Source organism: Pseudarthrobacter phenanthrenivorans Sphe3, from assembly GCF_000189535.1.
Classification (GTDB): Bacteria; Actinomycetota; Actinomycetes; order Actinomycetales; family Micrococcaceae; genus Arthrobacter; species Arthrobacter phenanthrenivorans.
The window spans coordinates 3739522-3794431 of record NC_015145.1 but is presented as its reverse complement, the minus strand read 5'-3'; the positions used below and the strand labels follow the sequence as shown (position 1 = coordinate 3794431).

The 54910-nt window shown below is 66.2% G+C and carries 54 protein-coding genes (2 of these 54 running past the window's edge); 30 read left to right on the top strand and 24 right to left on the bottom strand.

What is annotated here, in order from left to right:
* The 3 genes from ASPHE3_RS17610 to ASPHE3_RS17600 form a co-directional block, all read left to right on the top strand.
* Positions 1-910 carry the 3' portion of a C4-dicarboxylate transporter DctA gene (locus ASPHE3_RS17610; protein ID WP_013602552.1) on the top strand. 527 nt of this gene lie to the left of the window's left edge, so 910 of the gene's 1437 nt are visible here — the last part of the coding sequence; its start codon lies beyond the left edge, outside the window; the stop codon is at positions 908-910.
* A 38-nt stretch (positions 911-948) separates the two neighbouring features.
* Positions 949-1248 (top strand): putative quinol monooxygenase, encoded by a 300-nt coding sequence (locus ASPHE3_RS17605; RefSeq protein ID WP_013602551.1) that lies wholly within the window; start codon positions 949-951, stop codon positions 1246-1248.
* Positions 1249-1347: 99 nt separating this feature from the next.
* Entirely contained in the window at positions 1348-2262 is a 915-nt protein-coding gene (locus ASPHE3_RS17600; protein ID WP_013602550.1) for a Rieske (2Fe-2S) protein, read from the top strand.
* Between the two features lie 72 nt (positions 2263-2334).
* On the opposite strand, the gene ASPHE3_RS17595 is transcribed toward ASPHE3_RS17600, so the two are convergent.
* The 5 genes from ASPHE3_RS17595 to ASPHE3_RS17575 all read right to left on the bottom strand — a co-directional run bounded on the left by ASPHE3_RS17595 (position 2335) and on the right by ASPHE3_RS17575 (position 8147).
* On the bottom strand, positions 2335-4002 hold the full coding sequence (locus ASPHE3_RS17595) for an HNH endonuclease signature motif containing protein (protein ID WP_013602549.1): 1668 nt from the start codon (positions 4000-4002) through the stop codon (positions 2335-2337).
* Between the two features lie 53 nt (positions 4003-4055).
* Positions 4056-5273 carry an N-acetylglucosamine-6-phosphate deacetylase gene (locus ASPHE3_RS17590; RefSeq protein WP_013602548.1) on the bottom strand — a complete coding sequence of 406 codons (1218 nt, stop codon included), beginning with the start codon at positions 5271-5273 and terminating at the stop codon, positions 4056-4058.
* Positions 5270-6061: a copper homeostasis protein CutC gene (locus ASPHE3_RS17585; RefSeq protein WP_049786092.1), complete on the bottom strand. Its 792-nt coding sequence runs from the start codon at positions 6059-6061 to the stop codon at positions 5270-5272. The genes ASPHE3_RS17590 and ASPHE3_RS17585 overlap by 4 nt, the downstream gene beginning before the upstream one ends.
* The gene (gene nagB, locus ASPHE3_RS17580; RefSeq protein ID WP_013602546.1) at positions 6046-6825 is read right to left on the bottom strand and encodes a glucosamine-6-phosphate deaminase; all 780 of its coding nucleotides are present in this window, start codon (positions 6823-6825) and stop codon (positions 6046-6048) included. Before nagB ends, ASPHE3_RS17585 begins: the two co-directional genes overlap by 16 nt.
* A gap of 71 nt (positions 6826-6896) precedes the next feature.
* Positions 6897-8147 carry a PTS transporter subunit EIIC gene (locus ASPHE3_RS17575; protein WP_013602545.1) on the bottom strand — a complete coding sequence of 417 codons (1251 nt, stop codon included), beginning with the start codon at positions 8145-8147 and terminating at the stop codon, positions 6897-6899.
* A gap of 231 nt (positions 8148-8378) precedes the next feature.
* Here ASPHE3_RS17575 and ASPHE3_RS17570 point away from each other — a divergent pair, with 231 nt between their 5' ends.
* Both ASPHE3_RS17570 and ASPHE3_RS17565 read left to right on the top strand, forming a co-directional pair.
* Complete coding sequence (locus ASPHE3_RS17570; protein WP_013602544.1) at positions 8379-8609, top strand: glucose PTS transporter subunit EIIB; 231 nt, start codon at positions 8379-8381, stop codon at positions 8607-8609.
* Entirely contained in the window at positions 8609-9067 is a 459-nt protein-coding gene (locus ASPHE3_RS17565; protein WP_013602543.1) for a PTS sugar transporter subunit IIA, read from the top strand. Before ASPHE3_RS17570 ends, ASPHE3_RS17565 begins: the two co-directional genes overlap by 1 nt.
* Here ASPHE3_RS17565 and ASPHE3_RS17560 read toward each other — a convergent pair.
* Positions 9015-9779 (bottom strand): GntR family transcriptional regulator, encoded by a 765-nt coding sequence (locus ASPHE3_RS17560; protein ID WP_013602542.1) that lies wholly within the window; start codon positions 9777-9779, stop codon positions 9015-9017. The two genes, ASPHE3_RS17565 and ASPHE3_RS17560, sit on opposite strands and share 53 nt — an antisense overlap.
* A 246-nt stretch (positions 9780-10025) precedes the next feature.
* Between ASPHE3_RS17560 and ASPHE3_RS17555 the strand changes: the two genes are divergently transcribed.
* On the top strand, positions 10026-10883 hold the full coding sequence (locus tag ASPHE3_RS17555) for a hypothetical protein (protein ID WP_254362922.1): 858 nt from the start codon (positions 10026-10028) through the stop codon (positions 10881-10883).
* Between the two features lie 75 nt (positions 10884-10958).
* On the opposite strand, the gene ASPHE3_RS17550 is transcribed toward ASPHE3_RS17555, so the two are convergent.
* Positions 10959-11564: an AAA family ATPase gene (locus ASPHE3_RS17550; RefSeq protein WP_013602540.1), complete on the bottom strand. Its 606-nt coding sequence runs from the start codon at positions 11562-11564 to the stop codon at positions 10959-10961.
* Between the two features lie 213 nt (positions 11565-11777).
* Here ASPHE3_RS17550 and ASPHE3_RS17545 point away from each other — a divergent pair, with 213 nt between their 5' ends.
* The 3 genes from ASPHE3_RS17545 to ASPHE3_RS17535 are packed head-to-tail and all read left to right on the top strand — an operon-like array spanning position 11778 to position 13277.
* Positions 11778-12038 (top strand): hypothetical protein, encoded by a 261-nt coding sequence (locus ASPHE3_RS17545; protein ID WP_013602539.1) that lies wholly within the window; start codon positions 11778-11780, stop codon positions 12036-12038.
* 7 nt (positions 12039-12045) lie between these two features.
* The gene (locus ASPHE3_RS17540; RefSeq protein WP_013602538.1) at positions 12046-12978 is read left to right on the top strand and encodes a threonine/serine dehydratase; all 933 of its coding nucleotides are present in this window, start codon (positions 12046-12048) and stop codon (positions 12976-12978) included.
* Positions 12979-13031: 53 nt separating this feature from the next.
* Complete coding sequence (locus ASPHE3_RS17535; RefSeq protein ID WP_049786091.1) at positions 13032-13277, top strand: three-helix bundle dimerization domain-containing protein; 246 nt, start codon at positions 13032-13034, stop codon at positions 13275-13277.
* Positions 13278-13318: 41 nt separating this feature from the next.
* Here the strand turns inward: ASPHE3_RS17535 and ASPHE3_RS17530 are convergent, their stop codons facing one another.
* Positions 13319-13657 carry a hypothetical protein gene (locus ASPHE3_RS17530; RefSeq protein ID WP_013602536.1) on the bottom strand — a complete coding sequence of 113 codons (339 nt, stop codon included), beginning with the start codon at positions 13655-13657 and terminating at the stop codon, positions 13319-13321.
* 181 nt (positions 13658-13838) lie between these two features.
* Between ASPHE3_RS17530 and ASPHE3_RS17525 the strand changes: the two genes are divergently transcribed.
* Positions 13839-14759, top strand: a complete 921-nt coding sequence (locus ASPHE3_RS17525) for an SMP-30/gluconolactonase/LRE family protein (protein ID WP_013602535.1) — start codon at positions 13839-13841, stop codon at positions 14757-14759.
* Positions 14760-14776: 17 nt separating this feature from the next.
* Here the strand turns inward: ASPHE3_RS17525 and ASPHE3_RS17520 are convergent, their stop codons facing one another.
* Both ASPHE3_RS17520 and hisC read right to left on the bottom strand, forming a co-directional pair.
* Entirely contained in the window at positions 14777-15406 is a 630-nt protein-coding gene (locus tag ASPHE3_RS17520; protein WP_041653217.1) for a YitT family protein, read from the bottom strand.
* Between the two features lie 71 nt (positions 15407-15477).
* Entirely contained in the window at positions 15478-16572 is a 1095-nt protein-coding gene (gene hisC / locus ASPHE3_RS17515; RefSeq protein ID WP_013602533.1) for a histidinol-phosphate transaminase, read from the bottom strand.
* A gap of 90 nt (positions 16573-16662) precedes the next feature.
* Between hisC and ASPHE3_RS17510 the strand changes: the two genes are divergently transcribed.
* Together ASPHE3_RS17510 and ASPHE3_RS17505 are read left to right on the top strand one after the other, a co-directional pair.
* Positions 16663-17160: an Lrp/AsnC family transcriptional regulator gene (locus ASPHE3_RS17510; RefSeq protein WP_013602532.1), complete on the top strand. Its 498-nt coding sequence runs from the start codon at positions 16663-16665 to the stop codon at positions 17158-17160.
* Between the two features lie 213 nt (positions 17161-17373).
* Complete coding sequence (locus tag ASPHE3_RS17505) at positions 17374-19371, top strand: rhamnogalacturonan lyase (protein WP_013602531.1); 1998 nt, start codon at positions 17374-17376, stop codon at positions 19369-19371.
* Positions 19372-19549: 178 nt separating this feature from the next.
* Here the strand turns inward: ASPHE3_RS17505 and ASPHE3_RS21290 are convergent, their stop codons facing one another.
* From ASPHE3_RS21290 to ASPHE3_RS17490, 3 genes are all read right to left on the bottom strand, one after another.
* Positions 19550-20419 carry an SRPBCC family protein gene (locus tag ASPHE3_RS21290; RefSeq protein ID WP_013602530.1) on the bottom strand — a complete coding sequence of 290 codons (870 nt, stop codon included), beginning with the start codon at positions 20417-20419 and terminating at the stop codon, positions 19550-19552.
* Positions 20420-20577: 158 nt separating this feature from the next.
* A complete protein-coding gene (locus ASPHE3_RS17495; RefSeq protein ID WP_013602529.1) occupies positions 20578-21222 on the bottom strand; it encodes an SRPBCC family protein in 645 nt (214 codons plus the stop codon).
* 107 nt (positions 21223-21329) lie between these two features.
* Positions 21330-24005, bottom strand: a complete 2676-nt coding sequence (locus ASPHE3_RS17490; RefSeq protein ID WP_013602528.1) for an exo-rhamnogalacturonan lyase family protein — start codon at positions 24003-24005, stop codon at positions 21330-21332.
* Between the two features lie 300 nt (positions 24006-24305).
* Between ASPHE3_RS17490 and ASPHE3_RS17485 the strand changes: the two genes are divergently transcribed.
* Positions 24306-24767, top strand: a complete 462-nt coding sequence (locus ASPHE3_RS17485; protein ID WP_013602527.1) for a DUF4383 domain-containing protein — start codon at positions 24306-24308, stop codon at positions 24765-24767.
* Positions 24768-24908: 141 nt separating this feature from the next.
* Here ASPHE3_RS17485 and ASPHE3_RS22330 read toward each other — a convergent pair whose 3' ends face one another.
* Complete coding sequence (locus tag ASPHE3_RS22330) at positions 24909-25085, bottom strand: hypothetical protein (RefSeq protein WP_167536990.1); 177 nt, start codon at positions 25083-25085, stop codon at positions 24909-24911.
* A 214-nt stretch (positions 25086-25299) separates the two neighbouring features.
* Here ASPHE3_RS22330 and ASPHE3_RS17480 point away from each other — a divergent pair, with 214 nt between their 5' ends.
* Complete coding sequence (locus ASPHE3_RS17480) at positions 25300-25911, top strand: NADPH-dependent FMN reductase (RefSeq protein ID WP_013602526.1); 612 nt, start codon at positions 25300-25302, stop codon at positions 25909-25911.
* 78 nt (positions 25912-25989) lie between these two features.
* Here the strand turns inward: ASPHE3_RS17480 and ASPHE3_RS17475 are convergent, their stop codons facing one another.
* The 3 genes from ASPHE3_RS17475 to ASPHE3_RS17465 form a co-directional block, all read right to left on the bottom strand.
* Positions 25990-26466, bottom strand: a complete 477-nt coding sequence (locus ASPHE3_RS17475; protein WP_013602525.1) for a sensor histidine kinase — start codon at positions 26464-26466, stop codon at positions 25990-25992.
* 117 nt (positions 26467-26583) lie between these two features.
* The gene (locus ASPHE3_RS17470; RefSeq protein WP_013602524.1) at positions 26584-27300 is read right to left on the bottom strand and encodes an ABC transporter ATP-binding protein; all 717 of its coding nucleotides are present in this window, start codon (positions 27298-27300) and stop codon (positions 26584-26586) included.
* Positions 27301-27312: 12 nt separating this feature from the next.
* Positions 27313-28419: an ABC transporter permease gene (locus tag ASPHE3_RS17465; RefSeq protein WP_013602523.1), complete on the bottom strand. Its 1107-nt coding sequence runs from the start codon at positions 28417-28419 to the stop codon at positions 27313-27315.
* Between the two features lie 165 nt (positions 28420-28584).
* Here ASPHE3_RS17465 and ASPHE3_RS17460 point away from each other — a divergent pair, with 165 nt between their 5' ends.
* From ASPHE3_RS17460 to ASPHE3_RS17440, 5 genes are all read left to right on the top strand, one after another.
* Positions 28585-29931 carry a sensor histidine kinase gene (locus ASPHE3_RS17460; RefSeq protein ID WP_081459872.1) on the top strand — a complete coding sequence of 449 codons (1347 nt, stop codon included), beginning with the start codon at positions 28585-28587 and terminating at the stop codon, positions 29929-29931.
* On the top strand, positions 29928-30581 hold the full coding sequence (locus ASPHE3_RS17455; protein WP_013602521.1) for a response regulator: 654 nt from the start codon (positions 29928-29930) through the stop codon (positions 30579-30581). Before ASPHE3_RS17460 ends, ASPHE3_RS17455 begins: the two co-directional genes overlap by 4 nt.
* Before the next feature lie 80 nt (positions 30582-30661).
* On the top strand, positions 30662-31126 hold the full coding sequence (locus tag ASPHE3_RS17450) for a pyridoxamine 5'-phosphate oxidase family protein (protein ID WP_013602520.1): 465 nt from the start codon (positions 30662-30664) through the stop codon (positions 31124-31126).
* A 124-nt stretch (positions 31127-31250) separates the two neighbouring features.
* A complete protein-coding gene (locus ASPHE3_RS17445; RefSeq protein ID WP_013602519.1) occupies positions 31251-31670 on the top strand; it encodes a YkvA family protein in 420 nt (139 codons plus the stop codon).
* Positions 31671-31743: 73 nt separating this feature from the next.
* A complete protein-coding gene (locus tag ASPHE3_RS17440; protein ID WP_013602518.1) occupies positions 31744-31932 on the top strand; it encodes a hypothetical protein in 189 nt (62 codons plus the stop codon).
* Positions 31933-32305: 373 nt separating this feature from the next.
* Here the strand turns inward: ASPHE3_RS17440 and ASPHE3_RS17435 are convergent, their stop codons facing one another.
* From ASPHE3_RS17435 to ASPHE3_RS17420, 4 genes are all read right to left on the bottom strand, one after another.
* Positions 32306-32686, bottom strand: a complete 381-nt coding sequence (locus ASPHE3_RS17435) for a universal stress protein (protein WP_013602517.1) — start codon at positions 32684-32686, stop codon at positions 32306-32308.
* 38 nt (positions 32687-32724) lie between these two features.
* Positions 32725-34695: a tripartite tricarboxylate transporter permease gene (locus ASPHE3_RS17430; RefSeq protein WP_013602516.1), complete on the bottom strand. Its 1971-nt coding sequence runs from the start codon at positions 34693-34695 to the stop codon at positions 32725-32727.
* An 8-nt stretch (positions 34696-34703) separates the two neighbouring features.
* On the bottom strand, positions 34704-35915 hold the full coding sequence (locus ASPHE3_RS17425) for a Bug family tripartite tricarboxylate transporter substrate binding protein (protein ID WP_013602515.1): 1212 nt from the start codon (positions 35913-35915) through the stop codon (positions 34704-34706).
* A 79-nt stretch (positions 35916-35994) separates the two neighbouring features.
* The gene (locus ASPHE3_RS17420; RefSeq protein ID WP_041653203.1) at positions 35995-37074 is read right to left on the bottom strand and encodes a PrpF domain-containing protein; all 1080 of its coding nucleotides are present in this window, start codon (positions 37072-37074) and stop codon (positions 35995-35997) included.
* 277 nt (positions 37075-37351) lie between these two features.
* Here ASPHE3_RS17420 and ASPHE3_RS17415 point away from each other — a divergent pair, with 277 nt between their 5' ends.
* On the top strand, positions 37352-38266 hold the full coding sequence (locus ASPHE3_RS17415) for a LysR family transcriptional regulator (RefSeq protein WP_013602513.1): 915 nt from the start codon (positions 37352-37354) through the stop codon (positions 38264-38266).
* A gap of 20 nt (positions 38267-38286) precedes the next feature.
* Here ASPHE3_RS17415 and ASPHE3_RS17410 read toward each other — a convergent pair whose 3' ends face one another.
* Entirely contained in the window at positions 38287-38958 is a 672-nt protein-coding gene (locus tag ASPHE3_RS17410) for a DNA alkylation repair protein (RefSeq protein ID WP_217259062.1), read from the bottom strand.
* 192 nt (positions 38959-39150) lie between these two features.
* Between ASPHE3_RS17410 and ASPHE3_RS17405 the strand changes: the two genes are divergently transcribed.
* The 6 genes from ASPHE3_RS17405 to ASPHE3_RS17380 are packed head-to-tail and all read left to right on the top strand — an operon-like array spanning position 39151 to position 48085.
* Positions 39151-42864 carry a nitrate reductase subunit alpha gene (locus ASPHE3_RS17405; RefSeq protein ID WP_013602511.1) on the top strand — a complete coding sequence of 1238 codons (3714 nt, stop codon included), beginning with the start codon at positions 39151-39153 and terminating at the stop codon, positions 42862-42864.
* Positions 42864-44558: a nitrate reductase subunit beta gene (narH, locus tag ASPHE3_RS17400; protein ID WP_013602510.1), complete on the top strand. Its 1695-nt coding sequence runs from the start codon at positions 42864-42866 to the stop codon at positions 44556-44558. Before ASPHE3_RS17405 ends, narH begins: the two co-directional genes overlap by 1 nt.
* Positions 44555-45175, top strand: coding sequence for a nitrate reductase molybdenum cofactor assembly chaperone (narJ, locus tag ASPHE3_RS17395; protein ID WP_013602509.1), 621 nt, complete (start codon positions 44555-44557; stop codon positions 45173-45175). Before narH ends, narJ begins: the two co-directional genes overlap by 4 nt.
* 1 nt (position 45176) lies before the next feature.
* Positions 45177-46052, top strand: coding sequence for a respiratory nitrate reductase subunit gamma (gene narI, locus ASPHE3_RS17390; protein WP_013602508.1), 876 nt, complete (start codon positions 45177-45179; stop codon positions 46050-46052).
* 12 nt (positions 46053-46064) lie between these two features.
* Positions 46065-47315, top strand: a complete 1251-nt coding sequence (locus ASPHE3_RS17385; protein WP_013602507.1) for a nitrate/nitrite transporter — start codon at positions 46065-46067, stop codon at positions 47313-47315.
* A gap of 5 nt (positions 47316-47320) precedes the next feature.
* Positions 47321-48085 carry a hypothetical protein gene (locus tag ASPHE3_RS17380; RefSeq protein ID WP_013602506.1) on the top strand — a complete coding sequence of 255 codons (765 nt, stop codon included), beginning with the start codon at positions 47321-47323 and terminating at the stop codon, positions 48083-48085.
* A gap of 19 nt (positions 48086-48104) precedes the next feature.
* Here the strand turns inward: ASPHE3_RS17380 and ASPHE3_RS17375 are convergent, their stop codons facing one another.
* Together ASPHE3_RS17375 and catA are read right to left on the bottom strand one after the other, a co-directional pair.
* A complete protein-coding gene (locus tag ASPHE3_RS17375; protein ID WP_013602505.1) occupies positions 48105-49385 on the bottom strand; it encodes a benzoate/H(+) symporter BenE family transporter in 1281 nt (426 codons plus the stop codon).
* A 108-nt stretch (positions 49386-49493) separates the two neighbouring features.
* Positions 49494-50378: a catechol 1,2-dioxygenase gene (catA, locus tag ASPHE3_RS17370; protein WP_041653197.1), complete on the bottom strand. Its 885-nt coding sequence runs from the start codon at positions 50376-50378 to the stop codon at positions 49494-49496.
* A gap of 331 nt (positions 50379-50709) precedes the next feature.
* Between catA and benA the strand changes: the two genes are divergently transcribed.
* The 4 genes from benA to ASPHE3_RS17350 form a co-directional block, all read left to right on the top strand.
* Entirely contained in the window at positions 50710-52092 is a 1383-nt protein-coding gene (gene benA, locus ASPHE3_RS17365; RefSeq protein WP_013602503.1) for a benzoate 1,2-dioxygenase large subunit, read from the top strand.
* 36 nt (positions 52093-52128) lie between these two features.
* Complete coding sequence (benB, locus tag ASPHE3_RS17360) at positions 52129-52665, top strand: benzoate 1,2-dioxygenase small subunit (RefSeq protein ID WP_013602502.1); 537 nt, start codon at positions 52129-52131, stop codon at positions 52663-52665.
* A 71-nt stretch (positions 52666-52736) separates the two neighbouring features.
* Complete coding sequence (gene benC, locus ASPHE3_RS17355; RefSeq protein WP_041652339.1) at positions 52737-54308, top strand: benzoate 1,2-dioxygenase electron transfer component BenC; 1572 nt, start codon at positions 52737-52739, stop codon at positions 54306-54308.
* Positions 54308-54910, top strand: the 5' portion of a protein-coding gene (locus ASPHE3_RS17350; RefSeq protein ID WP_013602501.1) for a 1,6-dihydroxycyclohexa-2,4-diene-1-carboxylate dehydrogenase. 225 nt of this gene lie beyond the right edge of the window; the window shows 603 of its 828 coding nt (coding positions 1-603); it begins with the start codon at positions 54308-54310; its stop codon lies off the right edge, out of view. Before benC ends, ASPHE3_RS17350 begins: the two co-directional genes overlap by 1 nt.

The window sequence follows — 54910 nt, the reverse complement described above, 5'->3', positions numbered from 1 at the left end:
GTGCTTCGCTGTGTTCTTCGGCGCGGCGATCGTCGTCGTCGGCCGTGAGCGCTGCATGCCCGTCGTCTCGCTGATGGAAACGGTGCTGGAACTGTTCTTCAAAATCATGGGATGGGTTATGCGGGTGGCTCCGGTGGGTGCTTTCGGCGCCATGGCGTTCATCATCGGCCAGTACGGCCTGGGTTCGCTGGGCACCTACGCCCTGCTAATCGCTGCCTGCTATGGCGCGGCGCTAGTGTTCATCAGCCTCTTGTTTGGGGTGGCGTGGGCGTACCCAAGGGTGCCGCTGTGGCAGTTCATGAAGTACACGCGCGAGGAATTCCTCCTGGCGCTGGGAACCGCCTCGACCGAATCCGTGCTGCCCCGCATCATGACCAAGCTGACCAACGCCGGCTGTTCCCGCGCCACCACCGGGCTCGTCATCCCCACGGGCTACTCCTTCAACCTGGACGGGGCCGCGCTGTACCTGTCCATCTCGCTGCTCTTCCTTGCGCAGGCCTTTGGGTACAACCTCGATCTGGGCCAGCAGCTTGCGGCCCTGGGCGTCCTCATGCTGACCTCCAAGGGCATGGCAGGGGTCCCCGGGTCCGCGTTCCTGGCACTGTCCGCCACAGCAGGTGCGCTGGGGATCTTCCCGGTAGCGGGCGTTGCCCTCCTCCTGGGCGCAGACAGGCTCATGGACTCCATGCGGGTGGTGGTCAACCTGCTGGGGAACTGCGTGGCCACGTTCGTTGTGGCCAAGTGGGAAGGTCAGTTCGACCGGGACGCCATGCTGCGCGCCTTTGCCGGGGAAGGCACGACGGCGGAGCCGGCCTTGGTGCCGAGCCAAGCCAAGGTGCCGGAGGGCACAGCCGCAGCGGCCGCCGTCGAGCCGTCACCGGAGGCGGTTTCCCCTGCTGCGGCGCGGTAGCGCCGGATCCTGGCGCCCCTGTGCTGCACACTGTCCCTATGACGTTTGCGAATGTGGGAACTCTTGAAACCAGGCCCGGCCAGCGTGACGCCGTTGTTTCCATTCTGTCCCGGCACATGGACGGACTGAAGGAAGCCGGCTGCCTGCTGTACGAGGTGGGTGTTAATGACGCCGACCCGGACACTGTCTTCGTATGCGAACTCTGGGAATCGCCGGAAGCGCACCGGGCTTCGCTAGAGCTGGACAGCGTCCAGGCGGCCATCGCCGAGGCCATGCCCCTGCTCTCGGGCGAAATGGGCGGGCACCAGTTCACCGTGTTGGGGTCCCCGCTCCGCTAGGTTCGGCAGGGACAGGGCCCTGGCCCTGTGCCCCTGCAGCGCCGGCGGGTAAGCTTCCCGGCAACGACTGGACTTGGAGCAAAGGGGTAAGGGAGAGTCATGAAACCGCTGCCTGCACTGGAACTTGTTGCCCGCCTCGAAGATGCCGAATGGCTGGACCCCGTGGCCAAGAAGGTCCGGAAAGTGGTGAAGCGCACCATCCGTCCCAAGTGGGCACGCGATGTCCTGCACGGCGTCCCGATTGGACACCCGGTCCACCCGCTGGCGGTGCAAGTGCCGCTGGGCGCCTGGATCTCCGCCGCCGTCCTGGACGCGTTCCCGGGCAACGACCGGGCCGCCACTGTGCTCGTCGGCGTGGGTGCCGCTTCTGCCGTGCCGTCCGCAGTGGCCGGTTTCATGGACTGGTCGCAGTTGCACAACCAACAGCAGCGGGTGGGCCTGGTCCACGCCTCAGCCAACATCACGGCCGTCAGCCTCTACGCGGCATCGCTGGTGGCGCGTGCGCAGGGGCGCCAGGGGGCAGGCAAGGTTCTCGCCTACCTGGGCCTGGGGGTGGTGAGCTTCGGCGGCTTCCTGGGCGGCCACCTCACCTATCGCCAGGCCGCCGGCGTGAACCACAGCGAGGAAATTCCGCATCGCTTCCCCAGCGGATGGCAATCACTTGCACCGCTGGCAGAACTGCCCGAAGGAAAACTCCACAAGATCGTGGTGAGCGAAATCCCGTTGCTTGTGTACCGGGAGGCGGAGGACATCCGCGTGCTGTCCGACGTCTGCAGCCACCTCTCCGGCCCTTTGCACGAGGGCAAACTCAAGGGCGGCAAGCTTCAGGAAAGTGCTTCCGCTGACGGCGGTTCCCGCGGCGGCGACCCCTGCGTCGTCTGCCCTTGGCACGGCAGCACCTTCTCGCTCCGGACGGGGGAAGTGCAGGCTGGCCCCGCAACTGCGAAACAGCCACATTTCGAGACGCGCGTCAGCGACGGCATGGTGGAGGTTTGCCTGCCCGGGGCTGAGTAGCGATGGACCTCCGCGCGCCATCTGCAACGCCGGATTCCTGGGCAGGCGCTTCCGGCGGGCACTTTGCAGCCGCTAGGTCAGTGCCGGTTCCCATTCCCTTACCCTGTCCTGAGCGAAAACGGTCCCTTCAGCGTAGAAGTCCTCCCATAAGGGGTCGTAGGCGGGTATGTCGTCGAGGTCCAGGAGGTTGTCGCCCACAGGTTCCTCTGGTGGAGGTTCCAGGAATGGGACGTCTCCAGCGGGCCGGGTTTCGGTGAAGTCGCCGGGCACCTTGAGCTCTGCGGACAGGACACGTCCGGGCCAGTGGGGTGGTTCCCAGTCCTGGTGTTCGCTCTTGTAATGGTGCCCGGTCGGTGAGGTCCAGCCGGGTGGTTCGTTTTTGCTGGCGGAGGTGGGTTTCCAGCCGCTGGTGTGCCGGAGTTTGTGGTGTTTCGGGCAGGGTTGTCCCAGGTTGGAGATGCCGGTGGTACCGCCATGGTGCCAGGCGAGAATATGGTCTGCTTCGTTGTCCAGGGAGTGGTTGCTGCAGCCGGGGAAGGGGCATTTGCCGTCCCGCAGCCGGAGCCAGTTCCGCATGGCCTTGGTGACGCGGTAGCTGGTCCGGCCGATCTCCAGCGGCGCCCCATCACGAGGATCAATGAGGACCCGGTGGAAGGAACCGGCACCGTTTGCGACCAGGTCGCGGGCCATCGACGGCGGGATCGGACCGTACCCGTCCAGCATGGCGGGCTCATCGGTCAGTCCCATCAGCGAGAACACCGGCACGGTGACCAGGACCTGCGCCCGGATCGAATCTCCCTGCCCGGGATGGGCTTCAGCACCTGTTCCCCGGGCCCCGGCTCCAGAACCATAGTCAGGGCCATAGCCGGAGCCATAGCCGGAGCCTGCGGAACCGGTGGGGGTACCGCTGGTGAGGAGGCTTTGGGTATAGGTGTCTGCCCGGCGTTGGGACAGCGTACGTTCCTCCCCGGGCCCTTCCATTCCCCGGGCGAGGGCGGTGAGCCGGTTCCAGATGGCCGATGCCTTGTCCGCAGGCAGGCACGCGGCGATCCAAGCCATCCCGTCAGTGTCCTTCCAGTACTCGACCCGCCGGTCCGCTGCACCCTTGGCGTGGCGGACCTCGAGCGATTCGGGGTGGTGGCGTTCCCGCCAGGTCCTGGCCTTGGCCCTGAACCGGTACGCCGGCATTTCCCCGATGGTCGCACCCGTGGTCCGGTCTGCGGCGTCGGGGTCCAGGAAATGGTCCTCCAGGGCCGCCGCCGCGGCCGGGTCAAGGCCGAGGGTCTGGTCCACCATGGTCCGGGCATGCGCCCACGAAATGGTCCCGGCCTGCAAAGCGGCAAGGGTCCGGGGCCGGGACGTGGCCAGGGCATGGGACTCGGCCAGCAGCGCACCGGCGGCACGGTCACCGATGACCAGCGCACACCCCACCTCGGCCACCAGGCAACGGTCCTGCGCCGTTGCCTCCTGGGGTGAACGTGCCGGACCGTTCAGGGCCTGCGTGGCCGCGGCGAACACCTCCACCGCCTGCGCCTTCAACGCCGCGAGCTTGGCCTCCGACCGGGCCACCCCAGCCAAAACTTCCAAAGCCCCATCAGCAACCCGCTGCACGGGATCATCAGAGCCTCCGCCGGCAGCACAGGAACCAGCAGTACCGCCGCCAGCGAGCACCGCGGCAAGAGCAGCCACAGAAGCGTCAACCTCCGCCTCCGCCTCCGCCACCGCCGGATTCTTTTCCATGAATCCATCCTGTCAGTGGGGTCTGACATTTAACTGTCACGCAGCGAAGAGCGCTACCCCAGCGGTGTGACCCAGTCTCCCTGGCGCAGGACTCCCGCAAGATGCAGGTCCAGGTCAACAACCACGATGTCCGCCCGCATGCCGGCACGGAGGTCACCCACCTGCGGCGACAGCCCCAGCACGGAGGCAGGTACGGCCGTCGCCGCCTGGACCGCATCCTGCAGGGTGACACCGGCTGCCACCGTGGACCGCACCACGTCCAGCAAGGTAGCGGTTCCGCCGGCGATTGCCCCTGTCTTGTCCACCCTGGCCACGCCCTGGTCAACCGTGACGGCCAGGGTTCCCAGCCGGTACTGGCCATCCTGCAGGCCCGTTGCCGCCATCGAATCCGTAACAAGCGCGATGTTGCCCGCCCCCACCAGTTCGAAGACCATCCTGACCGTTTCCGGAGCCAGGTGGACGCCGTCGGCAATCAGCTCCACCACGGCGTCGCCGGCATGGGCCGCGCTGATACTGGCCGCTACGGGGCCGGGGGAGCGGTGGTGCAGGCTGGGCATCGCATTGAAGAGGTGTGTGACAGTGGGGCGGACCCGGCCGGTGGAATTCCCTGGCCCGGCAAGCCCTGCGGCCGCCTGTTCCAGGAAGGAAGCCGCGGTGCCGTGGTCCGCCGCAGTGTGGCCCAGGGATGGAATGATCCCCCTCGTAGTGAGCACGTCCACCAGGGCCGCAGCCCCAGGAAGCTCGGCCGCCAGGGTCATGGAAGCCAGCGAGGGCCCGGCGGCCGCCAGCAGGGCGGCAATAAGTCCGGCATCGGGTTCGCGCAGGAGCCCGGGGTCGTGCGCGCCGCACTGTGCGGAAGCGAGGAACGGACCCTCAAGATGGGAACCAGCGATCAGCCCGTCATTGGTCAGTCCCCGCAGGACTCCGAGGTTCCGGACCAGGTGCTCCGGCGATCCCGTGACAAGGCTGGCCAACAGCGTGGTGGTTCCGCGGCTGTGCAGATACCGTGCCGCTGACCGGGCACCGTTGACGGATCCCTCGGAGAAATCCGAGCCCAGTGCCCCATGGCAATGCAGGTCCACCAGTCCGGGCAACAGTATGCGTCCGGGAACGTCGTGCCCGGCACTTTCAGCCCCGTCTGAGTCCGCCACGGAAAATCCCGACGCCGGGCCCGCGTAGGTGATGACGCCGCCGTCGACGGCCACGACGCCGTCGGGGACGTCCATACTTCCAGTGACGATGCGGCCACGAAGAATCAGCCCGGTACTCATGATTCCAAGCCTCCCGCCGTCAGTGCTGCCGCCAGCCTGGCCGCCAGGTCAGGATCCGCAGCATCTGCCCTGTCCATACCGGAATGGCCGGTCAGGCGGGGCCTGGCGGAGGTATGCACGGCCTGGACGCCGCTGCCGAGCAGCGACGGTACCAGGTCAAGCGTCACACCGCCCCCGGCCATGATCTGGACCGACGGCGCGTGCGTGCGTCCCAGCTCAACCAGACGACCCAGCATGCTGAGGCCGGCAGCGCAGTCGGGGCTGCCGCCGCTGGTCAGGACGCGGTCCACGCCTGCCTGCTGGAGCCGGCCAAGCGCACCGGCAGGGTCGGTGCCGGCCGCGAGGGCAGCATCGAATGCCCGGTGGAACGTGATTTCCGCCGACGGATTGGACCGGCGTGCCGCTGCAACGATCCGGCGGAGGGCGGGAACGTCCGGCCCTCCATCGGCCGCGAGCACCCCCACCACCACGCCCGCGGCGCCGGCAGCAAGGGAGACCGCCACGTCGCGCTCAATGACGCCGAGTTCATCATTCGAGCAGGTGAAGTGTCCCGGCCGAGGCCGCACCAGGACGTGGACGGGGAGTCCAACACGGCAGGCTTGTTCCGTCATGCCGAGGCTGGGCGTGATGCCTTCGGTCTGGGCGAGGGCGGCGCAGAGCTCAACGCGGGCGGCGCCGACGGCGGCAGCCAGCCGCACGCCGTCGGCATTCTCCACGGCAAGTTCCAGCTGGGGCCGGCTGACAGCAGCGACCGGCGCGCCCTGGCCCGTGCTCAAAGTCCCTGCCACGCCGGCTTCCGCCCGAACGTGTCCGTGTAGTAGTCCCGGTGCGCCAGCCGTGAGGCGGCCGCCTCGTCCACCAGGACCGAGACGTGCGGGTGCAGTTGGAGCGCGGATGCCGGGCAGATGGCAGCGACAGGACCTTCGACGGCGGCCGCAATGGCTTCCGCCTTCGCCTCCCCCATGGCGAGCAGCAGCAGGTGCCGGGCCTCGCGGATGGTGCCCAGTCCCTGGGTCAGGACATGGTCCGGGACATCGTCCGCGGAGTCGAAGAATCGGGCGTTGTCCTGCCGCGTCTGGCGGGTGAGCGTCTTGATCCGGGTGCGGGATCCCAGCGAGGACATGGGTTCGTTGAAGCCCACATGCCCGTCCGTGCCGATGCCCAGGATCTGGATATCCACGCCTCCAGCGGCGGCAATCCGCGCCTCGTACTGCTCCACCTCGGCCTGGGGATCCTCCGCCATGCCGTCCAGGCCAAGTACCCCATCCGCCGCAAAATCCACGCTGGCCGTGAACTCGTCCCGGATCACCGAATGGTAGGACTGCGGGTGCGCGCCGGGCAGGCCCACATACTCGTCGAGGAGGAACGCCTGGGCCTGGGCGAAGCTCAGGCCGCCGGTCCGGTGCCGTCCAATGAGCTCCTGGTAGGTGCCCAAGGGGGTAGACCCGGTGGCCAGTCCCAGGACGCACGGGCCCCGGCGGACCTGCTCCTCAATGGCGTCTGCAGCCGTGCGGGCTACGTCGGCAGGGGTGGGAAGGATGATGATTTCCATGCGGTGAAGCTGCTTTCGGTTGCTGGTTCTGGGTGCCGGTGCGGTGGCCTGAGCGGAGAAGGGGAACGCCGTTATTTGGCGGCGTCGGTCTCCACGGTGACCTCGTCATCCTCGCGCCCGGGAGTCCGCAGGTTCCAGCGCTTGATGACGATGGAGAAGAGGAAGTAGTAGATCACCGCGTAACCGAGTCCGATGGGGATGAGCAGCCACCCGTTTTCCGATTTGCCGAAGTTGAGGACGAAGTCGATCAGCCCGGCGGAGAACGTAAAGCCATGGTGGATGTCCAGGGCGTTGACCAGGGCCATGGATGTGCCGGTGAGGACTGCGTGGACGATGTAGAGCGGGAAGGCGACGAACATGAAGGAGTACTCGAGCGGTTCGGTGATGCCGGTGAAGAACGCGGTGAGGGCGGTGGAGAGCATGATGCCGCCCACGATCTTCTTCTGGGAGGGCTTGGCGTGGCGCCAGATGGCGAGGGCTGCTGCCGGCAGGCCGAACATCATGATGGGGAAGAATCCGGTCATGAAGATGCCCGCGCTGGGGTCGCCGGCGAAGAAGCGGTTGAGGTCGCCGCGGACCAGCTGCCCGGAAGCGTCGGTGTAGTCGCCGATGAGGAACCAGACGGCGGAGTTGAGGATGTGGTGCAGGCCGGCCGGGATAAGCATGCGGTTGGCGAAACCGTAGACGCCGCCACCGGCCACGGCGTTGCCGGCTACGGCTTCACCCACTGCCGAGAGGCCGGCGTTGAAGAGCGGGTAGAACAGGGCAAGGACGACGCCGGCTGCCAGGCTGGTGACGGACGTCAGGATGGGCACCAGGCGGCGGCCGCTGAAGAAGCCCAGGAAGTCCGGCAGCTTGGTGCGGTAGAAACGCTGCCAGAGCATGGCGGACAGCAGGCCCACAACGATGCCGGCCAGGACGCCGTAGTTGATCATCGCCGGCTTGCCGGCAGGGTCGACCTGCCCGGCCAGGACCAGCGGGGACATGGCCTTGAAGACGCCGTCGATCACCATGTATCCCACCACGGCTGCCAATGCGGTGGAACCGTCGGCTTTCTTGGCCCAGCCGATGGCGATACCGACGGCGAAGATGAGTGGCAGCCAGGTGAAGACGGCATTGCCTGCCGCGGAGATGACCGCTGCCCCGCCCTCAAACCCGGGGATGGCGCCCAGCAGGTCAGCCTGGCCAATACGCAGCAGGATGCCGGCTGCGGGGAGGACGGCGATGGGCAGCATCAGGCAACGGCCCAGCCGCTGGAGGGTTGCGAAGGCCTTGTTCGGCTTTTTCTCGGGCGCCAGGGCGGCGGTCTCGGATGTTGACATGGTTACACCTCTGCGGGGATCGGGTGGGGGCTTGTGAAGAAACGGTTCCAGCCGGTACTGTCTGGTTATGACCAGTTCAGTGTGATTCATCCCACGAGCGCCTGTCAAGGGAGGAGATCTTCCAGGGAGGCGCTGACGGTTCCGATAAACGGGAACATAATTGGTCGCACTTGGGCCGCCGGTCCTGGTGCTGAAGCAGTGCTCCGCGGGGCACCGTCAGAAAGGGCAGCCATGTCGAAAGCAGAAAAGATCATTGAGGGCCTGGGTGGAGCCGCCAACATCGTGGAGGTCGAGGCCTGCATCACCCGCCTGCGTACCGAGGTCAAGGATGGGTCGCTGGTCAATGAAGCCGCCCTGAAAGCTGCCGGAGCCCACGGCGTCCTTGCTGCCGGAACCGCAGTCCAGGTGATTGTTGGCCCTGAGGCGGACAACCTGGCCGAAGACATCGAGGACCTGCTCTGATGCCGGAAACGCTTGTTGTCCACGCGCCCATCAGCGGCAGCGTGGTTCCGTTGTCAGGCGTCCCGGATCCGGTCTTTGCGGGCCAGATGGTGGGTTCAGGCGCGGCCGTTGAGCCGCCGGCGGGGGAGGCGTTCGACGTCGTGTCCCCGGTCGCCGGAAAAGTGGTCAAGCTCCTGCCGCACGCCTTCGTGGTGGTGGAGTCAGCGGGGAGGGGAGTGCTCACCCATGTGGGTATCGATACCGTGAAGCTCAAGGGCGAAGGCTTTAAGCTGCTGATCGCCCAGGGCGACACCGTGGGCGCCGGTGAGCCCGTAATGCATGTGGACCCCGCCGCCGCCCTGGCGGCCGGTTACTCGATGGTGAGTCCCGTCGTCGTGCTTGATACCAAGCCGGACACGGCAACGCTCATGGCAACCGGTGCCGTGAAGGCTGGGGCCGGCCTGTTTTCGCTGGACTAAAACGTGGGCAGGGTGAGTCCTGCAGCCGGACTTCCATGGTGAGCGAGTAGCGGTCCGAGCGGTACCAGGAGCGCGAGTGCTCGATGGCCAGCGGTCCTGAATAGGACACCCTGTCGAAGGCCAGCACCGGCGCGCCCGTTCCGGTTCCGAGGAGCGCCCCTACGTCAGCGGGGGCGCCCTCGGACCGGACGCTTTGCCGTGCCCGGTCAATCTGGTGGCCGAACTGGGCGGCCAGGGCCTTGTACACCGAGCCCGTCAGGTCGATCTCCAGCAGTCCGGGGGCATGCTCCGGGTTGTACCAGGCGTCATCGACGCTGACCGGCCTCCCGTCCGCCAGGCGGAGCCGCTTGAGGTGGATGGCCTCGGCCCCCGGGGAGAGGTTCAGCGCCTCGGCTGTATCGTCCGGTGCCGCGGCGGCCTCGGCCACCAGGACCACCGTGCTGGGGGTGTGGCCCATGGCCTCCATCTCCTGCGTGAACGAGGCCAGGTGGAGGGTGGACTGCACGGGCGAATCGGCCACGAAAGTGCCCTTTGCGGGAACCCGGACCAGGTGTCCTTCGTTGACCAGCCGGCCAATCGCCGCCCGCACCGTGATGCGGCTGACCCCGTAGGAATCCATCAGCGTCCGCTCGCTGGGGAGCCGGGCGCCCGGTTCCAGCTCCTCCTTGGCGAGCTTCAGGATTATGAGGCGTAACTGCTCATGCTTGGGCACCTGCGAATTATTAATGTGCGCGCTCGCCGCCGGAGCGGTGCTCCCGGATGGTGCTGTGGCTGGCATGTCGGCCCCTCCCATAACTGGAGCGGTCCGGTAAGGACCACCTTGGAATTATCCCACGAGGGACTAGGGCGAGGCGTCCGTCAATCGGAAAGTTACCGTTCCGGTATTTCCCGGCGCAGCCAAAACCCCTTAGGCTGGAAACACTAAGCATGCTTCCTATCTAACAAGGGGTTGTACCTGATGCGAAAAGTACCTGCGCTTGGATTGATGACAGCGGCGATGATTGCGCTGGCCGGATGCACGGGCGGCGGGGGTGGCGCTGCCAGCCCCTCCCCTTCGGCGACTTCGGCATCTGCCTCCGCCACGGCTGAGGCGAAGGTCTACAGCGAGGATGAGCTCCGCGAGCTGATCTCCGGCATGAAGGACGACGACGGCAACGAGCTGAAACTGTACTCCAAGGAGCAGGTTGACCAGGGCGGCAACATCGCCAACCTGCTGCTGAGCACCGCAAACGTGGATCCTGCTGACTGCAAGGACATTGCCACGGCGGGACTGCTGGACACGGTGGAAAGCGGTGATGTCGCAGTTGCACTCTCGGAAGGGGACCAGCCGCGCACCCTGTCCGCGCAGTCGGGCAGTGAAGGGCCGGACGCCGTGGAGGTGCTGACCGGGATCAGCGGCAAGATGGACCAGTGCGCCACTTTCTCTGTAGAAGCGCTGGGACAAAAGTACGAGGTCAACAGCGAGGAGCTCCAGGCGGAGACCGACGCCGAAAAGACCTTCGCCACCCTGAGCACCCGCAGCGGTGAAAACCAGCAGAAACTGATGCAGGTTTCTGCCGCCGAGGGCCGGCTGCTGGTAGTTGCCACCAAGAGCGGCGCCAACCTGGGCGATCCGGATCAGAAGGAACTTGAGGACCTCATCAATGAAGTCCTGAAGAAGGCCGACGGCGGCAGTGCGACGTCCAGCCCAACGTCCACCAGCACTTCCGGTTCCACCAGCACGTCCTCACCAAGCGGTTCAGCCTCACCGTCTGCGACGGAGAGCGAGACGGAGGAAGGCACGACTACCTCGCCTTCCCCGACGGCATCACGCTAGGACCTGGCGGGCAGTAAAGAAGGCGGCGTACCTGCGGGTCCGCCGCCTTCTTGGTGTGCCCGCTGTCCTGGACTGTTAGTTGGGTGCCAGAAGGGGGCCTTCCATGCTCCGCGGGGGAAGCTGGGAGATCAGTGCGTCAAGCCTTCGCACGAGCTCGGGAGCGGGCACCGAGGCGTCCACGGTGACGAACTGTGGGTATTCCGGCAGCCGGCGGTAGCCGTCGTCGAAGGCCGCAAGGTCCTCCAGCGATTCCGCATCGGAACCCCTCGCCTTGATGCGCTCGTGGGCGAGCCGGGGGTCGACTTCCAGGTGCACGACGGCGTCAGGCGCCGGCAGTGCGGCCAGCAGCCAAGGGAGCAGGCGGCCGCGGGGCAGGCCCTTGGCCGCCCGGAGGGCAAGCTGGCAGTACAGGTGCCGGTCCATCACCACCAGCCCATCGAAGCGGCTGGTCCGCAGATGGTTCAGCAGCACATTCCACACCCGGAAGATGGTCTCCGCAGCGTCTGCGGCCCTGGCCGGCAGCCGGATTCCCAGCTTCGCTGAAAAAACAGACATGGCGCGCCTGCCCGCGTGGTTGTTCAGCAGCAAGGCAGCCCCGCCCCTGGCCTGGACTGCTGATACGAGCGCTTGGGCAGCCGTGGACTTCCCCGAACCGTCGATTCCGGTCAGGACTATGAGCACATGGCCTCCTTCCGCCACTGGTACAACGCAGGCTGGGCCAGGAAAGTCCCGGTGGTCCGCCGATTCACAGGTTCCATACTGTATTCCACAGGCTGCCTCCATGCGCAGTTGCCTCCACCACAATCCTGCGGCGGGCACGGTTCAGCCCGTAGGCTGGAGGACCGTGCGGGTTCAGTTCCCGCCCGCCGCAGTTCCCAACCGAAAGGCAGGACCATGACTGCTAGCAATGATGAGCCGCAGAACACCGCAGACCTTCGCGGCCCGGGGGATCCGGATGAGGCCAAGGAAGCGAAGCAGGCGCCGATGAGCGGCCAGCACCCGGAACTGCCTGGCGCCGGCAACATCCGCGAGGAGCAGCAAACCCACGCCGGCGGAACCGTGCCGGCCTCCTTCGCCGGCAGCGGTGAACCGCCCTCGGACCACAAGCCGGAGGAGGCGCTGCAGGAGCCCGGAACCTGGGACGACGAGGTCTGACCAGCCAATGCTTACCCGCGCCGACGTGGAGCAGGCGGCCCGAAGGACCGCGGGGCTCACCCGCTTTACGCCCGTCCTGGAAGGTGACCCGGAGAATTTTCCCGGCCCAGTCTGGTTCAAGTGCGAGTTCATGCAGCACACCGGCACGTTCAAGGCCCGCGGTGCACTCAACAGGGTGCTCGCCGCAAAGGAGCGCGGCGAGCTGAAGGCCGGCGTCGGCATTGTCGTGGCCTCGGGCGGCAACGCGGGCCTGGCCAACGCTTATGCCGCCGCGCAGCTGGGCGTGCCCGCCACGGTGTTCATCCCTGCCGCCGCTCCCGCGCTGAAAGTCCAGAAGCTGAAGGCCATTGGAGCCACAGTGGTGCAGGGCGGCGCCGAGTACGCGGAGGCCTATCAAGCGGCCGTCAAGCACGCCCGGGAAACCGGTGCCATCTATTGCCACGCCTACGACCAGCCGGAAATTGTGGCTGGCGCAGGAGTGGTGGGCCTTGAGCTGCTGGACCAGACAGGCGGGGTGGACACTGTCCTGGTGGCCGTTGGCGGTGGCGGTTTGATGGCCGGCGTTGCCGCAGCCGTGGAGGGCCGGGCAAAAGTCGTGGCCGTTGAGCCGGACACCGCACCAACCCTGAACGCGGCCCTGGCTGCGGGCGTGCCGGTTGATGTGCCGGTGTCCGGAATCGCGGCCGATTCCCTCGGTGCCCGCCGCATCGGCGATATCGGCTTCTCCGTGGCGGTCCGCGTCGGCGTCGAAAGCGTCCTGGTGTCCGACGAGGACATCGTCCAGGCGCGCTCGAACCTTTGGGCGGACTACCGGATCGTGGTGGAACACGGGGCCGCCGCAGCCTACGCCGCCCTGACCTCCGGTGCCTATCTACCGGGAGTTGGCGAGCGCGTGGGCGTCATCCTCTGTGGAGCGAACACAGACCCGGCCACCCTCTAAGCAGTCCAGGGCCCGCTATTGACTGTGGCTTCCGTCACACTGAAACTTTTGGAATGACCAAAGAACCCGAGGCTCGGGCCCTCATGGCAATCATCGACCGCCTGGCAGCGCGTTTTCCCCAGGAACAACGTTCCGTCATTGAGGACGTGGTGGCGGAGGAGCACGCGCTGCTCGACGACGGTCCCATCCGGGACTACATACCGGTGCTTGTGGAGCGGGCGGCCAAGCTGCGGCTCGCCCATTCGCAGCCTGACAGGTTGGGGCAGGTTGCCCCTGCCGGCGGGACCATCGGGGTTTAGCAGCGCCCAGCGGCAAAAGTGGACCGGCCGCGAAGGCCTGGTCAGCTGCAGAACTGGCTGTAGGTTGCCCCGGCCTCTTCGTAGCCTGGCTGGAGTTCGGCGAGCTTGGCCTCGTCCGGGGTTTCCTTGGCCTGCTCGTCCGTGTACTCGAGGATCGACTCAAGGGCACCCTTGAGGTCGTCCGATGCGACTGCATGAATGGGCCGGATCTGGTTGGCCAGGCGGTTCATGCCGGTCTTTCCGGCGTTGTTTGCCGGGTTCGACACAACGGACTGGATCCGCTCGCAGGTTTCCGCGGTGGTGAGCTGGTTCGAGGCGGTGCAGGCCGTTGCGGTGACAACGAGTCCGGCGGCGATCAGGGCTGTGGCGAATTTCTTCATGGATCCCTCAGTAGTTGATTGAGGTTTCGATTGTAAGCAGAACGGGGGCAGCAATGCCTTGGCGGGACCCCTGCAGGTGCCTAGACTGGCAAACACCAGTCGTGCGGAGTCGCCGCAGATTGTGGCCCCGCGCATGGCAAACCCCCAACAGCAAGGCCCCCAACCCCAGCAAGGAAGCATCATGCGCCGAACCGTACACCGCCGTGCCGCCGTCGGAATTCTTGCCCTGCTTGCCCTGATTGTTCCCGCGGCACTGCCGGCGGCTGCCTCGCCGCCGTCAGGGGACGGCGTCATAGTGCTCGACGGCGCCACCTCCGCAGAGGGCATTGCGGCCGGGAGGGGGACCACTTTCTACGCCGGAGAACTGGAGAGCGGCGACATCTTCCGCGGCGACATCCGTGACGGCACGGCCGAACGGTTCATAGAGGCCCCGGCGGAGAGCAGGGCTGCCGGAATGAAGGCTGATACCCGGAACAACCTTCTCTTCGTTGCTGGCGGCGATACCGGCAAGGCGTTTGTCTACAACACGAAGAAGGGGGAGCTGGTTGCCGAATACCAGCTGGCGTCCGGCTTCATCAATGACGTCACCCTCACGGAAGACGGCGCCTGGTTTACCAACTCGGTGCGCGGCGAGCTGTACCGCCTGAAGGTTGACCGGGAAGGAAAGCTGGTGGAGCTGGAAACGAAAGGGCTCACCGGACCGGCGGCAGAAGTTCCCGGCGGGTTCAATCTCAACGGCATCGCGTCCGCCAGGGGAGGCTCGGTCCTCATTGTGGCGCACTCGGCCAAGCAGGCGCTGTTCACGGTAGACCCGGAGACCGGGGCCAGCGCCCTGATTGAAACGGACCCCCTGCCCAACGTGGACGGCATCCTGGTTCGCGGGAAAACTGTGTGGGCGGTCCAGAACCAGTTGAACCAGATCAGCCGCATCAAGCTGAACCACGATCTCTCCGCGGGGGTCACCAAGGAAACCATCACGGATCCGGCTTTTGACATCCCCACCACAGCTGCCCTGTTTGGCAACACGCTGGCGGCCGTCAATGCGCAGTTCAACCGCCCAGCAAGCCCGCACGAAGTGGTCCTGGTACCCGCGCGCGGCTGACCAGGCCCAGCCGGGCGCTACCTTGCCAGGTAGCGCCCGGGGCGGTGGTTCAGGGCGAGGACCAGGTTTAGCAGGATGGCGCCGGCCGCAGAGAGCAGCACCATGACTGGAGCAACCAGCGCCAGCGCCGCCAGGACGATGGCCACATCCAGCACCATTTGGACGTACCCCGCACGCCACTTCAGCTTTTCCTGCAGCAGCAGGGCAAGAATATTGAAGCCGCCCAGGCTGGACTGGTGCCGGAACAGGATGAGCAGGCCCACGCCCGCCAGCAGGTTGCCGGCCAGCACACCGTATACGGGATTGATGTCCAGTGCGCCCATAGCCCACGGATGCAGGCTTGCCATGACCGAGACCAGGAAGATGGCCGTGCCGGTACGCAGCGCGAAGTTCCACCCCTTCTTCCACACGGCCAGGCCAAAGAACGGCAGGTTCACGACGAAGAAGATCACGCCGAACGGCAGCGGGACCGTGTAGCTGAGCAGGAGCGCCAGGCCCGCGGTGCCGCCGGTGACCGCCTCACTGGACTTGAGCAGGAACAGCCCCAGTGAGGCGGCGAACGTCCCGGTGAGGAACCCCAGCATGTCCTCGAGCAGGGAATGGCGGATGGCGGACGACGGCGGCGCGGCCGGTCCCGCCGTCGTCATGCCTTGCGCTGCGACGGCCCCGGCCCCGGCCCCGGCGGCGGCGCGGTGAGCGGCCTTCACGGTGGAGACGCTCACTGGGCCCGGAACCTTCCGCGCCGGGACAGGACCGCGAGCACCCGGTCATTGGTCGTCCGGTCTGCCAGGGTGACGCGCACCCCGTCCCCGGCGTAGCCGCGCGCCAGGATGCCGGCATCGGACAGCGCTGCCAGGATCTGCTCCCGCATCCCGTCCGATGCCCGCAACCAGTAGAAGTTGGCCTGGCTGTCCGGAACGTCCCAGCCGTAGGTGCGCAGGCACCCGATGACCCGGCTGCGCTCTGCGGCAACCACATCCGTCCGCTCTGCAATCTCGCCCTGCGCAGCCAAGGACGCCACGGCCGCGGCCTGGGCCATCCGGTTGACGCCGAAGGGGATTGCGGTCCGGCGGAGGCCCTCGGCGATCGCCGGCCGGGCAATGGCATAGCCGACCCGCAGCCCGGCCAGTCCATAGGCCTTGGAGAAGGTTCGCAGGATGCACAGGTTGGGATAGCGCCGGTAAAAGTCCAGGGCGTCCAGCCCCGGGCCGCGCTGGAACTCGATGTAGGCCTCGTCCAGCACCACCAGGACATGCGGCGGCACGGACCCAAGGAACTCCTCCAATGCCCCGGCGCTGATGGACACTCCGGTGGGATTGTTGGGCGAACAAAGGATCACCACGCGGGTCCGGCTGCTGACGGCAGCCGCCATGGCCGGGAGGTCATGGTGTTCGTTCGGGAGCAATGGAACGGGGACGGGCACCGCGCCGGCCACTGTCACGAGGATGGGGTACGCCTCGAAGGAGCGCCAGGCGAACACCACTTCGTCGCCGTGGCCGCAAAGCGCGGAGAAGATCTGCTGCAGCACGCCCGAACTTCCCGGCCCGGCGGCAACCTCATCCGCGGTGACGCCGTGATACTTGGCAACGGCCTCCCGCACGTCCGCCGCTGCCATGGACGGGTACCGGTGGATCCTGGCTGCCTCCGCAGAGATAACGTCGATGACTGATGGCAGGGGAGCGAAGTGGCTTTCGTTGGAAGCGAGGGCGGCCGTCAGTTCGGACTCGGCGCTCCTGCCCGCCACGTAGGCGGGAAGGCTGGCGACGGCGGCACGCACCTCGGGTGCCTCTGCTTCGGGGAGGATGCTGGTCATGGAAGCATCCTGAGTTACGTGGCACTTCTGCGCAACATGGGGGATCCGCGCAGGACAGATCGGACCGACCATAGCGGTGTAGGTGGCAAAATGCTCATTGTGCACCTCATTGACGCTCTTGATGCAGAGATCCTCCTCACACTCGACCGGGACCCCCACGCCACCGTCCTGTCCCTCTCACGCTCACTGGGCGTTGCCCGGAACACGGTCCATGCCCGGCTTCGCAGGCTGTTGGCGGACGGAAGCCTGGCCCCGTTCAGCCAGCGGGTCCGGACGGAGGCCCTGGGGCTTCCGCTGATTGCCTTCATCTCGATTTCCATCAGCCAGTCCTCCAGCGAGGAAGCGGTGGCCGCGCTCCGGACCATCCCGGAGATCATCGAGATGCACGCCACCACTGGCGATGCGGACCTGCTGGCGAAGGTGGCAGCGAGAAACCCCGCAGATCTGCATCGGGTGACCAACGCGATGCTGGCGATTGCCGGCGTCGTGCGTACCAGCACGGCAATGTCGCTGGTGGAAGTGATGCCCGCCCGGACGCTTCCGCTGCTTGAAGCCGCGGCCGGGCGCCCGGGGGAAACAAGGACCTAAGTGAACGCAAGGGAACAATTTCTCCCAAATGGCTTCGTCAAACCCTTGACCTCTCGTGTAAAGCGCTGATACACCTTAAGGGCAGAAAGCGTTTTCCTACTGCCAAAAGCCCAAGCCGGATCTTCAGAAGCCGGATGACTGCCGCGTAGGAATGAAACGTTCCAACTGTCGTCCGGCAGACTCAGCTGCCGCCGCATCAAAGGAGATGTTCTTTTGGCTAATCCCTCGCAATGTACCCTTCCATCCCGGGCCGGCCGAGCCTGGAAAGCCGCCCCCACGGCACTGGCCGCCTCACTCACGGCTGCCGTGCTGGCATTCACGGGCGCTCCCCTGGCCGAGGCTGGGCCAAGCACCGCCCCAGGCCAGTCCGGGAAGGCGGAGCTCAAGCGCCAAGTGGAAAACCTGGACCGCGCACCGGTTGCGGTCCTCACGGACCAGGGCGTCACGCTGGGCTGGCGCATGCTGGGCCTTGACCAGGACAGCGTGGGCTTCCACGTGATCCGCGACGGCGTCCAGCTCACGGAAGAGCCCATCCGCAACACCACAACCTACGTTGACCCGGCCGGGACGGCGGAGTCCAAGTACGCGATCAAGACAGTGGGCAACGGCAACGGCCAGGACAAGCTCAGCGGCGAGTTCACTCCATTGGCGCAAAACTACCTGTCCATCAAGCTGGACAAGCCGGCCGACGGCGTCACCCCCACCGGCCAGGCGTACACCTACACCGCCAACGACGCGAGCGTTGCGGACCTGGACGGGGACGGCAGCTACGAGATCATCCAGCTGTGGAATCCCTCCAACGCCCAGGACAACTCCCGGTCCGGCCACACCGGGAACGTCTACGTGGACGCCTACAAGATGGACGGCACCAGGCTGTGGCGCATCGATCTGGGACGGAACATCCGCGCCGGCGCCCACTACACCCAGGTGCTGGCCTACGACTTCGACGGCGACGGCAAGGCCGAGGTGTCCATGAAGACGGCCGACGGCACCACGGACGCCGCCGGCACGGTAATCGGCGATGCTGCGGCCGACCACCGCAACAGCGGCGGCTACGTGCTGTCCGGGCCTGAGTTCCTTACCGTATTCAACGGGGACAGCGGCACCATCATGGACACCGTGGCCTACGATCCGCCGCGCGGCAGCGTTTCCGCCTGGGGCGACGGCTACGGCAACCGCGTGGACCGGTTCCTGGCCGGCGTGGCCTATCTGGACGGCGAAAAGCCGTCCATGATGTTCAGCCGCGGCTACTACACCCGCACCGTCCTGGTTACTTATGACCTGGTGGACGGCAAGCTGGTGAAGCGCTGGACCTTCGACTCGGACATCGAAGGCTCGCAGTACAAGGGCCAGGGAAACCACAACCTGTCGGTGGCCGACGTTGACCACGACGGCAAGGACGAGTTCGTCTTCGGCTCCATGACCATCGACGACGACGGCACGCCCCTGTACAACACCAGGCTGGGCCACGGCGATGCCATCCACACCAGCGACTTTGACCCTTCCCGCCCGGGCCTTGAAGTTTTCGCCGTGCACGAAAGCATGAGCCAGAGCGGCAACCGCGGCGCCACCTTCCGTGACGCCGCCACGGGCGAGGTCATCTGGAGCATTCCCGCTGTCAGGGACACCGGCCGCGGAGCCGCGGGGGACATCGACCCCCGCCATGCCGGTGCCGAAGGCTGGGCTGTGGGCGGCGATGCCTCATGGAACTCGCCGCGGGGACAGCTGATGTCTGCCAAGGGGGAGCTGATCGCCGAAAAGATCCCGGCCGCGAACTTCCTGGCCTGGTGGGACGGCGACCTGCTCCGCGAGATCGTGGACCACGACTTTGATGCCGCCGCGGGAGTGGGCGTGCCCAGCATCTCCAAGTGGAACTGGGAAACCGAGAGCAGCGACAGGCTGCTGACCGCCACTGGCGCCAGGACCAACAACCACACCAAGGGCAACCCCGCAGTCCAGGCCGACCTGCTGGGTGACTGGCGCGAGGAACTGGCGTTCCCGTCGTCGGACAGCACGGAACTGCGGATCTACACCAGCACTTCGCCCACCGAGGTCCGCCTCCGTACCCTGATGCACGATCCCACCTACCGGACCGGGGTGGCCCGGGAGGGCGTGGCCTACAACCAGCCGCCGCATCCGGGGTTCTTCATCGGCGAGGGCATGGCAACTCCTGCTGCGCCCTCTGTTACCTACGCAGGCGCGGAGAAGTAAGGGCCGGCAGCAGCAATAGAACGGCAAAGCGCCGCCCGCCTCGGGGGAGAGGCGGGCGGCGCTTTCGTTGTGCTGCCGTGCAGGTCAGTGCTGGCCGAGGTTGCCGCCAACAGGCGGCAGGCCGCCGTCGGGCCGGCGGTCGTCCCTCAGGCGCTCGGCGGCGCTCAGGTTCTCGCCCTCAAGCGTTTCGTCCGACTCGCCGGTGGCATCCACCAGGCCGTTGGTCTGGTCGAAGGGGTGCCCGATCCCGGTCGTCGCCGCCCAGGTCGGCAACGGAGCCCGTGGAGCCGGCTGCCGCCGTCGTCCCCGCAGCGGTGGTACCCGTTGTTGTGGTGTCAGCGCCCGCCGTGCCCGCGGCAGTCGTGTCTGTGGTGACGGGGGTGACGGTTGCAGGCTCCCCCGTGGCGGCCGGCGTTATCGTTTCATCGGCAACGGCGGTTTCGCCCTTGCTGCCGCCTGCCGCCATCGCGGCTGCTGCGCCCGCTGCGGCGGCAACCCCAACGCCTGCTGCCACCTTGCCGGAGACGCCTGCCTTGCCCGAGTCGCCGCGCGAACCTGCGGCGTCTTCCACGCCCGGGGTGCCGACGGGTGCTCCGGAGCTGACGCTGCCGCGCCATGCACCGCTGGCATAACCTTCATCCTCGATGAATTCCTTGAACCGCTTCAGGTCAGCCTCGGCCTGGCGGTCCACTACGTTGAGCTTGTCGCCCACCTTTTCAATCAGTCCCTCGGGCTCGTATTCGAGCGTCAGCTGCAGGGAGGTCTGGCCGCCGCCCACGTCCTCGAACTCCACGGCGCCGGCGTTGGTGGCGCCTTCGGTGGCGGCCCAGGCGATCTTGCGGTCGGGGACCTGCTCCAGGATCTTGGCCTCCCACTGCCTGCGGACGCCGCCGATCTCCGCCACCCACTCCAGCCGATCATCGTTCAGCTGGGTGACGCTCTTGACGCCGCCCATGAAGTGCGGGAAATCCTCGAACTGGGTCCACTGGTTGTAGGCCGTGCTCACCGGTACGTTCACCAGAATGCGTTTTTCCACCTTCGTGCTCATAACGTCTCCTTCGCTGTGTCACCGGAAACTGATGAATCGGTAAAAATCATCAGCATGCTTACCAACATACCTTTTGGGCGCGCTGGTTTCCAGAGCGGGAAGGGACGACGGCGGCAGCCGGCGCCGTTGGGCCGGGCCAGGCATCTGGCCGGGTACCGTCAATGCTGGCCGAGCGTGCCGCCATAGGGCGGAATAGGGCCGTCGTCATGCCGGCGCTGGCGGCGTTCGCCCGAACTGTAGTTTTCGCCGTCCACTGTCTCGTCCGACTCGCCTTCGAAATCGACCAGGCCGCCCGTCTGGTCAAACGGGTGCGAGAACCGGCTGTACGGTGTCTCCCCGGCAACAGGTTCACCGGTCCGCGCGCCCTCCCCGCTTTGCTGGACTGCACCTTGCCGCTCGACGAACTCCTTGAAGTCCTTCAGGTCGTGTTCGGCCTGCCGGCCCACCATGTGGACCAGCTCGCCCACCTTCTCCACCAGGCGCACGGGCTGGTACTCCAGCGTCAGTGCCAGTTCAGTCCTGTTGCCGCCCAGGTCCTTGAACTCCACGGCACCGGAATTCGCCGGGCCCTCGGTGGATGTCCAGGCCACCCTGCGGTCCGCGGCCTGCTCGGTGATTCTTGCCTCCCATTCGCGGCGGGCTCCGGCGATGTGGGCCACCCACCTGAGGCGGTCATCACCCAGCCGGGTCACGCTGTCCACGCCTCTCATGAACCGGGGGAAGTCCTCGAACCGGGTCCACTGGGTGTACGCGGTGCTGACCGGCACATCGACCACAATCCGTTTCTCCACTTTCGTGCTCATCATGTCTCCTTCGACCGAACCGCATGTGATGAAGCAACTGAGGCCATCAGTAATTCCTAGTCTGCTCCGCCTTGGCCCGTGCCACCACCCCTTCCATGCGCGGCGGGTCAGCCCGGGAGCTGGCCGCCTATCAGCGCCAGGTTCTGGATGACGGCGAGGCCGAACTGGGATGCGTCATTGGTGGACACCGTAGGCGCCTCGTCCACCGGCAGCAGCACGTGCGGCGGCTGGATCTTCCGCAGCGTGAATGCCGACTGGTGGTTGAGGTGCTCGCCGCCCTCGGAAAAACTGGACCAGGCCCTCGCCGCGAGTCCGGGATCCTTGAGCCTGGCCGCTGCATAGGCGGTCAGCCGGCTGTGGGCCTGCGTGAGGTAAATGCCGTCCAGAGGCTGCCCCACGGCCTCTACCTGTTCCTCCTTGGTGGCCAGGAACAACCGGCAGTACTGCAGCCACGCCCGCTCAAATTCCGGATCCTGGACAAGGTCCACCAGCTCGCTGCAGATCTCCGCCAGTCCGAACACGGCGCTCAAGTGCGAGACCTGGATCGTTTCCCGGCCGGTATCGAACCTGCCCTTGTCCAGGTCGTAGAGTGCCTCGCCGGTCAGGAATCCGTACTTGAGGGCGCCGATATCGGCCATGGTGCCCAGGAGCCGGTCCCGTGAGCGCGGGTTGCCGGTGCGCTCCCAGTCCGTGAGCCAGGTGGCGGCGAGCGAGCCCCAATCCGTACCGAGTCCCACTCCCAGGGCGCTGCGGTCCGGCCGGTAAGTGCCGGCATCGGGGCGCACCTTGCGGACAGGGTCCAGGCCCAGGAAGTTCTGGTCACTGTCCACCAGTTCTGTCAGCAGGTCCCCGGTGTGCTCGTCTGCCGTGAGGTAGTAGTAGAAGCGGCGGTAGGCCGGCGTGCTGATCCGCAGCTGCTTGGCGCTGCAGCCCCAGTGCTGGACGTTGTGCCGCGAGCCCAGGCCCTTCCATGGCCCCAGGTGGTACACATCCACGTCGCCCGTATGCCGGGTCATGGCCTCGGCGAAGCGGAAAATGTCCCCCCGGCCCGAGCGCAGGTACGAGTACCAAAGCCAGAGGTCGGGGGACAGTTCCGAATTGTCCCAGGCGTAACCACCCACGTCGTAGCGCCACACATGCCTGTCGTGGTCGTAGGTGTGCATCACGTCGCCGTAGTTCCAGAAGCCGTACCAGCGCCGCTGCTCCACCTGGCCGGAGTAGAAATCGACGAGGAAGTCCAGGTGGTCCTCAAGTTCGGCCCGCGCAGGGGTGCTGCGGTCCACCGGGTCCCAGTCGCCGAAGACGCCCACGGAGTGCAGGTACTCCGGTGTGGGCTGGAGCAGGGCGGGGGTGGAGGCGGCGGCTGCATCCGTTGCGAGGAGTTCGGTTGCCGGGGTGCCTTGGTAGGCGAAAAGAGTTAACTCGTGTGTGCGGGAAATTCCCCTGGCATTTCCAAAGCCGGGCTCGTAGTCCTCATAGGTGATTTCCAGTCCTTCGAGCTGTTCCTCGAAAGTGTCCTGGCCCAGGCCGTCGTGGTAGAAGCGCAGGTCCATTGGCTGGGCTTCGGGGGAGTACAACCATGCGGTGAGCGTGGCCTGGTCCGTCGCGGCGCCGCGGATGTCCAACTGGCCGGGGTGCGACTGCCAGAAATCCTTAACACCCACTCCCAAGCCCCCGCTGGTATCGCTGAGCGAGCAGAAGCCGGCGGACCTGGTTCCGCCGGAAATGCCCACCCACGCATGGCCGGGAGCAGTGCGCTTGCGGAGCTCGTACCCGTCCGCGCTGAGCTGGCTGAGGGTGTAGTCGTTCCACGCAGGAATCAGGTGCAGCCGTTCCGAAACCTCGGGATTCCAGCCCTGCATGTCAGGGGTGGGGCGGCCTTCCACCTGCGCGCGCCGGACTTCTTCGCCGGGGTCCCGGCGCAGGCCCGTCAGTCCGCGGACGCCCTCGAGGAGGAAGCCGCCGTCGGCCCCGGCGATCCGGACGTGGCGGTTGTGGAGTTCCGCCGCCAGCGGCACGGTGAAGCGGACGCCCAGTCCGGCAAGGAAGTCCCGGTCCGCATCGCCGTCCCAGATGAAGGAATGCACCATCCGGACGCTGCGGGCACCGGCGTAAAAGTAGAAGCGAACCACGAACGGGAGCCAGCTTTCCCGGGTGCTGCCGGGTGTGTCAGGGGAATGCTGGCCCTCCAGCCGTACCACCGCACGGACAGGCCCGGTTTGTTCAAGCACCACGGCGGAAACCCCGCCCGTGAAGGATTCGCGGCCCACCGTGCCGGCACCTTCAACAACACCGTCCTGAACCAGGCTGACCAGGCGGGCGTCGCGTGCCACTTCAACGCCATCGCGGAGAAGGCTGCTGAAGAGGGCTGAACCGCCGCGGTTGATCACCATCCGCAGTGTGCCCGTGTCCACCGTGAGTGCCCCGTCCGTTTCCGTGACGGTGACCCGGCTGACTGCGGTGACCCCGCTGACTCCGCCAGCGTTCGACGGCGGCAGGCCGGCTTTGGCGGGTGGGGCGCCGCCGTCGGAGGTTACGTGGTACGCCTCGGCAGGAGAAGCAGTGGCGGGAAGTGCGATGCCCGCCCACTTCAGGGATCCGTCCGGCCACGTGGCCAGGGGCCAGGCCTGGCTGGACACTGGGGTGCCGGCGGCGTCCGCCACGTTGAGGGTGCTGGCCGCCGCGACCGTGCCCCGGGCAAAGGGCATTCCAAACGTGGTTCCCCCGCTTGCTTCAGCCGGGGCGCCGCTGTCGATCCACCTGATGAGGGTGCTGTCCGTCATGTGATCCGTTCCCGTTGTCCGGTTGCGCCGAAGCGTCTGCTGAAAGCGCTTTCTGATTCGTTTCAAAAGTACTCGGGGGACCGGAAGCGCCGCAAGGGGGACGCGACTCTGGAGTTTTCCGCCTGCCGCACTCCACGACAGGTCCCCGCGCCGGAAAGAGGGGACGAAAGACCCTGAAACCAGCACCCGGAAGCCATGAAGCTTGTACTGGACGCAGGGGACGCGGCGGTCTCAGTACGCATGTGGGGCGCCACCCACAGCAACCCAACATCACACCAATACTGAGGGAGCAAAAAGAAAATGTCTGCGTCATCCGCCCATCCGGGCATTGGTGCCGGCCATCATCGAACGCCAATCGAGATCACTGCCCTTGTTGCGGGCGGTATCTTCGCCGTTGTGGGCATCCTGGGATTCATCCCCGGCGTCACCACGAACTATTCGGAACTTGCCTTCGCCGGCCCCGACTCCGGTGCCATGCTGCTGGGCATCTTCCAGGTTTCCATCCTGCATAACATCGTCCACCTGCTCTTCGGTGCGGCGGGCCTGCTCATGGGCAGGACCGACACCCAGGCGAAGTACTTCCTGGTGGGAGGCGGCGTGGTGTACCTGGCGATCTGGCTTTACGGCCTCCTGATTGACCAGGCATCAACCGCCAACTTCATTCCGGTCAACACCGCCGACAACTGGCTGCACGCCGTCCTCGGAGTAGTCATGGTGGGTGCGGGACTTGCAATGGGCCGCGCCAACGCCAACCGGGGGTGAAGGTGCGGAGGTGACGTGGCCGGGTCCCGCCTGAGTCAGGCTCGGTGGGGACCCGGCCACTGCCATGTCCATGTGACTGCCGTGCCCGGCCACTGCCAGTGTTCGGCCCTGCCGAAGGCGGTTGCCCCGGCAACCCAGTCTTCAGTCGTCGGTGCCTTCCGTCCCGGCACTGCCCGGGTCCGCGCCTTCTGCCGGGTCCTGGGTGTGGACGCGGAGGCCGGCAGGGTCCGCGTCCGGGTCCCCCTCGGCCGGCATTTCGGTGTGAACGCGCTCGTCGTCGTGACCGCTCGGCTGGTCCTTCAATGGGTTCTCACTCATCACTGCTCCTGGGGTCCGGTGGGGGACTGGGCTGAACCATCATTGAGCGCCCCGGGGCCGTGCCTGTCAAGCACCTTCCAGGCACTCTGGCCGTGCCGGACCTTCTGTGCTGGACTGGTGGTGCACTGAGCACCACCAGCCGTCCGGTCACAGGCGGCACCTACTCCAGCAGACATGGCAGGCCGGCACGGACCGGCCAGTGGAAGGAAAACTCATGGCACCGTTCAAGATTGGCTACTTCGTGGGAAGCCTCGCCAGCGGCTCCATCAACAGGGTCCTGGCAAAGGCGCTGATCAAGCTTGCGCCCGAGGACCTGGAATTCACGGAGATCCCCATCAAGGACCTCCCGCTCTACAGCTACGACTACGACGCAAACTTCCCGCCGGAAGGACGTGCCCTCAAGGAAGCCATTGAAGCCTCCGACGGCATCCTGTTCGTCTCCCCGGAGTACAACCGCTCCATTCCCGGTGCCCTGAAGAATGCCATCGACTGGGGCTCCCGGCCGTGGGGAACCAACTCCTTTGCCCGCAAGCCCACCGGAATCATCGGGGCCTCGCCCGGCAGCATCGGCACAGCCGTCATGCAGTCCTCCATGCGGAGTGTCCTGAGCTTCCTGGACGCGCCCCAGCTCAACGCGCCGGAAGCATATATCCATTACGACGCCGCGGTGTTCGGTGAGGACGGCGAGGTCAAGGATGAGGGCACTGCCAAGTTCCTGCGGCACTACATGGACGAGTACGGCGCCTTTGTTGCCCGCGTCCTGGCAGCCAATGCGCCGGGCCACATCGGCGACATGGAGCCGGACGAGGCCAAGCTCTCCAGGTAGGAGCGGGGAGATCCCGCGCGAATAATCGCGAATAATTACGGAGGCCCGCGGTCCCAGTACCGCGGGCCTCCGAGCTTTTCAGTCCAGGGGAAGCGTCACCGTCACGCTGGTGCCGTGGCCAGGGCTGGAATTGATATTCACTGAACCGCCCGCCTCCCTGACGGCTACGGACATCAGCCGCAGGCCGTAGCCGTGGTGCCGTCCGCAGGTGGCGCGCTTGCTGTCAAAGCCTGTGCCGTCGTCGGCCACTGTCAGGCGGATACCATGATCGACGGCGGCGAGCTGGACGGTCAGGCAGGAGGCTTCCGAGTACTTATAGGCGTTGCTGAGGGCTTCGCGCGCTGACTGGTAAAGAAGGGATGCGCAGTCCGCCGGAATCTCGATCCCCCAATGCGGAGTATCCCAGCGGACCGCGGTCCCTTGCCGGCGGAGGGGCCGCGTGAGCCGGTCAATGCAGCCGGCAAGCCCCAACGTGTAGAAGTCCAGCGGATGCTGGTCCGTGAGCACGCCTCCCACGGTGATGACGTCCTCGTCATACGCTGCCTTGTTTCCCATGACTTCCTGCTCCCCACAAGCTGGTTGGTCTGATGGCTCCAGCGTGGACCCGCAAAGTCAACGGGCAGCAAGGTTTGACTCAAGATCCCATCAATTCTTCGTGGCGTTTGCATGGGTTCAGGCGCCGGTCAGGACCGGGGCGGTGAGGACGCCGTCCCGCATGGTCGCCACCATGTCCGTCAGGGGAACGAACTCGGTGTCGTGGGTGACCAGCACGGTTCCCACCCCGAAATCCGCAGTGACCTGGCGCAGCAGGCGGATGATCGAGGCGCTGCGTTCGTGGTCCAGGGCAGCGGTTGGCTCGTCCACCAGCAATACTTTCGGATCGCCCATCAGCGCCCGGGCGATGTTCACCCGCTGGCGCTGACCGCCGGAGAGCTGGTGCGGCAGCTTGGCTGCGCTGGCGGACAGGCCCACGACGTCCAAAAGGCGGGCAGCTTTACTGCGGGCGGCTGCGGCTGACTTCCCGCGCAGGTGGTCGCTGATGATGAGCTGCTCGGCGGCCGTGAGCGAGGGGAGCAGGTTGGGCTGTTGGAAGATGATGCCCACTTTGCTGCGCCGCAGCGCCGTGAGGTCCTTGTCCCTCAGGCCGGCAGTATCGGTGCCGTCGATGATCACCTGGCCGCGGGTGGGGCGGACCAGGGTGGCTGCGGCGGCCAGGAGGCTGGACTTTCCGGAGCCTGAGGGACCCACGAGGGAGACCAGCTGGCCGGCCCGAACGGTCAGATCCACCCGGTCCAGTGCAGTGGTGGTGCCGCCCCCGTCCGGGTATTCGAGGGTCACATTGACCAGGCGCAAGGCGTCCGTGGCGGGAGAATGGTGTTCGGTGTTCATGGGTGGTCCTTCCTAGTTCCCGCCGAGGGCCAGCAGGGCATCGATTGTGGTTACGCGGCGCACGGCCAGGGCAGCCCCGGCAAGTCCCAAGGCAATAATTCCGACGACGGGCACCAGGGTGGTGCCCGGGCCCAGCAGGAACGGGGCAGCCCGGCTGGCAAGGAAGCCGCCAAGGATCCCGACGGCCCCACCGGCCCCCGCCCCTGCCACCAGGACGATCGCAGCCTGTGCCAGCGCGTCCCGGAGGATGTAGGCTGCCGGCGCGCCCAGAGCCTTCAGGACGGCGATGTCACGGGTGCGCTGGATGGTCCAGACCGTCAGGAACGCAACGATCACCAGGGCCGAGATGCCGTACAGGAAAGCCTGCATGAGGGTCAGTGACCCGTTCTCGCTCTTGAACGATCCCAGCGCCTGGAAGGACCCGGTCCGGGAGGCGCTTACCGTATTAGCAGCACCGTCCGCGGCGGCCTCATCGACGTCGGCGCCCTCCGCATAGGTGACGGCGGCCACCGTGGCCAGCTGGCCGCCGTCGGACACGTGCGCCACGTCCCGCCAGGCGGACAGATCTGTCCACACCACGCTGGTATGGGCGTACCACTGGTCCTCCACGACAGCGCTGACGGAAAGCTCAACGCCGCCGATGCCCACCACGTCCCCCTGCTTCAGGGACAGGGCCCCGGCCACCGATTCCCCCAGCACGGCCGTGCCGTCGGTGACGTCAAAGGGCGCCAGCCCGCTCCCGGCAGCAACCCCGAAAACCGCGACGTTAGCCGTGCCTGAACCCTCAGCCACGCCTTGGGCGCGGGTCTGGGTGATCCCCAGCGGTTCGGCCGAAAGGACACCCGGCCGGTCCTTCCAGCTGTCCACCTGGGCGGCAGTCACGGAACTTTCGGTATAGGAGGCTTTGGGAGCGCCGGAACCCGGGGCGCCGAACACCACGGTGTCAACCGGTGAAGCGGCGGCCGCCCCCAGCTTGTCAATGGCCGACGTGGACTGCTCGGCCAGGCCCGCCGTCAGGCCGGAAAGCATTACAAGCAGGAGGGTGATCAGGGCCACCACACCGCCCATCATGGCGAACCGCCCTTTGGCGAAACGGATGTCGCGGATTGCCAGGAACACGTTGTTCTTCTCTCAATCGGGATCATTTGGGGTGTATATCCACTGTCCCGGCCAGCAGTTGCCGGACCATCGCGCACCTGGTTGATATACCCGGGAGGAAAGGTGGAACCGGGAGTCAACCTTTTGATTGATCCCGCGGCGGCCGGGCGCGCATAAGCTGGTGAAATGCCTGCCGACTCTTCCTTGCACCCCTCACAGGGCGCCGGCGTGCACGCGCCAAAGAACCCGTTGAGCGCGGTGGAAACGGCATCATCGGAAGCGATCCTGCGGGTGCTGAGAGTCACGCTGCACACCGGGTTCGCTGCCCTGCTGGTGGTCGGCGTGGTCCGGCTGCTGGCGGCAGGGGCCCAGGGATCCTTTCCCTTTGCATGGACCGGCGTAGCCGTGGTCCTGGCGGGGGTTTACCTGACCGGCACGGTCCTGGAACACCGCCACGCCACGGGCCGCACCGCCTTCGACCCCCGCCGCTACGGGCTCCAGTGGCTGGCCGCGGTGACGGTGCTGTGGGTGCTCTTGCTGGTGGGCAGCGCGGACTTCGCCTGGCTGGCGTTCCCGCTGTTCTTCCTGCACCTGCACCTGCTGCCCCGGCGGGCCGCCCTGCTGACCATCACCCTGATGACGACGGCGGTCATCGCCTCCCAATGGGCGGCGAGCGGTGAGCGGATCCCGCACGCGGCCGCCGTCGTCGGACCGCTGTTCGGCGCCGCGTTCGCCGTCATCACCGGCCTGGCATACGTTGCCCTCTACCGGGAGGCGGAGAACCAGCGGCGGGCGGCCGACGAACTGCGCCGGACCCGGCAGGAGCTGGCTGCGTCCCAGCACCAGGCCGGGGTCCTGGCTGAGCGGGAACGGCTGGCCCGGGAGATCCACGACACCCTGGCCCAGGGCTTGTCCAGCATCGTCCTGCTGGCCCGGGCAGCGGACAAGTCCCTGGCGGACGGGGACGCGGGCACCGCCGCAGCCCGGATGGCGCTGGTGCAGCAGACGGCAGCCGACAACCTTGCCGAGGCGCGGAGCTTTGTCCGCGGCCTGTCCTCCCCGCAGCTCCACGGCACCACGCTCGTTGAGGCGCTGCGCAGGCTCTGCGAGAAAACGGAGTCCGGCGCCGCGGCGCGGGGAACCACGCTCCGCTGCCGCCTTGAGGTGGACGGTGCGCCCGCCGACCTGCCGCAGCCCTACCGGGTGGCGCTGCTCCGCGCGGCGCAGGCCAGCCTGGCCAATGTCCGGGACCATGCCCACGCCGGCACCGCGGTCATCACGCTCACCTTCCTGGGCACCGAAGTCACCATGGACATTTACGACGACGGCATCGGCTTTGACCCCTCCCTCACCCTCCGGGACGGCGGCGGTGAAGGTGGCGGGACGGGCGGGGGCGGCTTCGGCCTGCGCTCGCTGCAGGAACGGGTGGAGGCGCTGCGGGGCACCCTGGACCTGGAGTCAGCGCCGGGCGAGGGGACAGTAGTGGCAATCCGGCTGCCGCTCGATGAAGCTGCGGCAAGGCTGGGTCCATGACCAACGTGCAGGTGCTGCTGGTTGATGACCATCCGGTGGTCCGCGCCGGGCTGAGGGCGATGCTCACCGAGTTTGAGGGCATCACCGTGGCGGCCGAAGCTGCGGACGGGCGGGCCGCCCTGAAGGAACTGTCACGCCTGGCAGTCCTGGGGGAGGCCGTGGACGTGGTGCTGATGGACCTGCAAATGGGAGCGGGCATGGACGGCGTGACGGCCACCGCCGAAATCCGCAGGCTTGCCGCGCCTCCGCCCGTCCTCATCCTGACCACCTATGACACCGACGCGGACATCCTCGCCGCCGTCGAGGCCGGTGCCAGCGGCTACATGCTCAAAGACGCGCCTCCGGAGCAGATCCGGCAGGCCGTCCTTGCGGCCGCGGCAGGAGAAACGGTGCTCGCACCACGGGCGGCGGCCCTGCTCATGAACCGGATCAGCAACCCGGGCACGTCCCTGACGCCCCGCGAGGTCCAGCTGCTCGAGCTGCTGGCCACGGGGCTTTCCAACCGCGCCATCGCCAAACAGGTGTTCATCTCCGAGGCCACCGTCAAAACGCACCTGGTCCACATCTACGGCAAGCTCGGTGTGGACAACAGGACGGCAGCGATCGCCGCCGCAACGCAGCGCCGGATCATCCGGCCGCCGGCTCCCTGAGCATGCATCCGTGCTAGGCAGGGCAGCGCAGGGAAGGAAGACCCTGTCTGCGGGCATCCGGGACGTTTAGACTGCGGGCCATGGACACTTCGCCCCCGGACCCGCAGACTGAAATCCTCCCGGAAGAGGAGTGCTGGAAATACCTGCGCTCCTCCTACATCGGCAGGCTGGCGGTCATCAACGGAAGCACACCGGAAATCTTCCCCGTGAACTTTGTGCCGGCGGAAGGGGCATTGTTCTTCCGGACTGCCCCGGGCACGAAGCTATACTCCCTGCTGGCCGGGACAGCCGTTGCCCTGGAGACCGACGGAATGAATGCATACGGCACCGAGGTGTGGAGTGTGGTGGTCAAAGGCATCCCGGAGCCTGTGGCAGACGACGGGGTGCCCCTGGAGTTATCCGATCCTGACCGGGAACCCTGGGAGCCCGGCCCAAAGGAGCACCTGATCCGGATCAGTCCCACCGAGGTCAGCGGACGCAGGTTCGCCGTCCACTCACGGGGCCGGTGGTGGCCGCCGCTGGACTTCTCCGCGGACTGGACCTGACGGCCATTCCTACTGCGCGAGTCCCTGGCGGGCGTATGAAAGCGCGCTCAAGCTCGCCCCGTGCCTGGCGTACCCTCGTTCAGTAGCCGGCGTCCCTAACCCCCGGCATGCGGAAGAGGCGGACATGACCTGGGAAACCGTCGTCGGGCTGGTGGCCGGCGTGCTGCTGGCATATGCCGCGCTTCTTTTGATGCTGTGGATCTATGCCCGGCGCCACCCCGAAACAGTCACCATGAAGGATGCGCTGCGGCTGCTGCCGGAACTGCTGCGGCTCATCAGGAGACTCGCGGCCGACCGGTCTGTTGCGTGGGGAGTCCGGGTGCGCCTGGTGCTGCTGCTGGCCTATCTGCTTTCGCCCATCGACCTGGTCCCCGACTTCATCCCGGTCATCGGCTACGCGGATGACGCCGTCATCGTGGCGCTGGTGCTGCGTTCGGTCCTGAAGCGGGCCGGCCGCCCTGCGCTGGAACGGCACTGGTCAGGGAGCCCGGCCGGGCTGGAAGTGATCCTCCGCGCGGCAGCCCCCGTCCGCCGTCGGCCGTAAAATCTTTCCGCTGATCGGAGCCATTCAGGCCAAGGGCTGTTAGCGTGAAGGACCAGCCATTGAAGGAGGAGCGATGACCATCAATTCACCAGATTCACTGCCTGAAGACGAGCCGCAGGAGGGTACGGCACCTGCCGGGGGAAAGGGCGACGGCGGTGTTCCCCGCAGCGGCGACGGCGTTGGGATGGGAGCTGACGCTGAACCCAACACCTTTGAACCGGAGGAAGACCCGGACGCAACCGACGGCCCCCAGAACGGCTAGGCGTCACATCGCCTCTGGCTCAAAGTTGAATCAAGATTCGCGGTAAGCCTTCCAAATGGAACTTTGGCAGGATTAAGACCGGGTAAATTTCTATCTGTTTCCACGTTATTCCCCAACACGGAAGCATAGGAGCCCCCGCGCTGGAGCCAGACTCGCGCGGGGGCTTCGTCACTTAACCGGGTCTGCTCCCCCTGTACACAGGGCATTCGGCGCGGGGAAGAAGGCTTAAAGAAGGAAGCAGGGCATTCTGTGAATGCCCTGCTTCCCGTGCATGCCTGTACGTCCCGCGCCCGTCCTTCGGGCTACCTGTTGCGATGGAGTGCGGGAATCGAGGCATGCCCGCCGGACCTGGCCCGGCAGCTTGGGCTCCTGGTCAAAGCCGGTCAGCGCGCACAGCGAGCACAGGGCAGGTGGCATCCAGGAGAATCCGCTGCACCGTGCTTCCAAGGATGAGCTTGCCCACCATGGATCGGTGCCGCAAGCCGATGACGACCATCTCGACGTTCCGCTCCTGCGCGATCTGGATTACTGCGTCTCCGGGATCGGCCAGGACGGAAGACTCCATGACCAGGGCGAGCCCGGCTTCGGACAGCTGGCTTTCCAACTGCTCAATTTCCTGCGCTTCGAGGTCGTGGTGGGACCGGCCGATGTTCACGATCAGGAGATCCGACTTCCGCAAGTGTGCTTCCTTGATGCCCTCATTCAGCGCTTCCCGGCCTTCGGGAGCGGGCGCATAGGCTACGAGTATGGTCATGTCTGGTTCTCCAATGGCTTTTCAGTGGCGGTGGACTGCTAGATCAGGGTGTTGAGCCAGCCCTGTGGCAGGTCGATGGGCAGCAGGGAGGGGAGTGCCAGGAGCACGAGGAACAGGACCCCTGTGTAGATGATGGCAACCTTGAGCCGTGCCCTGGCCACGATCAGCAGGAACGCCGGTATGAAGACCGTGACGGCGATGAGGTATCCGAACATTGCCGTGAGGGCGAGGAAGCCGGTCATCCACGCGAAGGTCTTCAGGGCAAACCCCGCATCAAGTGTCCAGCCGGCCCTCTCGGTCCTGGTGCGAAGGCGCGCCCGGATCTCAATGAACAGCATGATCGCCGAGAAGATGAGTCCGCCGATGCTGACCAGTTGCGGGACCAGGCGTGCTTCGGCTGAGAAGGACTGGGATGAGATGAGTGCTGCGGCGAAGGCGACGGCGAAGATGCCGGCTGCCACCAGGGACCAGGTGGAGTTCTTCAGCGGCGCTTCGTCCTCCTCAGGCTGTTCGTCCCGGTGGCCGTCGTCGAGGTTGGTCTTGCGGCGGGCGCGGATGAACTTGATGAACGCCCAAACCATCGGCAGGATCAGGATCGCCAGGAAGACGAGCACACCCGGGCGTGCCATCCAGTCGAAGCCTTCGTAGAGGCTGTCGGTGAGGAAGTAGTACCGCTCGAGGGGGATTGCCAGGACGAAGCCGATGAGGAAGGGAGCGCGGGGGAACCCGGTGGACTTCAGCAGCCAGCCGAACACGCCCAGGATGATCATTACCCAGAGGTCGCCCAGCTGGCCGCCTTCCTGGAAGGACCCGAGGAGCATCACGGCAACGAGGCCCGCGGCCAGCACGGCGAAGGGCACCTTGGTGAGCTTTGCCAGCTGCTTGACGCTGAGGAAGCAGAACAGCGCGCCGAGGATCGAGGCAATGGCGAAGGACCAGACGATCAGGTACATGAGGTCCAGGTGCTCGGTGATGATCGAAGGGCCCGGCTGGATGCCGTAGGTGAGGAGCATGCCGAGGAGCATCGCTGAGGGCACACCGCCGGGGATGCCGAACAGGAGGGTGGGGATCAGGTCGCCGGCTTCCACCGAGTTGTTGGCGCTCTCGGGGCCAACGATGCCGCGCGGGTCACCCTTGCCGAATTTCCGCTTGTCCTTGGCCGTGGCCACGGCCTGGCCATAAGCCAGCCAGGTTCCTGCGGTGGCGCCCACGCCGGGCAGGACGCCCGCCCAGATGCCGATGAGCGCTCCGCGGATGACCTGCGTCCAGTGTGTCAGCCATTCCTTGATGCCCTGGCCCCAGCCGCCGCCGAGGGTGATCGTTTGCTTCTGTCCGCGGCGCTGGCTTGCACGTGATGCGATTTCAGCCAGTCCGAAGATTCCGAGGGCAACGGCCACAAGCGACAGGCCGTCGCCCAGGAACAGGCTGCCGAAGGTGAAGCGTTCCTCGGCGGTAGTGGGTGAAGTTCCCACCATGCCCAGGACCAGGCCCAGGAGGCCTGCGGAGACACCCTTGATGATGTTTCCGCGCGAGAGGACCGCGGCCAGCGCCACGCCGAGGACCGTCAGCATGAACAGCTCGGGGCTGGCGAAGGAGAGGACCAGGGGCCGGGCGAGCGGAATTGCCAGGGTCAGGCCGATGGCGCCGATGATGCCGCCGGCCATGGAGGAAAGGAAGGCCAGGGTCAGGGCACGTGCCGCCTGCCCCTTTTTCGCCATGGAGTAGCCGTCAAGCATCGTGACGCTGGCAGAGGCCGAGCCCGGGGCGCCGAGCAGCACGGCAGAGACGGTGTCTGAGGTATGGACGACGGCGAGCGCTCCGATGAGGAGGGCCAGCGCCTGGGGCGGTTCCATGCCGAAGGTGATGGGCAGCAGGATTGCGACGGCGCCCGTGCCGCCGAGCCCGGGGATAAGCCCCATGACGAGGCCGGCGACGACGCCGATCAGGAGCATGATGAGGAGGGAGGGGTCAGCGAGGGATGCCAGCGCTGCCATTGCGGAGTCAAGCATGATGGTCCTTATTCAACGTGGATGTTGTATTTGTCCGCGAGCAGCCCTGTGACATAGGACCGGACGGAGCCGCTGACTTGGTATGCGTCCCGGACCCGGTCTGCCATGCCGGTGTCCGCGACGAGGGGGTAGCCGCCGAGGACCTTGGATGCCTTTTCCTGGAAGCCGGCGTCCGCGCCAAGCTTTTCGCTGGACTGGCGCAGGAGGTCGTAAGCCTTGTCCGGAGTGTCCTGGGGAACCCAGAGCCCTTTTTGGTAGGTGTAGGTCAGCCCGAGCAGGGTCTTGTAGGCCTCGTACTTCTCGCCGGACGGTTTCTTGCCGTGGAGGGTTTCGTAGGCCTCCGCCACAGTGGGGACGTCAGGGAAGTTCGGGTCGCGGACCACGTTTCCAGCGTCGTCCAGCTGGCCGAAGGACATGAGGACAACGGCCTTGCCTTCTTTGGCTATGCCGGCCACTGCCGACCCATAGGCTGAGGTGGTCTGGTAGTCCAGGTCGATCTCGCCACGCTGCAGGGCCAGGTTCACCGGCCCCCGGCCTTCGAACCCGAAGGTGCTGGTCACGTCGGCTTCGAGCAGGTCGAAGGCCACCAGGGTGGTGATGTCCAGGCCGGTGGCGCTGATGCCCCCGAATTCCAGCGGGGTTTCCCGGTTGATCAGGTCCTGCACACCGGCCACTCCGGCTTCGGCACGCGCGTAAATGACACCGCCGGTGCCGTTGACCACAATGGGCTTCAGGTCCTCGAAGGAGTACTTCACCGCGGAGCGGCCCAGGACCCAGGGAACCACTGTGGAGGCTGTTCCAACCAGGATCTCGGTCCCGTCGGACTTCGCGGAGCGGGCGAAGCGGTTGGTGCCGAGGATGCCTTCGCCGCCTGCTTCGTTCACGGGGGCGAAGCCGGGGCGGCCGGGCACGTAGTTCGTCAGTTCCGTACCGATGAAGCGCGCCCAGGTGTCAGTGCCGCCGCCGGAGGCGAGTGGAATGAGGAACTCGAGGGTTTCCCCGCTGAAATTGCCGTCCTCAGTGCTGGAGGGCGGGTTCAGCAGGCTTCCGCCCAGGACTGTGGTCGCCGTGCCCAGGAGCGCGAAGGCTCCGACGGCTGCAAGGATGGTGCGCCGGGAGTGTTTGGCCGGTTCAGGCTGTTCGCCGTCTTCCGCCTGGTTGTGCGTCGCGTCCAGGGGCTCGATTCCGGGCGGCTCCAAGGATGACTTGTTGCTCGTCATTGAGAAGGTCCTTTAGTTGAGTGCCTACCTCAGATGTACACCTTTGGGGTGTTGAGGGGGCAGTTTGTTGTTCTGGTGCTTACCAGGTCGCTGGCAGCAGGAGTTCGGCGTCGGCCAGGCGGCGGGCGCTTCGGAGCGTGCCCACCACGGGGACCCCGTCCCGGGTTTCCGCCCAGGTCTGGACCAGCCCTGCGGGTGTCCGCATGGTCAGGCCGGATGAGGCATCGCTGGACAGGAGTTCACACACCACGGTGCCTTCATGCTGGGCCGCCATGGTCAAGGCGACGCTGCCGGTGATGGCAAGAGCAGGATGGAGCCTGCCCATCGACAGCATCCGGACCACCAGGTCGGCTTCGTCCTCCGCTGAGGCCCGGGACACGAGCGCGAGCTTGGGAATGGCACGCTCCGCCTCAGCCCGGGTGGCAGCAAGGCCCATCCGGACAGCGGCGTCCCTGCGGACGTCGTCGAGGTGGACCAGGAGTGCGGCCTGGCTGTCGATCTGGGAAGCAGTCTCGTGGCCGGTCAGGCCTACCGAGGCTGCGTCGAGGATGACGAGGGGTGCGCCGGCGTCAATCAGGGTGGCAGGGACTTCGCGTCCGTCGAACGTCACCTTTTCGAGCCGTTCTCCCGTGGGAAAGAGCCTCCCGGTGGTGCGCCCTGCAGGATCGAGGAAGCCCATGCCCACTGAGAGGCCCGGGAAAGGGACCCCCGGTATGGCCTGTGTTCCGGGATCCTCCAGCCGGCCGCCCGGGGTGGGGACCTTCTGGAGGATGAGCTGGTCAGTGTTGGTGTTGAGGGTCCGGACGGAGGTATTGTCCTGCCCGGCCTCCACCCAGCCACGGTCTATCGCGTAGGGGGCCACTACTGCTGAGCAGTTGCCGCAGTTGCTGCCCCAGTCCACCTTCTGCTCTTCAATGGCTACTTGGGCGAAGGTGTAGTCGACGTCGGCCCCGTCGGTGACAGAGCGTGACAGGATGACGGCTTTGCTCGTGGTGGACGTTCCGCCGCCTACGCCGTCAATCTGCCGGCTGTCCGGGCTGCCGAACAGGCGCAGGAGAACCTCGTCGACACTCTTTCCGGGTACCTGGAGATTGTCCCACTCGAAAACCCAGCATTTGCTGGTTCCGCCCCGCATCCATGCTGCCGGGATTCTAAACATGATTGCTTTCACACCTTCCTGGGCCCTTCCTTGGGCCATTCCGCCTTTCGGCTAGGACCTAGTGTGATGCGCAACGCAGATGAATTACAAACGCCAAATTGTGCATAAGGATGCAGTTTTACTTCAATCTGACTGCGGATCTGATCCCGTTTTCGAGGCTGTCCTTGTGCCCCCGGCGCGGGCCGGCCGAAGCTTTTCCCCGATTTCGCTCGGTTTGTGAAGCATGCGAGTAGAATCCTCAGGGGGATGGAACAAATACTTCAAAGGGGAACCTGCCTTGCTCAACGTTCGAAGGCTTGAGCTGCTGCTGGATGTGGTGGAGTTGGGCTCCATCACCGCGGCTGCCGAAAAGCATGTGTATTCGCCGTCCGGAGTGTCGCAACAGCTGCGGCGGCTGGAATCCGAGATCGGCCAGCCGCTCCTCCAACGGCAGACGAGGGGCATGGTTCCCACGGATGCCGGCCATGTCCTGGCCGCGCACACCCGCAGGATCCTCAGGCAGATGGCTGCAGCCGAAGCCGACCTCGCGGAAATTGCCGGGCTGAACAGGGGGAGCCTCACCATGGGTACCTTCCCCACACTGGGAGGGTCCTTCCTGCCTCTGGTCATCAGCAGGTTCAAGCGCCAGTATCCCGCCATCGAACTGCATGTCCGCAGCAGCCGCTTCGAAGATCTCGTGGAGATGCTGGAAAACGGGCAGGTGGGGATGTCCCTGCTGTGGGACTACGAATGGAGCCGGATCAATCCAGAAGACTTTGCCCTCACCACGGTCTTCGAGGACGCAACCGCCCTGGTGGTGGGCAAAGACCATCGCCTGGCCCGGCGCAAGCAGGTGGACATGGCGGATTTGGCGGATGAGGAATGGATCGTCCGCGAAGAGGCGCACCCGGTGGTTGAGGTGCTGCAACGGAGCGCCCGGGCAGCCGGTTTCACGCCGAAGATCGCCTTCCATGCCAACGACTACCAGGAAGCCCAGGCGATGGTCAGTGTGGGCCTGGGTATTGCCCTCGCCCCGCGCACCGCCGTCGTCAATAAGCACCCTGGCGTCAGCATCGTCTCGCTGGGCAAGTCCGCACCCTCCAGGAGGGTGCTTCTGGCCCATCGCCAGGACAGGGTGCGCGCCGCCGCCGAGATCGCCTTCCAGACCACGCTCCTGGAGGTGGCGAAGGATTCATCAGCGGATTTCCACTGATCGGGGCCGCCCGGCTCCTGCTAGGAGCCGTCCTGGCGCCTCACCATCTCGTTGATCCAGGTGGGTGCGAACGGGGACGTGCAGCCCGGCGGCGTGGGGTAGTCCTTGAGGACCTGGAGTCGCTCGCCGATCTCCAACGCCCGGGGACGGTGCCCGGGATGCGCGATGCCGATCTGGGCCAGGCACGTGTTCATGGCCCACTGCAGCCGGTCCGGCGCGTCCTTCATCTCCGCCTCGATCACGTCCAGAATCCCCTCAAGGTCCAGGCCGCCAGGGGCCTTCACCACGCGCTCGCTGGTTAGGGCCCAGCCAGCACTTGCCACCGCTGGATCCGGATCGGCCAGCCAGGCCACGCGCAGTTCCTCCGCGTGGGGGCTCTTCTTCACCACGTAGCCCACCAGCCAGTCCTGCACTTTGGGCGCCCGGGCCTCCCGCAGCATCTCATCCAGCTCGTCCGGCCCGAACGCTTTGGGCCGGCAGACCAGCAGGGCGAGCAGCCGGGCCGCGGTGTCGCCCGTGGCCCACAGCCCGAGCGCGAGTTCATGCTGCGTCTTGAGACGCTTGGCGATGGCTCGCAGCTTGCTGAGGTTTACGCCATGGTCGTCGCCATGCCGTTCGTTCACCGCGCGTGCCCTGGGGTCCTCGAGTCCGGCCAGCTCGGCCAGCAGTTCTCCCACACTGCCCTGGGTCATCGTCGTATCGGACACCGCTGTCTCCCCTTCATCACTGTTCGGATTTCAGCCTACGGGCTCCACGGCCGGCTGCGAAGGAGCCTGTGGAAGGGCCGATCGCAGGCCCGCCGGCGAGCTATACCCATCCCGCCCAAAACCACAAGCAGCCGAAAGACCCTAGTAGTCCGGAAAGCCCGTGCCTACGATGGCAGCATGGCTGAGGACCGATTTGTCGCGGGGGTAGACGGAGCAGCATCCGATGCAATGCTGAAGCTGGGCAGGTTCTTCACAAAGTGGGACCAGACCGACGACGGCAGGGCAGTCTTCAGGGAGGGCGGCCGCAAAGGGGACATCTTCTACCGGGACCGGTGGAGCCACGACAAGGTGGTCCGCTCCACCCACGGCGTGAACTGCACCGGCTCCTGTTCCTGGAAGGTGTACGTCAAGGACGGCATCATCACGTGGGAGTCGCAGCAGACCGACTACCCTTCCGTAGGCCCGGACAGTCCTGAATACGAACCACGAGGCTGCCCCCGCGGGGCGGCCTTTTCCTGGTACACGTACTCGCCCACCCGCGTCCGCTTCCCTTACGCCCGCGGCGTCCTGGTGGAGATGTACCGGGAGGCGAGGGCCCGGCTGGGGGACCCGGTGCTGGCATTCGCCGAGATTGCCGCCGACCCGGAGAAGCGCCGCCGCTACCAGCAGGCCCGCGGCAAGGGCGGCCTGGTGCGGGTGTCCTGGCAGGAAGCCATCGAGATCGCGGCCGCCGCGCATGTGAACACCATCAAGACCTACGGCCCCGACCGCTGCGCCGGGTTCTCACCCATCCCGGCGATGTCCATGGTCTCGCACGCCGTCGGCACCCGCTTCATCCAGCTCATCGGCGGGGTGATGACCTCCTTCTACGACTGGTACGCCGACCTTCCCGTCGCCAGCCCCCAGGTGTTCGGCGACCAGACCGACGTCCCGGAATCCGGCGACTGGTGGGACGCCCGCTACCTCATGATGTGGGGCTCCAACGTCCCCGTCACCCGCACCCCGGACGCGCACTGGATGGCAGAGGTGCGGTACCGGGGCACCAAGGTGGTCACCGTCAGCCCGGACTACGCGGACAACACCAAGTTCGCCGACGAATGGCTCCCGGCGCAGGCCGGAACGGACGCGGCGCTGGCCATGGCCATGGGCCACGTGATGCTCAAGGAATTCTTCGTGGACCGGCAGGTGCCCTTCTTCACGGGCTATGTGAAGCAGTACACGGACCTCCCGTTCCTGGTCAGGCTGGAAAAGCGCGACGACGGCGCCCTCACGCCGTCGAAATTCCTCACCGCCAAGGACATCCCGGCTGAGTCCGGGGCTGAGGACGCTGCGTTCCGCACTGTCCTGTTCGACAAGAAGGCCGGCCGGCCTTCCGTCCCGAACGGTTCCATGGGGTTCCGCTACTCCCGCAGCGGCGAGGGCAAGTGGAACCTGGACCTCAAGGGGATCGACCCCGCGCTGTCCCTGCGGGAGGTCTCGGGGGAGAGCGCCGAGATCCTGCTGCCGTGCTTCGAGCAGGCGGATGGCGCCGGCAGCGTCCTCCGGCGCGGGGTGCCCGTGATCGAGGTGGAGGGCCAGCTGGTCACCACGGTATTCGACCTGATGCTCGCCCAGTACGGCGTGGGCCGCGAGGGATTGCCGGGGGAATGGGCTGCCGGGTACGAAGACGCTGCCACCCCCTACACGCCGGCCTGGCAGGAGGAGATCACCTCCGTTCCGGCCCAGGCGTGCATCCGGGTGGCGCACGAGTTTGCCCGGAACGCTGAGCAGTCCAACGGCAGGTCCATGATCATCATGGGCGCCGGGATCTGCCAGTGGTTCCACGGCGACACCACCTACCGCGCCATCCTGGCGCTGGTGATGCTGACCGGCTGCATGGGCCGGAACGGCGGCGGCTGGGCGCACTATGTGGGCCAGGAGAAAACCCGCCCGGTCACCGGCTGGGTGTCGCTGGCCAACGCGCTGGACTGGTCCCGGCCGCCGCGGACCATGATCGGCACCGGCTACTGGTACATGCACACGGACCAGTGGCGCCAGGACGGCTACTCCGCCGATGCCCTGAAATCGCCTCTGTCCACCGGGGCCCTGGACGGCCTGCACACGGCGGATGCCATCGCGCAGTCCGCAAGGCTCGGCTGGATGCCGTTCTATCCCCAGTTCGACCGCAACCCGCTGGACCTCGCGGACGAGGCGGAGGCCGCCGTCGCCGCCGGAACCGCCAAGGACGCGCCCGGCTACATCGCGGACGCCCTGAAGAACCGGACCCTGAACCCCGCCATCGAGGACGTGGACGCCCCGGAGAACTGGCCGCGCACCCTGGTGCTGTGGCGGTCCAACCTCTTCGGCTCCTCCGCCAAGGGCAACGAGTACTTCCTGCGGAACCTGCTGGGCACCCACAACAACGTCCTGGGCCAGGACCACGCCGAGGGCCTCAAACCCACGCACGTGAAATGGCACGACAAGGCACCGGAAGGAAAGCTGGACCTCCTGGTCTCCGCCGACTTCCGGATGACCTCTACCACGCTGCTGTCCGACGTCGTCTTCCCCGCCGCCACCTGGTACGAAAAGCACGATCTCTCCTCCACGGACATGCACCCGTTCGTCCACGCCTTCACGCCGGCCATCGACCCGCCCTGGGAAACAAAGACCGACTTCGACACCTTCCACCTGCTGGCCCGGGAGTTCTCCCGGCTGGCCAGGACGCACCTGGGCGTCCGGAAGGACCTGGTGAGCGTGCCGCTGCAGCATGACACCCCCGGCCAGCTGGCCCAGCCCGGCGGGATCGTGCGGGACTGGCGGCAGACGGGCATCCCTGCCGTCCCCGGGCAGAACATGCCCGTCTTCTCCGTGGTGGAGCGGGACTATACGGCCATCGCGGACAAGCTCGCCGCCGTCGGGCCCCTCGCGGACAAGCTCGGCTTCACCGTCAAGAACGTCACCTACAAACTCGACGGCGCACTGAACCGGCTCAGCCACTCCAACGGCGTGATGCTGGGTGGCGCCGCGGACGGCCGCCCGGCCATGGACACCGACGCGAGGATGGCCGAAGCCATCCTGGCCTTCTCCGGAACCACGAACGGCATGCTGTCCGTGCAGGGCTTCAAGGACCTGGAAGTCCGGACCGGGCGGAAACTGGCCGACCTGTCCGAGGGTTCGGAGGAAAAGTTCATCACCTTCGCCCAGACCCAGGCCGCCCCGGTCCCGGTGATCACCTCGCCGGAGTGGTCGGGCTCGGAGACCGGCGGCCGCCGCTACGCCCCGTTCACCATCAACATCGAACGCCTCAAACCCTTCCACACCCTGACCGGCCGGATGCACTTCTTCCTGGACCACGACTGGATCACGGACATCGGCGAGGGGCTCCCCATCTACCGTCCCCCGCTGGACATGAACCGCCTGTTCGGCGAACCCAAACTCGGGCAGAACGGTCAGCTGGAGGTGGTGGTCCGGTACCTGACGCCGCACTCCAAGTGGTCCATCCACTCCGAATACCAGGACAACTTGCTGATGCTCTCGCTTTCCCGCGGCGGGCCCACGGTCTGGATGAGCCCGGCCGACGCCGACTCCATCCAGGTCAAGGACAACGACTGGGTGGAGTGCCTGAACATCAACGGCGTCCTGGTGGCCCGGGCCATCGTCAGCCACCGGATGCCCGCCGGCGTGGTGTACGTCCACCACGCCCAGGAGCGCACCATCGACGTGCCGAAGTCCGAAGCCACCGGCCGGCGCGGCGGCATCCACAACTCCGTGACCAGGCTGCTGGTGAAACCCTCGCACCTGATCGGCGGCTACGCCCAGCTGGCGTACGCGTTCAACTACCTGGGCCCCACCGGAAACCAGCGCGACATGGTGGCCACGGTCCGCCGCCGCTCACAGGAGGTGCAGTACTGATGCGTGTCATGGCTCAAATGGGCATGGTGATGAACCTGGACAAGTGCATCGGCTGCCACACGTGCTCGGTCACCTGCAAGCAGGCCTGGACCAACCGTGCCGGCACCGAGTACGTCTGGTTCAATAATGTGGAGACGCGGCCGGGGCAGGGGTATCCGCGCCGCTACGAGGACCAGGACAAGTGGCGCGGCGGCTGGGACCTGAACAGGCGCGGCAAGCTGGTCCTGAAGGCCGGCGGCCGGGTGAAGAAGATGTTCGGGCTGTTCGCCAGCCCGGTCCAGCCTGAGCTCAAGGACTACTACGAGCCGTGGACCTACGACTACAAAACCCTGGTGGACGCGCCCCTGGGCGACGACTTCCCGGTGGCGCGGCCCAAGTCCCTGATCACCGGGGAGGACACCAAGGTCACCTGGTCCGCCAACTGGGATGACAATCTGGGCGGTTCTGCCGAGAACGGCCACCTGGACCCGCTGGTGGAGAAGGTTCGGCGGGAGTCCGAGGACAAGATCAAGTTCGCCTACGAGCAGACCTTCATGTTCTACCTGCCGCGGATCTGCGAGCACTGCCTGAACCCGTCCTGCATGGCGTCCTGCCCCTCCGGCGCGATCTACAAGCGCGTGGAGGACGGGATTGTGCTGGTGGACCAGGACAAATGCCGGGGCTGGCGGCAGTGCGTCACCGGCTGCCCGTACAAGAAGATCTACTTCAACCACAAGACCGGCAAGGCGGAGAAGTGCACCTTCTGCTACCCGCGGGTGGAGGTGGGGATTCCCACCGTGTGCTCGGAGACCTGCGTGGGCAGGCTGCGGTACCTGGGGCTGTTTTTGTACGACGCCGATGCCGTCACCGCCGCGGCGTCCGTCACAGATCCGAAGGAACTCTACGACGCCCAGATGGACGTGCTGCTGGACCCGAATGATCCCGCCGTCCAGGCAGAGGCCAGGGCACAGAACATCCCGGAGGACTGGATCGACGCCGCGCGGCGCTCGCCGGTATACGCACTCGCCAAGGTGTACAAGGTGGCTCTGCCGCTGCACCCCGAGTACCGCACCATGCCGATGGTCTGGTACGTGCCGCCGCTGTCCCCGGTGGTGGACCTGCTGCGGGACCAGGGGCACGACGGCGAGGACCACGGCAACCTGTTCGGCGCCATTGACGCGCTGCGCATCCCGGTGGAGTACCTGGCGGAGCTGTTCACGGCCGGGGACGCGGACCGGGTCACCGCGGTGCTGCGGAAGCTGGCGGCCATGCGCTCCTTCATGCGCGGCATCAGCCTGGGCAACGATCCGGATGAGTCCATCCCTGAGTCCGTGGGCATGGACGGGCAAACGATGTATGAGATGTACCGGCTGATGGCCATCGCCAAGTACGACGAGCGGTACGTTATCCCCAAGGCTCACGTGGAGCAGGCGCACGACCTGGAGGAGATGGGCTGCTCGCTGGATTTCGACGGCGGCCCGGGCATGCAGGATTCCTCGCCCTTCGGGGAGGCGAGCGGCAGGCCCGTCCCGGTTGCCGTGGATACGTTCAACGCCCTCCGGGACCGGCAGACCACGGACGAGATCGCTTCCGGACCGGGCCTGCGCGGCCGGGTGAACCTCCTGAACTGGGACGGCCGCGGGGCGCCGCCCGGCCTCTTTCCGGACAAGGGGCCCGAGCCGGGAACCCTCGCAGCTGCCGAGGACCAGCCGTGAGCCGCCGGGACCAGGTGGTGTACATGGCCGGCGCGTGGTGCCTGTCCTACCCGGAGGAGGACCTGCTGGCCAAGGTGCCGCTGATGCGCGCTGCGCTCGCAGAGTTTCCCGGCGCCGTCGAAAGCTTCCGGGAGGTGCTGGACGCGCTGGAGTCGACGCCGCTGATGGAGAGCCAGGCGCACTACGTGCGTGAGTTCGACCTCAGCCGGCGGCACGCCCTGCACCTGAGCTACTGGACGGACGGGGACACCCGGCGCCGGGGCGAGGTCCTGGGCAGCTTCAAGAAGGCCTACCGGCAAAGCGACATCCTGGTGGACACCCAGGGGGAACTGCCGGACTACCTGCCCATGGTGCTGGAATACACGGCGCTGGTGGACTTTGAGGCCGGGCGGGAGCTGCTCATCCAGTACCGGCCCAGCCTGGAGATGCTGAAATTCGGGCTGCTCAAGGACAACCTGCCGCACGCCCGGATCCTGCAGGCCATCTGCGCCACCCTGCCCGGGAAGTCGCCGGCGGATGAACAGGCCGTGATGCGGATGGCAGGCTACGGACCGCCCACCGAAGCCGTGGGCCTTGACCCGTACGATCCGCGCCTGCTGCCCGTGAAGGGGGTATGAGATGGTGATCCTCGAAAACCTGCCCGTTGAAACCCAGCCCGGTGCCGCCGTCGAGCTTTCCGCCCTGGACATGGTGCTGTGGGGCGTCCTGCCCTACGTCATGGTGGTGGTCCTGGTAGGCGGGCTGATCTGGCGGTACAAGTACGACCAGTTCGGCTGGACCACCAGGTCCTCGCAGCTCTACGAGTCCAGACTGCTGCGGATTGCCTCGCCGCTGTTCCATTTCGGCCTGCTCGCCGTGATCGCGGGGCACTTTTTCGGACTGGTCATCCCGAAGTCCTGGACGGAAGCGGTGGGGATGAGCCAGGACTTTTACCATTTCAACGCCCTGTTTGTGGGCGGGATCGCGGGCGTGGGGACCCTGGGCGGCATTATCCTGCTGATCTACAGGCGCCGCACCACCGGGCCGGTGTTCATGGCCACCACCAGGAACGACAAGACCATGTACGTGGTGCTCACCGCGGCCATCGTGTTCGGACTGTGGACCACCCTGGCCAGCGTCTTTGAAGGCGAGCACGGGCACAACTACCGCGAAACGGTGGCGCCCTGGTTCCGGTCGCTGTTCATCTTCCAGCCGGACATCGCGGCTATGGCTGCCGCGCCGTTCTCTTTCCACCTGCATACCGTGGTGGGGATGGTGCTGTTCATCATCTGGCCCTTCACCCGCCTGGTGCACGCCTTCACCGCACCGATGCACTACCTCTTCCGCCCCTACATTGTGTACCGCTCCAGGGACAGGGTCACGACCGGCGGGCGCCCGGGTGTGAGGGCCGGAAGCAGGTCCGGAACCAACGCCGCCCAGAACCCCAACGCTCCCGCAGGGCGGCGCGGCTGGTCGCCCGTGGGGACCCAGGACCGGGACACCCGGAACCGGTGAGAGGAAAATAAGATGGCCGAGTCTGCCGCCGCCAACCCCGCCCCGCCTGCTGAAATCTCCCGGCCCGGCAAGGGTCGTAACCTCGCACTTGCCACCGCTGCGTCCGTCACGGCCTTCTGGGCATGGAACATCGTCGCGCCCCTGGGAGCCCGGTACACCCAGGAGATGGGGCTGGACTCCACGTCCACCGCCGTCCTGGTGGCCATGCCGATCTTCGTCGGCTCGCTGGGCAGGATCGTGATGGGTGCCATGACGGACCGCTTCGGCGGCAGGGCGATGTTCACGTTCGTCCTGCTCGGCAGTGTCCCGCCGGTGCTGCTGGTGGCCCTCGGCGGCACCCTTGGTTCCTACGCCGTGGTGCTGGGCGCCGGCCTGCTGCTGGGCATCGCCGGTACCGTGTTCGCCGTCGGAATCCCCTTCGTGTCCGCCTGGTATGAGCCCTCCCGGCGCGGCTTCGCCACCGGCGTTTTTGGGGCCGGGATGGGCGGGACGGCGCTGGCGGCGTTCCTGACCCCACGGCTGGTGAACTGGATCGGCTACCTGCCCACGCACCTGCTGATTGCCGGATTGCTGGTGGTCATGGGGGCGCTGGTCTGGTTCAACCTGAAGGAGTCCCCGGACTGGCACCCGAACACCGCCCCGGTGATCCCCAAGCTCAAGGACGCGGCCGGGCTTGCTGTCACCTGGAAGCTGTGCTTCCTCTATGCACTGGTCTTTGGCGGGTTCGTTTCGTTCGCCACCTACCTGCCCACGTACCTCCGCGACATCTACCAGTTCGATCCCACGGCGGCCGGCACGCGCACGGCAGGCTTCGCCCTGGCCGCGGTCCTGTTCCGGCCAATTGGGGGAGTGCTGGCGGACCGGATCGGGTCCAAGCCAGTGGTGCTCGCGTCCCTGGCAGGTATCGCGGTCCTGGCCTTCATCGTGAACCTGCGGCCCGACGGCGAGATCCCGGCGGGCCTGACGTTCGTGGCCATGGCCGCAGCGCTTGGCCTGGGTACGGGCGGCGTATTCGCCTGGGTGGGGAGACTGGCGCCGCCGGGCAAGGTGGGCAGCATCAGCGGAATCGTCAGCGCGGCCGGCGGGATGGGCGGCTACTTCCCGCCGCTGGTGATGGGCGCCACCTACAACGCCGAGGACAACAGCTACTTCATCGGGCTGATGCTGCTGGTGGTCACGGCTGTGGTGGCGTTCATCTTCACCATCGTGGCCATCCGGTCACCGAAACAGCCTGCACGGCAGGGAGCCTTAAAGGGGGCATGAGTGCTATGGCACATCCAGCGCGGCCGGGCGCGTCGATCCCGGCGGTAATTCTTTCACTTTCACTGCTCACCGCCTGCGGTGGGCCGGCCTCGCAACCGCAACCTTCGCCGTCGAACGCTTCCCCCTCCTCCGCGGCGGCCACCGCCACGGAAAGCACGACGGCGGCAGCGTCACCGAGTGCCCCGGGCACCTCTCCGGCTACCCCACCGCCGTCGGCGTCGTCGTGGACCACCTACACCACGGCTGCCGGCGACCTGTCCTTTGACCTCCCGTCCACATGGAACATCAAGGATCCGGCAGGGGAACTGGCTGAAGGCGGTGGCGCGTTCGCCGAGGTGACCAGCGAGGACGGCCGGCTGCTTGCGACGCTCCGCACCAACATGGCCACCGGCTCCACCTGCACGGAAAAGTACCCCTACTCCGTCATCGAGTCCCAAGACCTGCCACAGCTGAAGCAGGATGACAGGATGCCCCGCTACACCTTTGAAACCCGGGGCAACACTGATATCCCGGGCCCGCCGGAGACCCCCGCTGCGGCCTACGGCATCACGATCGCCGCTCCCCCCGAAGGGGACACAACCTGCTATATCTTCCACTTCTTCACGTGGCCGCCCAACGCCGCCATGTTCGGGGGCTTCTACAACCCGGAGCTGAACCTGACCCCGGGTGATCCGTCGCTGCCGTACCTGGAGAAGGCGAAGCTGTATGCGCAGACTCCCGAGTACCGGGACATCAAACGGATGATCACGTCGCTGCGGCCGGCGGGGTAGGGGTGGGCGGCCAGTTTCCCTAATAGCCTGCATGGTCCTGACGCTCCAGCAGCCGGGACGCCGTGTAGCCGATCACGAGGCCCCAGAATGCAGCGTGAATGTTGAAGAGGTTCAACCCGGAGACGGTCACGACGAACGTCACCAGGGACCCCAGGGTGAAGCTGCCGGCGAAGGCAGTCACGAAGGCCTGCTGAAGGGCCCGCAGCATGGCAATGCCGCCCAAGGCCAGGACAAACTCGGTGGGCGTTGCGAGCATCAGCCGGGTCAGGGTGGGTGCCAGCAGTGCGCAGGCCAGGGCCAGCCCGCCGTAAACCACGGCGGCCGTGTACTGGCGCTCCCTGGTTCCCGAGGACGTCAACAGCGCGTTGGTGGGCCCGGTGACGCAGGCTGAGACGGCGCCGAATCCTGCATTGAGTACGGAGAAGGCGCCTGACACCACTGCAAACACGTTGACGGGCGGACGATGGCCGGCCGCCCGCAAGACGGCGATGCCCTGGCCGTTCTGGACGAACAGCACCGTGAGCGCCAGGGGAACAACCAGCTCGAGCTGTGCTGCCCAGGTGAATTCGGGAGGGGTGAACACCGGGGCGGCCAGCACCGGACCGCCTTCCGCCGGGTTGAATTGTCCGCTGCCTGCCACGGCCAGGCAGCCGGCAACAAGGGTGCCCAGGACAGGCGGAAGGAACCTTCCCAGCGCGGGGACGGCGCTGAGTACCAGGAATGCGCCCACCATGGGGACGGCAATGACGGGATTGCTCTGCGTGGAGGCAACGATGTCCGTGCCGAACCTCAGGAACACTGCCGCAACCATCGCCATGACCAGGGGCATCGGGACAGCAGACATGATCCTGCGGACCACCCCCGTGGCGCCCAAAGCGAGGATGAGTACTCCAGAGGTGAAGAACGCTCCCACCACCTCGGGGAAGGACAGGTGCTGAAGGGACGGTCCAAGGAGCACGGTGCCGGGAATGGACCAGGCGAAGCCCAAGGGCTGGCGGTAGAGAAGCGACATCAGCAGTGTTGCTGCGCCGCCTGAGAAGAGGATGCCAAACACCCAGGAGGCGAGCTGGTCCTGCGTCAGCCCGCCGGCCGCGCCCACCGCCAGGGTGACGGCTATGGGGCCCGAAGCGGTGAAGATCAGGCCGATCATCCCGTTGGAGGCGTAGGGCAGCGCCACGTCGCGCATCAACTGGCGGACTCCCGCGGGGCGCAGCCCGGGACGTTCCAGCAGGGGTTCCGGCCCCGGTGCCAGGGCGGCGTCCGGGCGGGTGGCGGGTGGATCCTGGCGGGAGGGGGACATTCTGGCTCCTGGCGTCAAGCGGAAAAAACAGGCGCCCCGGGACGTTGGATCCCGGAGCGCCTTCCGGCGCCGGGGCCAAAGCCCCGGCACCGGTCTCAGCAGCAATTCCTACTTAATTTGTCCTTCCTTGGCGAGGACGTAGTCATAGACCACTTCTTCGCCGGCTCCACCATCCGTGCGGGGACGGGGGTCCAGCATCAGTTCAGGCTTGACTGCCGATGCGATGTCGTCGGCGTTGTGGGGATCGCCCGGGAAGTAGAGCTGCTGCGTGACGGGCTGGTAGCCGGGCGCGGAAACCTTGATGTGGATGTGGGCCGGGCGCCATGCGTGCCAGCCCGCAGCATTGATCAGCTGGCCGCAGGCACCGTCCGTGGGGATCTGGTACGGAGCGGGGCGCATGGTGTTGATCTCGAAGCGGCCGTCCTGGTCCGCCTTGACGGTGGCGCGGAAAAGCCATTCGGGCAGGCCCGGTGCGTACTGGGAGTAAAACCCTGCGGCGTCCGCGTGCCAGATTTCCACCTGGGCGTCCTGGATGGGGTTGCCCTCGGTGCCGGTGAAACGGCCGGTGAAACGCAGCGGCGTGCCCTCCTCGTCGTCGCGCATTTCAACAGTGGCCGGGGTGGCGAGTTCCGGCGAACCCGGCACGTAGTACGGCCCTTCAATGGTGCCCTTGGTGCCGGGACGGTCCTGGGAGTTGACGTCTTCCACCGTGTGCTCCAGCCACACGTCGAGGAACAACGGCCATTCGCCGTCCGTGCCCACCTTGATCAGCCAGGCTTTGAGGGCGTTGTACTCCTCGTAGGTGACCTGGTGCTCCACCACGATGTCGTTGGCGGCCTTGATCAATGCGCCGGCCAGGAGGCTCACCCGTTCCTTCGGCACATCCAGCTGCGAGAGCTTGCCGGAAGCTGTGAAGCGCTCCGTAGCCTTCGAGCCGGCTTCAACGGCCGTGCCCTCGTTCTCTTTCCGGGTATCCGTTTGGGTCTCAGTCATGGCGGTGTCCACCTTTCCTCTTTGAATGCGGAACAGGAAGGGCTCCTGCAGCCGCCGCGAAACGCCGGGAGCAGGATGTTTCTGCTGCAACGCGGCATCGCGTGATGTCCCACTCATCGTAGGGCGGCTATCAGGACGCTACAAATATTGATTCTGCCCTTTTCCGGTCATTATCAGGACATAAAGACACCCTTGGTAGACCCTAGGTATTTACCTGATGTGAGGACAGTCACGAGCGGCAAGAATTACCAGGAACGTCCACCGACAGCACCGCTGCCCGGTCCGGACCTCCCGACCATCCGTCCAGCAATCTCCAATGGAGGAGCACGCCATGACCGAGAACCTGACCCATGCCCGCGAGGTCCTTGCCGACGCAGTGATCGACGACCGTGAAAACGGAATCATCCGCGCCAAGCGGGAAATTTTCACGGACGAGGACATCTTCGAGATGGAGATGAAGCACATCTTCGAGGGCAACTGGGTCTACCTGGCCCACGAGTCGCAGATCCCCAACGTGGGGGACTACTTCACCACCTACATCGGCCGGACTCCCGTGATGATCACCCGGGACAAGGACGGGAACCTCAACTGCCTCGTCAACGCCTGTTCGCACCGCGGCGCCATGCTCTGCCGCCGCAAGACGGACAACCGGACCACATTCACGTGCCCGTTCCACGGCTGGACCTTCAAGAACTCGGGCGAGCTGCTGAAGGTCAAGGACTCCCGCAATGCCGGCTACCCGGAGACCTTCAACAAAGAGGGCTCCCACGACCTCACCAAGGTTGCCCGCTTCGAGTCCTACCGCGGCTTCCTCTTTGGCTCACTGAAGGCGGACGTGCTTCCGCTCGAGCAGCACCTCGGCGACGCCACCACGGTGATCGACTCGATTGTGGACCAGTCCCCGGAAGGGCTCGAGGTGCTCCGCGGATCCTCCACCTACACCTACGACGGCAACTGGAAGGTCCAGGCAGAGAACGGGGCAGACGGCTACCACGTCACCGCGGTGCACTGGAACTATGCTGCCACCACCGCCCGGCGCACTGCCGGGGATTCCGCGAACAAGACCAAGGCCATGGACGCCGGCAAATGGGGCAAGGTCAAGGGCGGCTTCTACTCCTACGACCACGGCCACCTGCTGCTGTGGCAGGAATGGACCAACCCCGAGGACCGCCCGCTCTGGGACCGCCGCGACGAGCTCGTCCAGAAGTACGGCGAGGAGATGGCCAACTTCATGATCAACATCTCCCGCAACCTCTGCCTGTACCCGAACGTCTACATCATGGACCAGTTCTCCTCGCAGATCCGCCACTTCCGTCCCATCTCAGCGGACCAGACCGAGGTCACCATCTACTGCATCGCCCCCAAAGGCGAGTCGCAGGAGAACCGTTCCAAGCGGATCCGCCAGTACGAGGACTTCTTCAACGCCACCGGAATGGCCACCCCCGACGACCTCGAGGAATTCCGCTCCTGCAACAAGACCTACTGGGCCACCGCGGCACCGTGGAACGACATGACCCGCGGTTCCACCCATGAGATCGCAGGCCCCGACGAACAGGCCCTGGCGCTGGGCATGACCAGGGTCATCGCTTCCGGAGTTCGCACGGAGGACGAGGGGCTGTACCCCATCCAGCACGGGTACTGGAAGGAAGTCATGGATAAGGCCCTGGCGGAAGAGGAACGCTCCGCACTGGATGCCGTTCCCGTCACCGCCTGACCGAGACCACCTGGAACCAGAGAGAGTGCAGAACCCATGACCAACCTGACCCTGCCCGCAGCGGCACTGAAGACCGCCGGGGAGATTGCGACGCTCGAGACCGTCCGCGCCTTCCTTTACCGGGAAGCCCGCCTGCTGGATGACCGCCAGTTCGACGAGTGGCTCGAGTGCTACCACCCGGACTCCGAGTTCTGGATGCCTGCCTGGGACGTCGATGACAGACTGACGGAGGATCCGCAGAACGAGATCTCCCTCATCTACTACGACAACCGCGGCGGCATCGAGGACCGTGTGTTCCGGATCAAGACGGACCGGTCATCCGCCACGTCCCTGCCGGAACCGCGCACCGGACACAACATCACGGACGTCGAGATCATGGAGCACGACGGCGGCCAGGTGAAGGTGCGCTTCAACTGGTTCACCCTGTACTTCCGTTACAACACGACGGATACGTACTTCGGAACGAGCTACTACACGATCGATCTTTCGGGCAGTGCGCCCGTGATCATGCAGAAGAAGGTCGTCCTGAAGAACGACTACATCCACCACGTGGTGGATGTCTACATGATCTGACAGGTGCACACCCGCACACCAGAACTTTTCCCGGGCCGCGATGACGCGCCCGCCCAAGCCAGGAGGAAATCATGGGCCACAAAGTAGCCCTCAGCTTTGAGGACGGCGTCACCAAAGTCATTAAGGTCGGCGACTACGAGACCGTCATGGACGCCGCGTACAAGGCACGCATCAACATCCCCTCCGATTGCCGTGACGGTGCCTGCGGCACCTGCAAAGCTTTCTGCGATTCCGGCTCCTTCGACCCCGGGGACTACATCGACGACGCGATGACCGAGGAGGAGCTCGACAAGGGCTACCTGCTCACCTGCCAGGCGGTTCCCGAATCGGACCTGGCCATCCAGATCCCTGCTACCTCGGAATCCGCCAAGACGGCGGCCGCCACCTTCACCTCCACCGTGAAGGAACTCAACAAGCACTCGGACAGCACGGTTTCCTTCACGCTGGAGGTGGAGAACCGGGAGGCGCTGGCGTTCCTGCCGGGCCAGTACGTCAACCTCAAGGTCCCCGGAACCGACGCTGAGCGCTCCTATTCCTTCAGCAGCGGCCCGGAGGTGCAGGACGCGTCCTTCATGGTCCGCGTGACGCCGCAGGGCGCCATGTCCGAGTACCTGCGCGACCGCGCAGCCGTGGGCGATGCCATCGAATTCACCGGCCCTTACGGCTCCTTTTTCCTGCGCGAGCCCAAGCGCCCCCTGCTGCTGCTGGCGGGCGGTACCGGCCTTGCCCCGCTGCTGTCCATCCTCGAGAAGCTGTCCGAAAACCCGCCGGCCACGCCGGTCCACCTGATCTACGGCCTCACCCGGGAAGCGGACATCGTGGGCCTGGACTGGCTGCGCGAGTACGAGGGAAAGCTGCCTGGATTCACTTGGGACTACATCGCGTCGGAGCCCGGCACTTCCGCCCCCCACACCGGTTACGTCACCCAGATCATCGCGCCTGCCCACCTCAACGACGGCGACGTGGACATTTACCTGTGCGGCCCACCCCCCATGGTCAATGCAGTCTCGAAGTGGCTGGACGCCGAAGGCATCCAGCCCGCCAACTTCTACTTCGAGCGGTTCGCCCCGAAGGAAACTACCGGTGGCGACGCCGAGACCGGTGCACCTGCGCCTGCAGGGAAGATCGAGGCGGAAGGCGACACCATGACCCGCAGCGAAGCCGTCTCGTCGATGGAGACCGGCCGGCTCGATTTCCGCAAGGAGGACAGCTTCGCCCATTTGGACGCCCGCATGGGGCTGGAGCTCGCAGTGAGCGAACTGATGCTGGGCCGCCTCAGCGAGGAGCAGTTGCTCCAGTTCCGGCGCCTCGCCGAAGCCACGGTGCGTTCAGTGGATGCCGGGACTATTAAGGAACCGGAGGAGTTCGCGCGCACCAACGAGGAATTTCACGAATACCTCTTCATGATCAGCAACAATCCCATGCTGCTCGAGTCCTACCGCAGGCTGGACGTCCATGCCCAAATGGCCGCCGCCTTCCAAGCCGGAACCCCCATTTTTGAGCGCGTCACACAGGACCATCTTGATGTTGTCGACGCTTTCGAGCGCGGCGACAGGGACCGCCTTCGCGAGGTCATCGCCGCCCATGCGCACGACGCGAAGGAAACCATGGCCGGGGCGATCGACGCCAGGGCTGCCCGCTGATGGCTGTACCGTACGCGGGACAGTTCGTCACCCCGGGGCGGTTCGTGGGCAAAGCGGTTGTGGTGACTGGAGCGGCGCAAGGGATCGGCCAGAAGGTGGCGCAGCGTATTGCGGCCGAGGGCGGGAACGTGGTCCTGGTGGACCGGGCGGAGCTCGTCCACGGCGTCGCGCAGGCTATCGATGATGCTGCCCGGGCTTCCGGGTCCGGAGGCTCGGCCACGTCCGTCACCGCGGACCTTGAGTCCTTTGCGGGAGCGCAGCAGGCTGTTCAAACGGCACTCGCTGCCCACGGCCGGGTGGATGTGCTTGTGAACAACGTGGGCGGCACCATCTGGGCCCGGCCCTACGAGGAATACGACGAGGACAAGATCGAGAAGGAAATCCGCCGCTCGCTCTTCCCCACCCTCTGGAGTTGCCGGGCTGTCCTGCCGCCCATGCTTGAACAGGAATCGGGCACCATCGTCAACGTTTCCTCGGTGGCCACCCGCGGCCTGCACCGGGTGCCTTACGCGGCGGCGAAGGGTGGTGTCAATGCCCTGACCCAGGCGCTGGCCATGGAGGTTGCCGGCCGCGGCATCCGCGTGGTGGCAACTGCTCCCGGC

Coding starts and splice junctions, on each gene's coding strand:
- ASPHE3_RS17605 (WP_013602551.1), top strand. CDS start 949: ATGACGTTTGCGAATGTGGGAACTCTTGAAACCAGGCCCGGCCAGCGT.
- ASPHE3_RS17600 (WP_013602550.1), top strand. CDS start 1,348: ATGAAACCGCTGCCTGCACTGGAACTTGTTGCCCGCCTCGAAGATGCC.
- ASPHE3_RS17595 (WP_013602549.1), bottom strand. CDS start 4,002: ATGGAAAAGAATCCGGCGGTGGCGGAGGCGGAGGCGGAGGTTGACGCT.
- ASPHE3_RS17590 (WP_013602548.1), bottom strand. CDS start 5,273: ATGAGTACCGGGCTGATTCTTCGTGGCCGCATCGTCACTGGAAGTATG.
- nagB (WP_013602546.1), bottom strand. CDS start 6,825: ATGGAAATCATCATCCTTCCCACCCCTGCCGACGTAGCCCGCACGGCT.
- ASPHE3_RS17575 (WP_013602545.1), bottom strand. CDS start 8,147: ATGTCAACATCCGAGACCGCCGCCCTGGCGCCCGAGAAAAAGCCGAAC.
- ASPHE3_RS17570 (WP_013602544.1), top strand. CDS start 8,379: ATGTCGAAAGCAGAAAAGATCATTGAGGGCCTGGGTGGAGCCGCCAAC.
- ASPHE3_RS17565 (WP_013602543.1), top strand. CDS start 8,609: ATGCCGGAAACGCTTGTTGTCCACGCGCCCATCAGCGGCAGCGTGGTT.
- ASPHE3_RS17555 (WP_254362922.1), top strand. CDS start 10,026: ATGCGAAAAGTACCTGCGCTTGGATTGATGACAGCGGCGATGATTGCG.
- ASPHE3_RS17545 (WP_013602539.1), top strand. CDS start 11,778: ATGACTGCTAGCAATGATGAGCCGCAGAACACCGCAGACCTTCGCGGC.
- ASPHE3_RS17540 (WP_013602538.1), top strand. CDS start 12,046: ATGCTTACCCGCGCCGACGTGGAGCAGGCGGCCCGAAGGACCGCGGGG.
- ASPHE3_RS17535 (WP_049786091.1), top strand. CDS start 13,032: ATGACCAAAGAACCCGAGGCTCGGGCCCTCATGGCAATCATCGACCGC.
- ASPHE3_RS17530 (WP_013602536.1), bottom strand. CDS start 13,657: ATGAAGAAATTCGCCACAGCCCTGATCGCCGCCGGACTCGTTGTCACC.
- ASPHE3_RS17525 (WP_013602535.1), top strand. CDS start 13,839: ATGCGCCGAACCGTACACCGCCGTGCCGCCGTCGGAATTCTTGCCCTG.
- ASPHE3_RS17520 (WP_041653217.1), bottom strand. CDS start 15,406: ATGACGACGGCGGGACCGGCCGCGCCGCCGTCGTCCGCCATCCGCCAT.
- hisC (WP_013602533.1), bottom strand. CDS start 16,572: ATGACCAGCATCCTCCCCGAAGCAGAGGCACCCGAGGTGCGTGCCGCC.
- ASPHE3_RS17510 (WP_013602532.1), top strand. CDS start 16,663: ATGCTCATTGTGCACCTCATTGACGCTCTTGATGCAGAGATCCTCCTC.
- ASPHE3_RS21290 (WP_013602530.1), bottom strand. CDS start 20,419: ATGAGCACGAAGGTGGAAAAACGCATTCTGGTGAACGTACCGGTGAGC.
- ASPHE3_RS17495 (WP_013602529.1), bottom strand. CDS start 21,222: ATGAGCACGAAAGTGGAGAAACGGATTGTGGTCGATGTGCCGGTCAGC.
- ASPHE3_RS17490 (WP_013602528.1), bottom strand. CDS start 24,005: ATGACGGACAGCACCCTCATCAGGTGGATCGACAGCGGCGCCCCGGCT.
- ASPHE3_RS17485 (WP_013602527.1), top strand. CDS start 24,306: ATGTCTGCGTCATCCGCCCATCCGGGCATTGGTGCCGGCCATCATCGA.
- ASPHE3_RS22330 (WP_167536990.1), bottom strand. CDS start 25,085: ATGAGTGAGAACCCATTGAAGGACCAGCCGAGCGGTCACGACGACGAG.
- ASPHE3_RS17480 (WP_013602526.1), top strand. CDS start 25,300: ATGGCACCGTTCAAGATTGGCTACTTCGTGGGAAGCCTCGCCAGCGGC.
- ASPHE3_RS17475 (WP_013602525.1), bottom strand. CDS start 26,466: ATGGGAAACAAGGCAGCGTATGACGAGGACGTCATCACCGTGGGAGGC.
- ASPHE3_RS17470 (WP_013602524.1), bottom strand. CDS start 27,300: ATGAACACCGAACACCATTCTCCCGCCACGGACGCCTTGCGCCTGGTC.
- ASPHE3_RS17460 (WP_081459872.1), top strand. CDS start 28,585: ATGCCTGCCGACTCTTCCTTGCACCCCTCACAGGGCGCCGGCGTGCAC.
- ASPHE3_RS17455 (WP_013602521.1), top strand. CDS start 29,928: ATGACCAACGTGCAGGTGCTGCTGGTTGATGACCATCCGGTGGTCCGC.
- ASPHE3_RS17450 (WP_013602520.1), top strand. CDS start 30,662: ATGGACACTTCGCCCCCGGACCCGCAGACTGAAATCCTCCCGGAAGAG.
- ASPHE3_RS17445 (WP_013602519.1), top strand. CDS start 31,251: ATGACCTGGGAAACCGTCGTCGGGCTGGTGGCCGGCGTGCTGCTGGCA.
- ASPHE3_RS17440 (WP_013602518.1), top strand. CDS start 31,744: ATGACCATCAATTCACCAGATTCACTGCCTGAAGACGAGCCGCAGGAG.
- ASPHE3_RS17435 (WP_013602517.1), bottom strand. CDS start 32,686: ATGACCATACTCGTAGCCTATGCGCCCGCTCCCGAAGGCCGGGAAGCG.
- ASPHE3_RS17430 (WP_013602516.1), bottom strand. CDS start 34,695: ATGCTTGACTCCGCAATGGCAGCGCTGGCATCCCTCGCTGACCCCTCC.
- ASPHE3_RS17425 (WP_013602515.1), bottom strand. CDS start 35,915: ATGACGAGCAACAAGTCATCCTTGGAGCCGCCCGGAATCGAGCCCCTG.
- ASPHE3_RS17420 (WP_041653203.1), bottom strand. CDS start 37,074: ATGTTTAGAATCCCGGCAGCATGGATGCGGGGCGGAACCAGCAAATGC.
- ASPHE3_RS17410 (WP_217259062.1), bottom strand. CDS start 38,958: ATGACCCAGGGCAGTGTGGGAGAACTGCTGGCCGAGCTGGCCGGACTC.
- ASPHE3_RS17405 (WP_013602511.1), top strand. CDS start 39,151: ATGGCTGAGGACCGATTTGTCGCGGGGGTAGACGGAGCAGCATCCGAT.
- narH (WP_013602510.1), top strand. CDS start 42,864: ATGCGTGTCATGGCTCAAATGGGCATGGTGATGAACCTGGACAAGTGC.
- narI (WP_013602508.1), top strand. CDS start 45,177: ATGGTGATCCTCGAAAACCTGCCCGTTGAAACCCAGCCCGGTGCCGCC.
- ASPHE3_RS17385 (WP_013602507.1), top strand. CDS start 46,065: ATGGCCGAGTCTGCCGCCGCCAACCCCGCCCCGCCTGCTGAAATCTCC.
- ASPHE3_RS17380 (WP_013602506.1), top strand. CDS start 47,321: ATGGCACATCCAGCGCGGCCGGGCGCGTCGATCCCGGCGGTAATTCTT.
- ASPHE3_RS17375 (WP_013602505.1), bottom strand. CDS start 49,385: ATGTCCCCCTCCCGCCAGGATCCACCCGCCACCCGCCCGGACGCCGCC.
- catA (WP_041653197.1), bottom strand. CDS start 50,378: ATGACTGAGACCCAAACGGATACCCGGAAAGAGAACGAGGGCACGGCC.
- benA (WP_013602503.1), top strand. CDS start 50,710: ATGACCGAGAACCTGACCCATGCCCGCGAGGTCCTTGCCGACGCAGTG.
- benB (WP_013602502.1), top strand. CDS start 52,129: ATGACCAACCTGACCCTGCCCGCAGCGGCACTGAAGACCGCCGGGGAG.
- benC (WP_041652339.1), top strand. CDS start 52,737: ATGGGCCACAAAGTAGCCCTCAGCTTTGAGGACGGCGTCACCAAAGTC.